Source organism: Streptomyces sp. NPDC048361 (genome assembly GCF_040651795.1).
In the GTDB taxonomy this organism is placed as follows: domain Bacteria; phylum Actinomycetota; class Actinomycetes; order Streptomycetales; family Streptomycetaceae; genus Streptomyces.
In genome coordinates this window covers 57,313-111,818 of sequence record NZ_JBEZKW010000015.1, presented here as the reverse complement: position 1 = coordinate 111,818, position 54,506 = coordinate 57,313, and the positions used below count along the sequence as shown (strand labels likewise).

At 70.4% G+C, this 54,506-nt stretch carries 59 protein-coding genes (1 of these 59 running past the window's edge); 33 read left to right on the top strand and 26 right to left on the bottom strand.

Features of this window, described 5'->3' with window-relative positions:
- Positions 1-2: 2 nt before the first annotated feature.
- On the bottom strand, positions 3-284 hold the full coding sequence (locus AB0D31_RS11665) for a hypothetical protein (RefSeq protein ID WP_362720379.1): 282 nt from the start codon (positions 282-284) through the stop codon (positions 3-5).
- Between the two features lie 108 nt (positions 285-392).
- Here AB0D31_RS11665 and AB0D31_RS11660 point away from each other — a divergent pair, with 108 nt between their 5' ends.
- Both AB0D31_RS11660 and AB0D31_RS11655 read left to right on the top strand, forming a co-directional pair.
- Complete coding sequence (locus AB0D31_RS11660) at positions 393-719, top strand: hypothetical protein (protein WP_362720376.1); 327 nt, start codon at positions 393-395, stop codon at positions 717-719.
- Positions 720-1,013: 294 nt separating this feature from the next.
- Positions 1,014-2,285 (top strand): Ig-like domain-containing protein, encoded by a 1,272-nt coding sequence (locus AB0D31_RS11655; RefSeq protein WP_362720373.1) that lies wholly within the window; start codon positions 1,014-1,016, stop codon positions 2,283-2,285.
- A 114-nt stretch (positions 2,286-2,399) separates the two neighbouring features.
- Here the strand turns inward: AB0D31_RS11655 and AB0D31_RS11650 are convergent, their stop codons facing one another.
- On the bottom strand, positions 2,400-3,254 hold the full coding sequence (locus AB0D31_RS11650; protein ID WP_362720372.1) for a helix-turn-helix transcriptional regulator: 855 nt from the start codon (positions 3,252-3,254) through the stop codon (positions 2,400-2,402).
- 157 nt (positions 3,255-3,411) lie between these two features.
- Here AB0D31_RS11650 and AB0D31_RS11645 point away from each other — a divergent pair, with 157 nt between their 5' ends.
- Entirely contained in the window at positions 3,412-4,449 is a 1,038-nt protein-coding gene (locus tag AB0D31_RS11645) for an NAD(P)-dependent alcohol dehydrogenase (protein WP_362720369.1), read from the top strand.
- Positions 4,450-4,717: 268 nt separating this feature from the next.
- Here the strand turns inward: AB0D31_RS11645 and AB0D31_RS11640 are convergent, their stop codons facing one another.
- Positions 4,718-5,344 carry a DUF4291 domain-containing protein gene (locus tag AB0D31_RS11640; protein WP_362720366.1) on the bottom strand — a complete coding sequence of 209 codons (627 nt, stop codon included), beginning with the start codon at positions 5,342-5,344 and terminating at the stop codon, positions 4,718-4,720.
- Positions 5,345-5,397: 53 nt separating this feature from the next.
- A complete protein-coding gene (locus AB0D31_RS11635) occupies positions 5,398-5,697 on the bottom strand; it encodes a hypothetical protein (protein WP_362720364.1) in 300 nt (99 codons plus the stop codon).
- A gap of 65 nt (positions 5,698-5,762) precedes the next feature.
- On the opposite strand from AB0D31_RS11635, the gene AB0D31_RS11630 reads away from it, so the two are divergent.
- A complete protein-coding gene (locus tag AB0D31_RS11630) occupies positions 5,763-5,903 on the top strand; it encodes a hypothetical protein (RefSeq protein ID WP_362720361.1) in 141 nt (46 codons plus the stop codon).
- 406 nt (positions 5,904-6,309) lie between these two features.
- Here AB0D31_RS11630 and msrA read toward each other — a convergent pair whose 3' ends face one another.
- Positions 6,310-7,029: a peptide-methionine (S)-S-oxide reductase MsrA gene (gene msrA / locus AB0D31_RS11625; RefSeq protein ID WP_362720358.1), complete on the bottom strand. Its 720-nt coding sequence runs from the start codon at positions 7,027-7,029 to the stop codon at positions 6,310-6,312.
- A 182-nt stretch (positions 7,030-7,211) separates the two neighbouring features.
- The gene (locus AB0D31_RS11620; protein ID WP_362720356.1) at positions 7,212-8,321 is read right to left on the bottom strand and encodes a hypothetical protein; all 1,110 of its coding nucleotides are present in this window, start codon (positions 8,319-8,321) and stop codon (positions 7,212-7,214) included.
- Between the two features lie 200 nt (positions 8,322-8,521).
- Here AB0D31_RS11620 and AB0D31_RS11615 point away from each other — a divergent pair, with 200 nt between their 5' ends.
- Positions 8,522-9,685: a cystathionine gamma-synthase gene (locus tag AB0D31_RS11615; protein ID WP_362720353.1), complete on the top strand. Its 1,164-nt coding sequence runs from the start codon at positions 8,522-8,524 to the stop codon at positions 9,683-9,685.
- 41 nt (positions 9,686-9,726) lie between these two features.
- Here the strand turns inward: AB0D31_RS11615 and AB0D31_RS11610 are convergent, their stop codons facing one another.
- Genes AB0D31_RS11610 through AB0D31_RS11600 form a run of 3 tightly spaced genes read right to left on the bottom strand, consistent with a single transcriptional unit; the run spans position 9,727 to position 10,988 of the window.
- Positions 9,727-9,978, bottom strand: a complete 252-nt coding sequence (locus AB0D31_RS11610) for a hypothetical protein (protein ID WP_362720351.1) — start codon at positions 9,976-9,978, stop codon at positions 9,727-9,729.
- Positions 9,975-10,451, bottom strand: a complete 477-nt coding sequence (locus AB0D31_RS11605; protein WP_362720349.1) for a sigma factor-like helix-turn-helix DNA-binding protein — start codon at positions 10,449-10,451, stop codon at positions 9,975-9,977. The genes AB0D31_RS11610 and AB0D31_RS11605 overlap by 4 nt, the downstream gene beginning before the upstream one ends.
- 33 nt (positions 10,452-10,484) lie before the next feature.
- Positions 10,485-10,988, bottom strand: coding sequence for a MarR family transcriptional regulator (locus AB0D31_RS11600; RefSeq protein ID WP_362720346.1), 504 nt, complete (start codon positions 10,986-10,988; stop codon positions 10,485-10,487).
- A 165-nt stretch (positions 10,989-11,153) separates the two neighbouring features.
- On the opposite strand from AB0D31_RS11600, the gene ilvA reads away from it, so the two are divergent.
- From ilvA to AB0D31_RS11585, 3 genes are all read left to right on the top strand, one after another.
- Positions 11,154-12,383, top strand: a complete 1,230-nt coding sequence (gene ilvA, locus AB0D31_RS11595; protein WP_362720343.1) for a threonine ammonia-lyase — start codon at positions 11,154-11,156, stop codon at positions 12,381-12,383.
- A 223-nt stretch (positions 12,384-12,606) separates the two neighbouring features.
- The gene (locus AB0D31_RS11590; protein WP_362720340.1) at positions 12,607-13,632 is read left to right on the top strand and encodes an ATP-binding cassette domain-containing protein; all 1,026 of its coding nucleotides are present in this window, start codon (positions 12,607-12,609) and stop codon (positions 13,630-13,632) included.
- A 5-nt stretch (positions 13,633-13,637) separates the two neighbouring features.
- Positions 13,638-14,429 (top strand): ABC transporter permease, encoded by a 792-nt coding sequence (locus tag AB0D31_RS11585; RefSeq protein ID WP_362720441.1) that lies wholly within the window; start codon positions 13,638-13,640, stop codon positions 14,427-14,429.
- Positions 14,430-14,545: 116 nt separating this feature from the next.
- On the opposite strand, the gene AB0D31_RS11580 is transcribed toward AB0D31_RS11585, so the two are convergent.
- From AB0D31_RS11580 to AB0D31_RS11565, 4 genes are all read right to left on the bottom strand, one after another.
- A complete protein-coding gene (locus AB0D31_RS11580; RefSeq protein ID WP_362720337.1) occupies positions 14,546-14,815 on the bottom strand; it encodes a hypothetical protein in 270 nt (89 codons plus the stop codon).
- Entirely contained in the window at positions 14,785-15,258 is a 474-nt protein-coding gene (locus tag AB0D31_RS11575) for a hypothetical protein (protein ID WP_362720335.1), read from the bottom strand. The genes AB0D31_RS11580 and AB0D31_RS11575 overlap by 31 nt, the downstream gene beginning before the upstream one ends.
- 12 nt (positions 15,259-15,270) lie before the next feature.
- Positions 15,271-15,777, bottom strand: coding sequence for a hypothetical protein (locus AB0D31_RS11570; protein ID WP_362720332.1), 507 nt, complete (start codon positions 15,775-15,777; stop codon positions 15,271-15,273).
- 79 nt (positions 15,778-15,856) lie between these two features.
- On the bottom strand, positions 15,857-16,096 hold the full coding sequence (locus tag AB0D31_RS11565; RefSeq protein ID WP_362720330.1) for a DUF397 domain-containing protein: 240 nt from the start codon (positions 16,094-16,096) through the stop codon (positions 15,857-15,859).
- Positions 16,097-16,491: 395 nt separating this feature from the next.
- Between AB0D31_RS11565 and AB0D31_RS11560 the strand changes: the two genes are divergently transcribed.
- From AB0D31_RS11560 to AB0D31_RS11550, 3 genes are read left to right on the top strand one after another with little or no spacing between them, the layout of a single operon-like run.
- Entirely contained in the window at positions 16,492-16,911 is a 420-nt protein-coding gene (locus AB0D31_RS11560) for a hypothetical protein (RefSeq protein WP_362720327.1), read from the top strand.
- Positions 16,871-17,392, top strand: a complete 522-nt coding sequence (locus tag AB0D31_RS11555; protein ID WP_362720324.1) for a DUF6879 family protein — start codon at positions 16,871-16,873, stop codon at positions 17,390-17,392. The genes AB0D31_RS11560 and AB0D31_RS11555 overlap by 41 nt, the downstream gene beginning before the upstream one ends.
- Before the next feature lie 7 nt (positions 17,393-17,399).
- Positions 17,400-18,263 carry a helix-turn-helix transcriptional regulator gene (locus AB0D31_RS11550; protein ID WP_362720322.1) on the top strand — a complete coding sequence of 288 codons (864 nt, stop codon included), beginning with the start codon at positions 17,400-17,402 and terminating at the stop codon, positions 18,261-18,263.
- A gap of 218 nt (positions 18,264-18,481) precedes the next feature.
- Here the strand turns inward: AB0D31_RS11550 and AB0D31_RS11545 are convergent, their stop codons facing one another.
- Both AB0D31_RS11545 and AB0D31_RS11540 read right to left on the bottom strand, forming a co-directional pair.
- Positions 18,482-18,670, bottom strand: coding sequence for a DUF397 domain-containing protein (locus tag AB0D31_RS11545; RefSeq protein ID WP_362720320.1), 189 nt, complete (start codon positions 18,668-18,670; stop codon positions 18,482-18,484).
- Entirely contained in the window at positions 18,667-19,419 is a 753-nt protein-coding gene (locus AB0D31_RS11540; protein ID WP_362720317.1) for a helix-turn-helix transcriptional regulator, read from the bottom strand. The genes AB0D31_RS11545 and AB0D31_RS11540 overlap by 4 nt, the downstream gene beginning before the upstream one ends.
- Before the next feature lie 188 nt (positions 19,420-19,607).
- Between AB0D31_RS11540 and AB0D31_RS11535 the strand changes: the two genes are divergently transcribed.
- The 3 genes from AB0D31_RS11535 (at position 19,608) to AB0D31_RS11525 (ending at position 20,600) form a co-directional block, all read left to right on the top strand.
- A complete protein-coding gene (locus AB0D31_RS11535; protein ID WP_362720314.1) occupies positions 19,608-19,880 on the top strand; it encodes a hypothetical protein in 273 nt (90 codons plus the stop codon).
- Positions 19,877-20,098, top strand: coding sequence for a hypothetical protein (locus tag AB0D31_RS11530; RefSeq protein WP_362720312.1), 222 nt, complete (start codon positions 19,877-19,879; stop codon positions 20,096-20,098). Before AB0D31_RS11535 ends, AB0D31_RS11530 begins: the two co-directional genes overlap by 4 nt.
- A gap of 160 nt (positions 20,099-20,258) precedes the next feature.
- The gene (locus AB0D31_RS11525) at positions 20,259-20,600 is read left to right on the top strand and encodes an Lsr2 family protein (RefSeq protein ID WP_362720309.1); all 342 of its coding nucleotides are present in this window, start codon (positions 20,259-20,261) and stop codon (positions 20,598-20,600) included.
- Between the two features lie 182 nt (positions 20,601-20,782).
- On the opposite strand, the gene greA is transcribed toward AB0D31_RS11525, so the two are convergent.
- Together greA and AB0D31_RS11515 are read right to left on the bottom strand one after the other, a co-directional pair.
- The gene (greA, locus tag AB0D31_RS11520; RefSeq protein ID WP_261712464.1) at positions 20,783-21,280 is read right to left on the bottom strand and encodes a transcription elongation factor GreA; all 498 of its coding nucleotides are present in this window, start codon (positions 21,278-21,280) and stop codon (positions 20,783-20,785) included.
- 215 nt (positions 21,281-21,495) lie between these two features.
- The gene (locus tag AB0D31_RS11515; RefSeq protein ID WP_362720307.1) at positions 21,496-21,897 is read right to left on the bottom strand and encodes a DUF4307 domain-containing protein; all 402 of its coding nucleotides are present in this window, start codon (positions 21,895-21,897) and stop codon (positions 21,496-21,498) included.
- Between the two features lie 127 nt (positions 21,898-22,024).
- On the opposite strand from AB0D31_RS11515, the gene mca reads away from it, so the two are divergent.
- Together mca and AB0D31_RS11505 are read left to right on the top strand one after the other, a co-directional pair.
- Entirely contained in the window at positions 22,025-22,906 is an 882-nt protein-coding gene (gene mca, locus AB0D31_RS11510) for a mycothiol conjugate amidase Mca (RefSeq protein WP_362720304.1), read from the top strand.
- Positions 22,899-23,138 carry a hypothetical protein gene (locus tag AB0D31_RS11505; RefSeq protein WP_362720301.1) on the top strand — a complete coding sequence of 80 codons (240 nt, stop codon included), beginning with the start codon at positions 22,899-22,901 and terminating at the stop codon, positions 23,136-23,138. Before mca ends, AB0D31_RS11505 begins: the two co-directional genes overlap by 8 nt.
- A 70-nt stretch (positions 23,139-23,208) precedes the next feature.
- Here AB0D31_RS11505 and AB0D31_RS11500 read toward each other — a convergent pair whose 3' ends face one another.
- Positions 23,209-26,421 carry a tetratricopeptide repeat protein gene (locus AB0D31_RS11500; protein WP_362720298.1) on the bottom strand — a complete coding sequence of 1,071 codons (3,213 nt, stop codon included), beginning with the start codon at positions 26,419-26,421 and terminating at the stop codon, positions 23,209-23,211.
- 531 nt (positions 26,422-26,952) lie between these two features.
- On the opposite strand from AB0D31_RS11500, the gene AB0D31_RS11495 reads away from it, so the two are divergent.
- Entirely contained in the window at positions 26,953-28,959 is a 2,007-nt protein-coding gene (locus AB0D31_RS11495) for a thioredoxin domain-containing protein (protein ID WP_362720295.1), read from the top strand.
- A gap of 101 nt (positions 28,960-29,060) precedes the next feature.
- Here the strand turns inward: AB0D31_RS11495 and AB0D31_RS11490 are convergent, their stop codons facing one another.
- Together AB0D31_RS11490 and AB0D31_RS11485 are read right to left on the bottom strand one after the other, a co-directional pair.
- Positions 29,061-29,744, bottom strand: a complete 684-nt coding sequence (locus tag AB0D31_RS11490; RefSeq protein ID WP_362720292.1) for a TetR family transcriptional regulator — start codon at positions 29,742-29,744, stop codon at positions 29,061-29,063.
- A 120-nt stretch (positions 29,745-29,864) separates the two neighbouring features.
- Entirely contained in the window at positions 29,865-30,545 is a 681-nt protein-coding gene (locus tag AB0D31_RS11485) for a hemolysin III family protein (protein ID WP_362720289.1), read from the bottom strand.
- A gap of 298 nt (positions 30,546-30,843) precedes the next feature.
- Between AB0D31_RS11485 and AB0D31_RS11480 the strand changes: the two genes are divergently transcribed.
- Positions 30,844-32,667, top strand: a complete 1,824-nt coding sequence (locus AB0D31_RS11480) for a phosphoenolpyruvate carboxykinase (GTP) (RefSeq protein ID WP_362720286.1) — start codon at positions 30,844-30,846, stop codon at positions 32,665-32,667.
- Between the two features lie 195 nt (positions 32,668-32,862).
- On the opposite strand, the gene AB0D31_RS11475 is transcribed toward AB0D31_RS11480, so the two are convergent.
- The 3 genes from AB0D31_RS11475 to AB0D31_RS11465 form a co-directional block, all read right to left on the bottom strand.
- On the bottom strand, positions 32,863-33,876 hold the full coding sequence (locus tag AB0D31_RS11475) for an ElyC/SanA/YdcF family protein (RefSeq protein WP_362720283.1): 1,014 nt from the start codon (positions 33,874-33,876) through the stop codon (positions 32,863-32,865).
- A 126-nt stretch (positions 33,877-34,002) separates the two neighbouring features.
- Entirely contained in the window at positions 34,003-34,389 is a 387-nt protein-coding gene (locus AB0D31_RS11470; protein WP_362720280.1) for a hypothetical protein, read from the bottom strand.
- A 101-nt stretch (positions 34,390-34,490) separates the two neighbouring features.
- Complete coding sequence (locus tag AB0D31_RS11465; RefSeq protein ID WP_362720277.1) at positions 34,491-35,702, bottom strand: pyridoxal phosphate-dependent aminotransferase; 1,212 nt, start codon at positions 35,700-35,702, stop codon at positions 34,491-34,493.
- Positions 35,703-36,096: 394 nt separating this feature from the next.
- Here AB0D31_RS11465 and AB0D31_RS11460 point away from each other — a divergent pair, with 394 nt between their 5' ends.
- On the top strand, positions 36,097-36,435 hold the full coding sequence (locus AB0D31_RS11460) for an alkyl sulfatase dimerization domain-containing protein (protein WP_362720274.1): 339 nt from the start codon (positions 36,097-36,099) through the stop codon (positions 36,433-36,435).
- Here the strand turns inward: AB0D31_RS11460 and AB0D31_RS11455 are convergent.
- The gene (locus tag AB0D31_RS11455) at positions 36,365-37,990 is read right to left on the bottom strand and encodes a D-aminoacylase (protein ID WP_362720271.1); all 1,626 of its coding nucleotides are present in this window, start codon (positions 37,988-37,990) and stop codon (positions 36,365-36,367) included. The two genes, AB0D31_RS11460 and AB0D31_RS11455, sit on opposite strands and share 71 nt — an antisense overlap.
- 424 nt (positions 37,991-38,414) lie before the next feature.
- On the bottom strand, positions 38,415-39,725 hold the full coding sequence (locus tag AB0D31_RS11450) for an amino acid deaminase (RefSeq protein WP_362720269.1): 1,311 nt from the start codon (positions 39,723-39,725) through the stop codon (positions 38,415-38,417).
- Between the two features lie 136 nt (positions 39,726-39,861).
- Here AB0D31_RS11450 and AB0D31_RS11445 point away from each other — a divergent pair, with 136 nt between their 5' ends.
- The 5 genes from AB0D31_RS11445 (at position 39,862) to AB0D31_RS11425 (ending at position 44,709) form a co-directional block, all read left to right on the top strand.
- Complete coding sequence (locus tag AB0D31_RS11445; protein WP_362720266.1) at positions 39,862-40,920, top strand: sugar kinase; 1,059 nt, start codon at positions 39,862-39,864, stop codon at positions 40,918-40,920.
- The gene (locus AB0D31_RS11440) at positions 40,917-41,699 is read left to right on the top strand and encodes an IclR family transcriptional regulator (protein ID WP_362720263.1); all 783 of its coding nucleotides are present in this window, start codon (positions 40,917-40,919) and stop codon (positions 41,697-41,699) included. The genes AB0D31_RS11445 and AB0D31_RS11440 overlap by 4 nt, the downstream gene beginning before the upstream one ends.
- The gene (locus AB0D31_RS11435; RefSeq protein ID WP_362720261.1) at positions 41,689-42,102 is read left to right on the top strand and encodes a RidA family protein; all 414 of its coding nucleotides are present in this window, start codon (positions 41,689-41,691) and stop codon (positions 42,100-42,102) included. The genes AB0D31_RS11440 and AB0D31_RS11435 overlap by 11 nt, the downstream gene beginning before the upstream one ends.
- Before the next feature lie 123 nt (positions 42,103-42,225).
- Entirely contained in the window at positions 42,226-43,704 is a 1,479-nt protein-coding gene (locus tag AB0D31_RS11430) for a gluconate:H+ symporter (RefSeq protein WP_362720258.1), read from the top strand.
- Positions 43,705-43,857: 153 nt separating this feature from the next.
- Complete coding sequence (locus AB0D31_RS11425; RefSeq protein WP_362720256.1) at positions 43,858-44,709, top strand: serine protease; 852 nt, start codon at positions 43,858-43,860, stop codon at positions 44,707-44,709.
- 73 nt (positions 44,710-44,782) lie between these two features.
- Here the strand turns inward: AB0D31_RS11425 and AB0D31_RS11420 are convergent, their stop codons facing one another.
- A complete protein-coding gene (locus tag AB0D31_RS11420; RefSeq protein ID WP_362720253.1) occupies positions 44,783-46,483 on the bottom strand; it encodes a glycoside hydrolase family 18 protein in 1,701 nt (566 codons plus the stop codon).
- A gap of 420 nt (positions 46,484-46,903) precedes the next feature.
- Between AB0D31_RS11420 and AB0D31_RS11415 the strand changes: the two genes are divergently transcribed.
- The 9 genes from AB0D31_RS11415 to AB0D31_RS11375 form a co-directional block, all read left to right on the top strand.
- On the top strand, positions 46,904-47,839 hold the full coding sequence (locus AB0D31_RS11415) for a hypothetical protein (RefSeq protein WP_362720251.1): 936 nt from the start codon (positions 46,904-46,906) through the stop codon (positions 47,837-47,839).
- Positions 47,840-47,909: 70 nt separating this feature from the next.
- A complete protein-coding gene (gene cpaB, locus AB0D31_RS11410) occupies positions 47,910-48,617 on the top strand; it encodes a Flp pilus assembly protein CpaB (RefSeq protein ID WP_362720248.1) in 708 nt (235 codons plus the stop codon).
- A 7-nt stretch (positions 48,618-48,624) separates the two neighbouring features.
- The gene (locus AB0D31_RS11405; RefSeq protein ID WP_362720245.1) at positions 48,625-49,863 is read left to right on the top strand and encodes a P-loop NTPase; all 1,239 of its coding nucleotides are present in this window, start codon (positions 48,625-48,627) and stop codon (positions 49,861-49,863) included.
- Complete coding sequence (locus tag AB0D31_RS11400; RefSeq protein WP_362720242.1) at positions 49,863-50,285, top strand: TadE/TadG family type IV pilus assembly protein; 423 nt, start codon at positions 49,863-49,865, stop codon at positions 50,283-50,285. Before AB0D31_RS11405 ends, AB0D31_RS11400 begins: the two co-directional genes overlap by 1 nt.
- Positions 50,286-50,288: 3 nt before the next feature.
- Positions 50,289-50,687, top strand: a complete 399-nt coding sequence (locus AB0D31_RS11395) for a TadE/TadG family type IV pilus assembly protein (RefSeq protein ID WP_362720239.1) — start codon at positions 50,289-50,291, stop codon at positions 50,685-50,687.
- A 24-nt stretch (positions 50,688-50,711) separates the two neighbouring features.
- Positions 50,712-52,049, top strand: coding sequence for a CpaF family protein (locus AB0D31_RS11390; RefSeq protein ID WP_362720236.1), 1,338 nt, complete (start codon positions 50,712-50,714; stop codon positions 52,047-52,049).
- 110 nt (positions 52,050-52,159) lie between these two features.
- Positions 52,160-53,095, top strand: coding sequence for a type II secretion system F family protein (locus tag AB0D31_RS11385; protein ID WP_362720233.1), 936 nt, complete (start codon positions 52,160-52,162; stop codon positions 53,093-53,095).
- 48 nt (positions 53,096-53,143) lie between these two features.
- A complete protein-coding gene (locus AB0D31_RS11380; RefSeq protein WP_362720231.1) occupies positions 53,144-54,037 on the top strand; it encodes a DUF5936 domain-containing protein in 894 nt (297 codons plus the stop codon).
- A gap of 35 nt (positions 54,038-54,072) precedes the next feature.
- Positions 54,073-54,506 carry the 5' portion of a histidine kinase gene (locus tag AB0D31_RS11375; protein WP_362720228.1) on the top strand. Its footprint extends 853 nt past the window's final position, so 434 of the gene's 1,287 nt are visible here — the first part of the coding sequence; it begins with the start codon at positions 54,073-54,075; the stop codon falls past the right edge of the window.

Below are 54,506 nucleotides of genomic sequence, written 5' to 3'. Positions count from 1 at the left end.
GCTCAACAGGGCTTCGAGCGGCGGACCGAATACATCACGCATCCCGCCCCGAGCCCCAGGAACAGCGTGCCGCCGACCAGATAGGGAGAGGTGTCGGCGCCACCGGTGTCGGCGAGGGCGAGGGGCGCCTCGGTGGGGGCCGGACCGGTCCGGTAGGCGGACTGGACCGGGGCGGTGGAGGGGCGGTGTTCGTCCGTGGCGTTGGCGGACGGCACGAACCACAGAGCACAGAGCAGAGTCCCCGCCGCGGTGGCGGTGAGCAGGGGACGACGAGCGACGGACAAGTGAGCGATCCCCTTGCGAGTACGTCGAATTGACGGGATGCGCTGATGCTAGTGAAAGCAGCGGGTCGCGGGAAAGTCGCGGATGACTTGAGCCCTACGCTCCCTCGCATGAGCGAAGAAGAGACATCACGGTATGTGCGCCTCCGCGTCGATTTGGTCCTGGAGATCGCGGACGCCGACCAGTTGGCGGCGGCCGCGATGACCCGCGTAGCCGAGGATCCGGCGATGCGTCCCGAGGAACGCGCGCATGCCGAGGCGGCGGTACGGGAAGACGGAGCGGAGGCCCTCGCCTACCTGGTGGACCCGGTCGGCCTCGTGGAGGCGCTGCCCGGCGCGGAACTGGTCCAGGCCTCATGGAGCAGCGAGCGTGTCGGGTACGACCCCGACGACGAGGAGTGGGACCTCGACGAGGAGGACGACAACGACGAGGACTGACGACGACAGCGACTGACGGCGACGACTACGACTGACGACGACCGCGACTGACGACGACCGCGACTGACGGCAACGACGACTACGACTGACAGCGACGGCGACTACGACCGACAGACGCGCCCGGCCGGGGGCGGTCGGGGCAGGGCAGTGCGACAGGATCGCCTTTCGGCGATCTTGTACCGTCCCGCCCCGACCCGTCCTCCGACGCGTGGTGTGTCCCACATTCACCCCCGCTGCGGAACTGGGTAGAGCAGTCTGATGTTCTAGACGTGATGACGCGGGGGGACGGCGACGATGGAGAAGCGTGTGAAGACGGAGAGTAAGCGGCGCAAGCAGGGTCTCGCGGCGGCGTGCGCGGTGCTCGGCGGCGTACTGGTCCTTTCTGCCTGCAACGGCGGCGGCGGCGACAAGGGCGCCAAGGCCGACAGCTCGTCGTCGGCGCAGGCGGCGGCCGACAAGGCCGCCGAGAAGGACACCTCCGACGCCAAGATCACCATCACCCCGAAGAACGGCGCCACCAACGTCGGGATCAACAGCGACACCAAGGTCAGTGTCGCCGAGGGCAAGCTGACCGATGTGACGATGACCTCGGCCGACGGCGCCAAGGTCGACGGGAAGATATCCGCGGACGGCTTGAGCTGGGCCCCCGATAAGGCGCTGAAGCGTTCGGCCACGTACAAGATCACCGCGACCGCGGCGGACGCCAAGGGGCGTCAGGCGCACGAGAACGCCTCCTTCACCACCGTCTCCCCGAAGAACAGCTTCATAGGCAACTACACGCCGGAGGACGGCTCGACCGTCGGCGTGGGCATGCCGGTGTCGATCAACTTCGACAAGGCGATCACCAACAAGAAGGACGTACAGGCCAAGATCACGGTCTCCTCCAGCAGCGGTCAGGAAGTCGTCGGGCACTGGTTCGGCTCGCAGCGCCTCGACTTCCGCCCGCAGGAGTACTGGAAGGAGAACTCGACCGTCACCATGAAGATGGACCTCGACGGCGTCCAGGGCGCCAACGGGATCACCGGCGTCCAGGAGAAGACGGTCACCTTCAAGATCGGCCGCAACCAGGTCTCCACCGTCGACGCGAACACGCACATGATGACCGTCACCCAGGACGGCAAGACCGTGAAGACGATCCCGATCTCCGCGGGCTCCCCCGAGCACCCGACCTACAACGGTCAGATGGTGATCTCCGAGAAGTACAAGGAGACCCGGATGAACGGTGCGACGGTCGGGTTCACGGATGACGACGGCAAGGGCGAGTACGACATCAAGGACGTGCCGCACGCCATGCGCCTGTCCGCGTCCGGCACCTTCATCCACGGCAACTACTGGGGCGCGAAGTCCGTCTTCGGCAGCGCCAACACCAGCCACGGCTGCGTCGGCCTGTCCGACACCAAGGGCGCGGGCGACGACAGCACCCAGGCCGCCTGGTTCTACGACCACTCGATCACCGGCGACGTCGTCATCATGAAGAACTCGCACGACAAGACGATCCAGCCGGACAACGGTCTCAACGGCTGGAACCTGAGCTGGGACCAGTGGAAGGCCGGCTCCGCCGTCTGATCCGACCCGCCGTCCCGCGCGCCCACCGAGCGGCGCAGGCACGGGCGCGATGCGCGCCAAGGGGGCCCCTCGGGGCCCCCTTTCGCGTGCCGGGCGAAACCCTCCCGGGCCTCCTCAGGCCACCCGCACCGGCTGATCGGCGCTCCAGCTGCCCAGCAGCCGCAGCGACTCCTCGGACGCCGACCCCGGCTCCGCATGGAAGGTGACCAGCGACAGGTCGTGTTCATCGGGCAGCTTCAGCGTCTCGTACGCGAGCGTCAGCTCACCCACCACGGGGTGGCGCAGCCGCTTGACGCCATGCCCCTTGTCGGCGACGGTGTGCGCCGCCCACATGGAGCGGAACTCCTCGCTCTTCACCGACAACTCGCCCACCAGCGCGGTCAGTTGAGGATCGTCCGGGTAGCAGCCCGCGCACAGCCGCAGGATGCTCACCACGTCGACCGCCTTGCCGTGCCAGTCGACGTACAGCGAGCGGGAGGCGGGGTCGAGGAAGACATGGCGCGCCATGTTCCGCTCCTGCGGCGGCAGCTGGGCCATGTCGCCGAACAGCGCCGCCGCCATCCGGTTCCAGCCGAGGATGTCGAGGCGGCGGCCGATGAGCTGGGCGGGCACGTTGTCCATCGCGTCCATCAGCTGCTGGAGCGCCGGACGCACGTGCTGGGTCCGGCACGCCGCGCGCTTTTTCTTCGCCTTGCCCTTGGCGAGGTGGGTGAGGTGGTCCTGCTCGATGTCGTTGAGCCGCAGCGCCCGCCCGATCGCGTCCAGGACCTCCACGGAGACGTTCTGCGCGTTGCCCTGCTCCAGGCGCGTGTAGTACGCCACCGACACCCCGGCCAGCTGCGCCAGCTCTTCCCGGCGCAGGCCCGGCACCCTGCGGTGGCGCCCGTGGTCGGGCAGCCCCACGTCCTCGGGCTTCAGCCGGGCCCGGCGTGAGCGGAGGAATTCGCTGAGTTCGGAACGCTGGTCCATGACACCCCAGTATCCGCGCTCTCAGGCGTGGACGTAGGACCGGGAGCCTGTCCCTGCCAGTGGTACGCACGGTGGTCGTAGGCAGAACAGAGGCCTGGGTGACGGACGGGATGTCGGGCAGGCTGAACGGGTACCCCAAAGATCTGAGGAGAACGGCATGACCACCGTCGCCGCCTACGCCGCCCCCGCCCCCAAGGCTCCCCTGGAGCGCACCACCATCGAGCGCCGCCCGGTGGGTGCGAACGACGTGCTCATCGAGATCAAGTACGCCGGCATCTGCCACTCCGACATCCACCAGGTGAACGAGGGCTGGGGCACGGGCATCTTCCCGATGGTGCCCGGTCACGAGATAGCCGGTGTGATCACCGAGGTCGGCTCGGACGTCACCAAGTTCCAGGTGGGCGACCATGCGGGCGTCGGCTGCTTCGTCGACTCCTGCGGAAAGTGCGAGGCCTGCCGGTCGGGGCAGAACCAGTTCTGCTCGGACGGCGTCTCGACGTACAACGCGACCGGCCGGGACGGCAAGCCCGCCTACGGCGGCTACTCGACGCACATCGTGGTCGACGCCGACCACACCCTGCGCATCCCCGAGGGGATCTCGCTGGACGTCGCGGCGCCGCTGCTGTGCGCCGGCATCACCCTGTACTCGCCCCTCAAGCGCTGGCAGGCGGGCCCCGGCAAGAAGGTGGCCATCCTCGGGCTCGGCGGCCTCGGCCACATGGGCGTGAAGATCGCGCACGCACTGGGCGCCGAGGTGACCGTGCTCAGCCAGTCGCTCCGCAAGAAGGACGACGGGCTCAAGCTGGGCGCGGACCACTACTACGCGACGAGCGACGAGGCCACCTTCAAGGAGCTCGCGGGCTCCTTCGACCTCATCGTGTCCACCGTCTCCGCGCCGCTGGACCTGGGGGCGTACCTGGCGCTCCTCAAGACGGGCGGCGCGTTCGTCAACGTGGGCGCGCCCGAGGAGCCGAACTCGCTCAACATGTTCGGCCTCATCGGCGGCAACAAGATCCTCGCCGGCTCGATGATCGGGTCCATCGACGAGACCCAGGAGATGCTGGACTTCTGTGCGGAGCACGGGCTCGGCGCGGAGATCGAGCTGATTCGGGCGGACCAGATCAATGAGGCGTACGAGCGGGTGCTGGCGAGCGACGTCCGCTACCGCTTCGTGATCGACACGGCGACGATCTGACCTACGTGAGGGTGGGCGGGCAGGCCCCGGACCCCGGGCCCTGCACGCCCACCCGCCCGTGCGGCTACGTGAGGGAGGCGGCTCCTTGGGGCTCCGCCCCAGACCCCGTTCGCGCCTGAACGGCGCTCGTCCTTAATCTCCCCCAAGGCCCTAAGGGCCAGAGGGCCCCTGACGGGCTGGCTATGCCCGTGCGGCCCGGCACCGAGTAGTCAAGGGGCGCGGGGAACTGCGCGGCCGGCCCCGCACGGTCCGCAGGCAAAGGGCGTTTTCAGGGGCGCAGGCAACTGCGCGAGCCGTGCCGCGGTTGCTCGGGGCGGGGATAGACCCGCTCTTCGGGCAGCAAGGCCCGGGCGGCGGGGAGTTGGCCGGCGGTGACGAGGCCGTGGACGCGACGCGCGAGCGGCGTTACGTCGCGGACGCCCACGATCCACTCGTCCGCGTACCGCCGCACCGCCTCTCCGACCAGCCCGAGCTGAAGGGACCGGTACGGAAGGGCCCGGAGGTGCAGATCTCGCTCGGGGTCCCACTGCACCCGCGCCGGAGCCCGCTTCAACTCCCGCTTCCAGTCGCGCTGTTCGCCGTGCGCCTCACGGTCGTACTGCGCGAGGCAGGCGTGGTCGAGTGCCCAGTCGAAGCCCTCGCGCCGGATCTCGACGGCGAGCACCGTCTCCTGCCCCTCCTTCGTGCCCCACCCCGAGCGGTACATCATCCACAGGAACGACGGCTTGACCCAGGTCATCCGCTCCCGCTTCCACGCCGCCGGAAACCGCCCTTCCCGCGCCGCGGGCAACCCGAGCGCGCAGGCGTACGCCTGGTAGACGGTGATCGTCGACGCGGTGTGCAGAGCGCGGATCTGGCGCGCGGGCGGGATCGGGGTGGCGGTCCGGGTGTCCATGGACGCAAGGGTGACGCCACCTTCCCCCGGGCGACCAGCGATTATCGGGCCTCCTAGGCACCGTCAGTCGTCGGCCGGTGCTCGACGTACTCGACCACCGAGCCGTCCGGGTGCCGCGCGTAGAAGGCGGCGCCCGTGGGCACCGGGTGCAGGGGCTCGACGATCTCGGCGCCGCGCTCCGTCAGCCGGACCAGATGCGCGGACGCGTCGTCGACGAGCAGGGTCCCGGCCGCGGAGAGGTAGGGCGTGACGTCCTCCTGCGCCCCCTCGATGATCAGGAATCCGCCGACCGCCGCCAGCGCGAGCCCCTTGGCCGGATAAGTGATCCACATGTCCCGTTCGACGCCCTGCACCTCCTCTGACCGCCCGCCTGCGCGAGACCCGGCCCGACCTGGCCGCCTGGTGGTCCTGCCGCTCGGTGGGCGACTTCGCCTCCCGCACGGTGGACCTGACCCCCGCACCGCCCGCGCCCCCGCTCCGCTCGACGATGACCGTGCTCTATCCGGGAACGGCGCCGGGCACGGACGCGATGCTGGTCCAGCGCCTGGACCGGGCCTAGGGTCCCGGGGTCCCGGGGTCCCAGGAGTTTCGGGGTCCCAGGGCCCTAGGACCGCCGCCCCCGCCCGCGGTGGGGGTGGTGACGGATCTCCACGTCGGCGTCCGTGGCGGCCGAGAAGTCCCCCCGGTCCCGGGCCGTCCGCCGCCGCACGGCCATCTCCGTGCAGACCGGGCAGCCCGGCGCCGGCTTCGGCGGGGCGGACGGCAGCCTCAGATGCACCGCGTCCCCCATGGTCGTCCTCGGATCACTCACGCCCGTCACCCGTCGCCCGCTCAGCTCTCACGCGAGCCATTCACCCCGATGACGAGCCCATCCGTGACCGCCCGGCCACCTTCGCCGCGCAACGTCACCCGACCACGCGCCCCCCTTACGCCAGTAAGGGCAACGCCGGACTGCGACAGGGGCTTTACTTCGTCGTCTCCGCGACCTCCGGCGCCGGCGCGATCCCCGTCGGGCAGGACGCGCCCCAGTTCGTCTCGAAGGGCGCGGTCAGTTTGACCCCTGTGCCGCCGATGCCGCAGTAGCCCGCCGGATTCTTGTCCAGGTACTGCTGGTGGTACGGCTCGGCGGCGAAGAAGGGGCGGCCCTCCGCCGGCAGCAGCTCCGTCGTGATCGTGCCGTGGCCCGCACCCGTGAGGACCTTCTGGTAGGCCTCGCGCGAGGCCTGGGCCGTGGCCTCCTGGGCCGGGGTGTGGGTGTAGATCGCTGAGCGGTACTGGGTGCCCACGTCGTTGCCCTGGCGGAAGCCCTGCGTCGGGTCGTGGTTCTCCCAGAACACCTTCAGGAGCTGCTCGTACGGGACGACGGCGGGGTCGTAGACCACCCGGACCGCTTCGGTGTGCCCGGTAAGCCCCGAGCAGACCTCCTCGTACGCCGGGTTCACCGTGCTGCCGCCCTGGTAGCCGACGAGCGTCGTCCATACGCCCTCGGTCTGCCAGAACTTGCGCTCGGCGCCCCAGAAACAGCCCATCCCGAAGTCCGCGACCTCAAGGTTCTCGGGGTAGGGGCCGCCCAGCGGGTTGCCGAGGACCGTGTGCCGTGAGGGCAGGGTGAATTCGGGCTCCGGGCGGCCCTTCAGGGCCTGCTCGGGGGTGGGCAGCTCGGGCGGACGGCGGCCGAAGATCATCGTGGGCTCCTCGGAGAGATCGGGTGCCTAGGAAGAACGTACGACCGGGCCCGGAGATTCCGCCCCGCCCCCTTTCCCTGAAGCCGCTCCGTGAAGCCGCTCCGTGAAGCCGCTCCGTGAAGCCGCTCCGTAAAGCCGCTCCCTGAAGCCGCCCCTTAAAGCTGCCTCCTTAAAGGCGCCTCCTAAAGCCGCCGCAGCGTAGCCGGGCTTCCGCCGTTCGCCTCGTAGCCCGCTACCGCGAGCGCCCGGCACAGGGCGTACTGCGCGGCCGGGTCGTCGGAGAGGGTCCACGGGACGGCGCCCACATGGCCGTCCAGGGTGACGAACTGGTCCATCGACTCCGCCCACCGCTGGGCCGGCACCAGGAAGGAGACCAGGAGGTGGCGGACGAGCGGCAGGGCCGGGTCGTCGGGGCGGGCCTGCTGGACGGCGTGCAGCGCGCCTTCCATGGCCCGGCTCACCACCGCCGTGCGGTAGAAGTCGCTGACCAGGACGGTGTCGGACAGGTGCTCGTGCACCGCGAAGAGGGGCAGCGCGGAGAGCAGCGCGCCCCGGGGAGCGCGGGCCGCGGACGCCGTCGCGAACTCGTCGGCCTGGGCACGCGAGCCATGCCACTTCTCGCAGTGGTAGTGCAGCGCCGCGAGGTGCGCCCCCATGTGCTGCGGGGCGCGGTCGAGCACCTTCGCCCACAGCTGGTCGAACTCCGGGCGCGGATAGGCCAGTCCGCGGGCCACGGCGAGTTCGACGATGTACGGCACCGGGTCGCCCGGGGCGAGCAGCGCGGCCTCGCCACAGACCGTGCGGGCCTCCTCCAGGATGATGCGGAAGTCGTCGCGGCCGACGGACGAGGAGCGCCACGCCTGCTGGACCAGGAACTCCGCGTGCACCTGCGCCGCCCCCGCGTCCTTGGGCGACTCCGAGCGCCACTTGCGGAGCCAGGCCCCGCCGACGCCGGGGTGCCGGGCGAGTTCGAGGGAGGCCGCGCCCGCGAAGGCCTGGACGCGCTGCCAGCGCCGCTCGCCCTCCTTCGGCGTCGAGGCGAGGAGCCGCTGGGCCGGCTTCCAGTCCTGGGTGCCCTGCACCACCGCGAGTACGTCGAGGAGATCCTGGTCGGGCCCCGGCAGGCGGACGTCGAGTTCCTCCTGGCGTACGAACCCGTACGCTGCCGGGTCGGCGGCGTCCGGCGCACCGGGCTGCGACAGCCGGATGCCGCCGCCACCGCGCCGCAGGACGAACCGGGTGAGGATCGCGGCGAGCAAGCCCAGCGCGAGCAGGGTCCACAGAATCTCCATGTCCACCAGCGAACCAGACCGCGCCCCCATACGGCGAACCAGACCGCGGACCACACCGGGGCCCCGGACGCCGGGGCGCGCCCCCATACGGCGAATCAGACCGTGGGCCCCGGATGCCGGGCCGCGCCCCGGGCTCCGCGAACCTGACCGTTCCCGAATGGGGCGGCCCCCGTCCTGCGGACGAACTAGGCTCTGCTTCCATGAGCCACAAGCACGCAGACGGTACGGACAAGAGCTTCGAGACCCTCGCGATCCACGCCGGGAACACCGCGGATCCGCTGACCGGTGCGGTCGTACCCCCGATCTACCAGGTCTCCACGTACAAGCAGGACGGCGTCGGCGGGCTCCGCGGCGGCTATGAGTACAGCCGCAGCGCGAACCCGACACGGACCGCCCTCGAAGAGAACCTGGCCGCCCTCGAAGGCGGTCGCCGCGGACTCGCGTTCGCCTCCGGGCTCGCTGCCGAGGACTGCCTGCTGCGTGCGCTGCTCGCGCCCGGCGACCATGTGGTGATCCCGAACGACGCCTACGGCGGCACGTTCCGGCTGTTCGCGAAGGTCGTCTCGCGCTGGGGCGTCGAGTGGTCGGTCGCCGACACCTCCGACCCGGCGGCGGTGCGGGCCGCGGTCACCAACCGTACGAAGGTCATCTGGGTCGAGACGCCCTCCAACCCGCTGCTCGGCATCACCGACATCGCGGCCGTCGCGCAGGTCGCCGCGGACACCGGCGCGCGGCTCGTCGTCGACAACACCTTCGCGAGCCCCTACCTCCAGCAGCCGCTCTCGCTCGGCGCGGACATCGTGGTGCACTCGCTGACCAAGTACATGGGCGGCCACTCCGACGTCGTGGGCGGCGCGCTGGTCACCAACTCGGCCGAGATCGGCGAGGAGTTGGCGTACCACCAGAACGCGATGGGCGCGGTCGCCGGGCCCTTCGACTCCTGGCTGGTGCTGCGCGGCATCAAGACGCTCCCGGTCCGCATGGACCGGCACAGCGAGAACGCGGGCAAGGTCGCCGAGATGCTCTCGCGGCACTCCAAGGTCACCCACGTCCTGTACCCGGGGCTGCCCGAGCACCCGGGCCACGAGATCGCGGCCAAGCAGATGCGCGCCTTCGGCGGCATGGTCTCCTTCCGCGTCGAGGGCGGCGAGCAGGCGGCGGTCGAGGTCTGCAACCGTACGAAGCTGTTCACGCTCGGCGAGTCCCTCGGCGGTGTCGAGTCGCTGATCGAGCACCCGGGCCGGATGACGCACGCGAGCGTCGCGGGCTCCGCCCTGGAGGTCCCCGCGGACCTGGTCCGGGTCTCGGTGGGCATCGAGAACGCGGACGACCTGCTCGCCGACCTCCAGCAGGCGCTCGCCTAGCGCGGCACGGGGTCCGGGCCCGAGGCCAAGTCTGACGGGCCCTAGATCCCGACGGGTGGTGTCACCGTGGACGGTGGCGCCACCCAGGGCTGGGCGATCGAGGCCCAGACCACGAAGACGACCGCGGCCGCCACGACGAGCAACCACAGCAGCCGCCGCACCACGCGCCGCCTGCGCAGCACGCGCAGACCCAACTCGGCTGCCTGGTCGGCGAGTTCGGCGGGAACGGCCGGGTGGCCCGCGTTCTCCAGGAGCCGGCGGACCTCGGCGGTCTTGCGGTCGGGCGCGCTCACCGGACGGCTCGTTCGCTGCGCATCGCGGTGATGGCGCGGGTGCACAGCGCGCGGACCCGGTCGACGGGCAGTCCGACGAGCGCCGCCGTCTGTTCCTCGGCCACCCCCTCGTACAGGCGCAGCACCAGGATCAGGCGTTCTTGCGGGCTCAGCCGCGCGAGGAGCCCCAGCTCGGCCGGGGGCCGGGGCCTGCCGGGCAAGGCCGGGCGGTGGTGACGCCAGGCGGTACGGGCGTACCGGGCGGCCAGCTCCTGGCGGGTGCGGTCGTACGGGTCCTCACCGCGCAGTCGGTGCCAGCGGGCGTACGTCTCGGCGAGGGCGGCCGTCAACAGGTGCCGGGCGCGCGGATTGGCGTCGGGCGGCTCGGCGGTCAGAAGGGTGGCGGCATGGAGCAGCCTGCCCCCCGCGCCCGCCACGAATGCCTCGAACTCCCGGGTGCGGCGGCGGTGTCGGGTCAAGTGCCGCTCGCGCATGAGCCTCATATGAGGGCAGGCGCGAGCTCCGGGTCAAGAGGTCGGCGGCGCCGGCTCCTGCGAGGCCGACTGGCGGGCCGAGAGCGCGGAGTTGAAGCGGGTCAGGAGCGCGCAGAACGACTCCCGCTCGTCGTCCGTCCACCCGTCCGTGACCTGCGCCATCAGCTCGCGCCGCGAGGAGCGCACCTCTTCGAGTCGGGACTGGCCGCGCGGGGACAGCTGGAGCACGACGGCCCGCCCGTCCTCGGGGTGCGAGGTGCGCTTGACCAGGCCGGTGTCGACGAGCGGCGCGACCTGGCGGGTCACGGTCGACGAGTCGATCCCCATGCCCGCGGCGAGCGCCTTGACGCCCATCGGGCCTTCCAGGTCGAGCCGGTTGAGCAGCAGGTACGCCGCCCGGTCCATCGAGTTGCGGACCTGTCCGACGCCGCCGAGCCTGGTCTGCTCTGCGCGGCGGGCGAACACGGCCACCTGGTGCTGGAGGGCATCGAGGAGGCCGGGGTCGAGCGGTGGAGTCATGTCCTGAACTGGGGGCATGGCCGGGGCTCTCTCGTGCGGGTGTGGGTGTGGTGGGGAAAGAGTACGCGGCCGGACCGGCCCGCGTACCAGCGGTGCACAAACCTGTGGACAACTGCCGGCACCCGGCCCGGGCGCCCGGAATCCGGACGGCCGCGACCGGGGTGAGCTGCGAGACTTGAGGGCATGAGCTTCGGTACGCCCAGCCCCCTGCACCATCTGATCCTCGACGACGTCCGCGGCGCGCAGAAGATGCTGTCGGGCGTGGCCCGCATGACCGCGATGGAAGGATCGCGCCACCTGTCGTCGCTGGTGGGCGCCCCCGTCCACCTCAAGTGCGAGAACCTCCAGCGCACCGGCTCGTTCAAGCTGCGCGGCGCGTACGTACGGATCGCCGGGCTGCGGCCGGAGGAGCGGGCGGCCGGGGTGGTGGCCGCGAGCGCGGGCAATCACGCGCAGGGCGTGGCCCTCGCCTCGTCGCTGCTCGGGGTGCACTCCACGGTGTTCATGCCGCTCGGCGCCCCGCTGCCCAAGGTGGCGGCGACGCGGCACTACGGCGCCGAGGTGATCCTGCACGGCACGGTCGTCGACGAGACGCTGGCCGCCGCAGAGGCGTACGCGCAGGAGCGGGGCGCGGTCTTCATCCACCCCTTCGACCACCCGGACATCATCGCGGGGCAGGGCACGGTCGGCCTGGAGATCCTGGAGCAGTGTCCCGAGGTGCGCACCATCGTCGTCGGCATCGGCGGCGGCGGGCTCGCGGCCGGGATCGCCGTCGCGGTCAAGGCGCTGCGGCCCGACGTCAGGATCGTCGGGGTGCAGGCGGCGGCCGCCGCCGCGTATCCGCCCTCGCTCGCGGCGGGCCGTCCCATCGCCATCGAGCCGGCGCCGACGATGGCCGACGGAATCAAGGTGGGACGACCGGGCGACATACCATTCTCGCTGGTCAGCGAGTTGGTGGACGAGGTGCGTACGGTCTCCGAGGACGAGCTCGCCGGTGCGCTGCTGCTCTGCCTGGAGCGGGCGAAGCTGGTGGTGGAGCCGGCGGGGGCGAGCCCGGTGGCCGCGCTGCTCGGCGACCCGGAGTCGTTCCGCGGGCCGGTGGTCGCGGTGCTGTCCGGCGGCAATGTGGACCCGCTCCTGATGCAGCGCATACTGCGGCACGGCATGTCGGCGGCCGGCCGCTATCTGTCGGTGCGGCTGCGCCTGAAGGACCGTCCCGGCGCGCTGGCCTCGCTGCTCGGGGAGCTGACGGTGCTCGACGTGAACGTCCTGGACGTCAGTCACGTACGGACCGACCCCCGGCTCGGCCTCACCGAGGTGGAGGTCGAACTGCATCTGGAGACGAAGGGGCCCGAGCACTGCGCCGAGGTGACCGCGGCGCTGGGGGAGGCGGGGTACATCGTCCTCGGCTGACGATGCGCAGGGCGGTGCGGGGTACAGCGTCCTCGGCTGACGAGCGCGCGGCGCTGCGGGGTACAGCGTCCTCGGCTGACGAGGGCACGGCGATGCGGCGAAACCCCTGACAGAACGCGATGTATCGCGTTACGGTGTGGCTCGGCACAGCTCCACCGGGCGCTCCAGGCCCGGGAAATCTAGGATTTCTCCATAGGTCACACCCACCACTGGGGGTACTCACATGCCAGGCGCCATCTACGCCGAAGGCCTGGTGAAGACGTTCGGCGACGTCACGGCTCTGGACGGCGTGGACCTCGACGTCCCCGAAGGCACCGTCCTCGGACTGCTCGGTCCCAACGGCGCCGGCAAGACCACCGCCGTACGCGTCCTGACCACCCTGCTCCAGCCCGACCGCGGCAAGGCGATCGTCGCGGGCCTCGACGTCCTGAAGCAGCCCACCGAAGTGCGCCGCGCCATCGGCCTGTCCGGCCAGTTCGCCGCCGTCGACGAATACCTCACCGGCCGCGAGAACCTGCGCATGGTCGGCCGGCTCTACCAGATGAGCGGCAAGGCCGCGAAGGTACGGGCGGGTGAACTGCTCGACCGGTTCAACCTCGCCGACGCCGCCGACCGCCCCGCCAAGACGTACTCCGGCGGCATGCGCCGCCGCCTCGACCTCGCGGCCGCCCTCGTGGTCTCGCCGCCCGTCATGTTCATGGACGAGCCGACCACCGGCCTCGACCCGCGCAACCGTCAGCAACTGTGGGAAGTCATCCAGGAGTTGGTGGCCGGCGGCACCACGTTGCTGCTCACCACCCAGTATCTGGAGGAGGCCGACCGGCTGGCGCACGACATCTGCGTCGTCGACCACGGCAAGGTCATCGCCCGCGGCAGCTCCGACCAGCTCAAGGCCCGCACCGGCGGCGAGCGCGTCGAGGTCGTCGTCCACCAGGGCGACCAGATGGAACCGGCCCGCGGCGTCCTCGCCGGCTTCGGCAAGGGCGCGGTGAAGGCCGAGGAGCACACCCGCCGCCTCACCGTCCCGGTCACCGGCGGCGCCAAGCTGCTCGCCGAGGTCATCCGCGAACTCGACGCCAGGGGCGTCGAGATCGACGACATCGGCCTGCGCCGCCCCACCCTCGACGACGTCTTCATCTCCCTGACCGGCCACGCGGCCGAGACCGCCCCCGAAGAGACCGGGGACGGGCCGGACCCGGACGGCGACACGGCACGCCGGTCCGACGTACAGAAGGAGCAGACCCCGTGAGCGCCATGAGCGATTCCCTGGTCCTCGCCCAGCGGAATCTGATCCGTATGAAGCGGATCCCCGAAGTGGTCCTGTTCGGTCTGATCCAGCCGATCATGTTCGTCGTCCTGTTCACCTACGTCTTCGGCGGCTCCATCCAGGTCGGCGGCTCGCTCTCGCAGCAGAGCTACCGCGAGTTCCTGATGGCGGGCATCTTCGCGCAGACCGTCACCTTCGCGACGGCGGGCGCGGGCGCCGGCATCGCGGACGACATGCACAAGGGCCTCATCGACCGCTTCCGCTCACTGCCCATGGCGCGCGGGGCGGTGCTCACCGGACGCACCCTGGCCGACCTGGCGCAGACCGCCGTGACCCTGGTGGTGCTCGCCGGCGTCGCCCTGCTGATCGGCTGGCGCATCCACGACGGCCTCCCCAAGGCCCTCGCCGCGTTCGGGCTGCTGCTCCTGCTCGGGTACGCGTTCTCCTGGATCGGCGCCCTCATCGGCCTGTCCGTGCGGACCCCCGAGGCGGCGACCTCCGGCGGACTGATCTGGCTCTTCCCGCTGACCTTCATCTCCAACGCGTTCGTGGACTCCAGCAACCTGCCGGCGTTCTTCCGGCACATCGCGGAGTGGAACCCGTTCAGCACCACGGTCCAGGCGGCCAGGGAGCTCTTCGGCAATCTGCCGCCCGGCTTCCAGACCCCGGACGCCTGGCCCATGCGGCACGCGATCCTCGCGTCGGTGCTGTGGTCGCTGCTGATTCTGGTGGTCTTCAGGGCGCTCGCGGTCCGCAAGTACCGCAGGGCGGCCGGTTGATCCACGCGCCACCCGCTGGCGTGCCGTCAGCGTGGTTGGCGCGCGGCATCAAGGAGCCGTCCAGGGGCGAAGCCAAGGACGCCCGGGACAGAGAACCGCGGCAATGATTCATTCACTCAGGTCTTGTATTCCAGTTCCGTCAACGCGTCCTTGATGACGATCGGAGCGATTCCGGTGAGGTCGAGGCCCTGCAAGTACTTCACCAGCGTCTCGCGTACCGTGCCGAGCTGCCTCATCAGCTCATCCCCACCCAACTGGCGAGGGAGGACGATGCGACGACAGTCCTCCAGAGCGATGGCGCCGCCGAGAAGCTTCTCGGCGAGCCACAACTGCGTGCGCTCCCGGATCGCGAAGGTCAGGTGGATGCTGTGCTCCTCGGGGTCCACGACGTGCGGGTTGTGGACCCAGCCCCGAGGAAGCAAGAGCGACTGGCCCCCTGCTCGCCCGGCGGGGTCAGGAAGGCGTGGATGTAGTTCGAGTAGCCCGTCTCCGTCTGGATCGCGTCAGATGCCCGGGCCAGTTCGGGCACCACGCGCTGAAGATTGCCGAGGCGGATTGTGTAGCCGCGTTCGTAGAGCCGGACCAGCTTCGCTCGGTCCGTCCGACCGTCGGTCATGTACGCGTTCTGGCTCAGGGACGGGTTGGGCGCTTTGACGGCCGCGATTTCGTTGGCCGGGACGCACCCCGTGTAGAGGTAGCCGCGGATGGACTCGGCAGTCACCGTCTCGTCGAGGGACGGCGTGCTGCGATCGAAGACTCGCGGTTCGTCCGGCCAGGAGGCCAGCAGTTCGGTCGCACCTTCCTCGGGGAGTAAGAGGCGCAGCGACATGGCGTCGACTCCTTACGACGGTGGGAGCGGGCAGTCGATCTGAGGATGGAACCGGTTCGGACAGCAGACGATGGAGTACGAGACCAAGCGCTCGGTCGGTAGGTAGTACACCCAGCTCACGTCGACACCACGGGGCAGTACGTCAGTGGCGTACTCCAGCTTGTCGTAGAGGGCGCAGTACGCCTGGAGGCGATCCGAACGGACGAACGGGGGGTTCTCCTCGTACTGCTTGGTCAACCAAGCAAGTGCGATACCCACATCGGACCACGTGCGATCGGTCGAGACCTGGTTCTTCTTCAAGAGCCAGCAGCCGGTCATGGTGGGCGGCACGTTTCCAGTAGCGAACTCCGAGGCAGCTTCCCGGTACCGGTCGAGGACTGCCTGCTGCTTCTTGTCCTCGGCGTCCAGGACCGAGGGCGGACCGTTGGGATGCGGAGGTCGACGGCCTCCCTCCTTGCCGTACACCGCCGATGGTCCGGTCCACGGTCCGTATCCGTGCCAGTGCCCTGACCAGCTCATTTGTGCCCTTCTGGAAGTGCGGGGCCGCCCCGCCGAAGCTGGGCGGCCCCTGTCCAGCCCTGGATGGGGAAGCGCCAGACTAGAGCGCCAGACCCCGCTTCTTGGCCCAGCCGATGACGAAGTCGTCGACCTCGGCCGCAGTGACGCGCAGCTCCTGGCCGACGCCCTCGGGCTTCGAGTCGCGCAGGGCGAAAGACTCCGCGGCGCTGGGGATGGCCGCGACGTCGATGCACGCTTCGTGCTCACCGCTGAGGTTGCCGCCGCAGAAGTTCTCGAATGCGCTGTCGTCGACCTCGGGGAGCGTGTAGAGGTTCTTCACGGATGGTCCTCCTTGCGCATCTGCTGTGCGGAGAGTCGTTCTCCGCGCCGTGCTGCACGTGCACCCACCCCGGCCCGGTCTGTCCTTCATCGGGGACCGCGAGGGCGGCCGACAGGACCAGGAGCGACACCAGGTAAGTCACCTGCTGCTGACGAAAAGTCACGAGACACCCGTCCCGCCCCTCTGCACATGGACATCCAGGAAGCGCCGCGTCATGAGGGCGGTCCAGCGCATGTGTTGTGGCTGCTCGGTTCGGAACGACCGTAGAGCGGTGCGCAACCAACTTCCAAGGGAATTGCGTCAGTTTGCAGCAGGCTAATTGACGACCTCTGACGTCTCCCCGAGCATCGGGCTGTCGCGCAATCTTGCGCAAGGCGGACGACAGGAGAACGACCATGAAGCTACGGTTCCTTGGTAAGAACTCCAAAGTGGGCGACTGCCCTACCCTCTACGCCACCGACCGTGGCACCTACCTCGTTCAGGGGTGGAAGGTCATCCCTGGTGACCCGCGATTGAGGCTCGACATTCCCGAGGGGAAGACGGCCGTGGAGGTTCCCGCCGAGCTGTTCGAGCACCTGGAGAAGGACGGTCTCCCCGCTGGGGAGTTCAAGCGTCTTGAGGACCCACTAATGGCCCTCACGCCGGGTGGTACGTACGTTGTGCAGGGCCGGAAGGTGACCGACCGCGAGACCCTGTCCCAGATGTCGATTCCGGACTACGAGGCCGTGGTCGAGGTTTCCAAGGCCGCGATCACAGACCTCTTGGAGGTACCACGTGGAGCTGCTCTCCAGCGCCGAGCGCAACCGGCTCATTGAGGCTGTCGCGCATGATGCCTTCCATCTGGAGCTGAGGGACGACTACTCGGTGCCACTGGAAGACGGGCCGTACGAGAAGTGGCTCGCGGGAGTGGTCGACAACGCCTTCATGGACTCGTGGCTGTCGATGGTTCGACGGCTCACCCAGGAGGGCAAGGTGGTTCGGCGGGTCCGTGTCGTGACCGAGCCGCACACCCCCTACGTCCGCTGGGAGCATGAGGGAACTCCGCTCAACGAGGAGGCCGGCGAGCAGATCCGATGGATGCCGCGCCACAAGGTGCCCCAGGGCCTCGTCTTTCCCGTCGACGGCAATGACTGGTGGCTCTTCGACGACAAGCTCTTGGCCGTCGGGCACTTCGACGACAACGGCAGGGTCCTCGGTTCCCAAGTGATCGACGATCCGGAGACGGTTGCCGGATGCGTCCGTGTCCGGGACCTGCTCTGGGACTCAGCAATCCAGCACTCCGAGTACACACCCTGACTGAGCAGTGAACAACCAGGCACAGGAGACCCGCGAGGCGTTGGGTGCCCGGCTGCGTGGATTCCGCAAGGACGCGGGGTTCACCAGCGGCCGGGCCTTCGCTGCTGTCACCGGCTGGCAGGAGTCCAAGGTCTCTCGCATCGAGAATGGCAAGCAGAATGCGAGCGAGGACGACATCCGGGTCTGGTGCGAGACCACCGGCCACTCGGCTGAGATCTCAGACCTGATCGCCACAGTCCGAAACATGGACGAGCTGTGGATGGAGTGGCGCCGGCAGCTCCAGGAGGGGACTGAGAACCGCCAGAAGAAGTCCCTGCCGCTCTACCGAAAGACCAAGGTGTTCCGGATCTGGGATCCTTCCACGATCTGGGGCACCATTCAGACTTCCGCCTATGCGGAGAGCATCTTTGAGCAGGTGTCGACTCTCTACGAGTCGCCGGCTGACACGGAAGCCGCCGTGGCCAGGCGCCTCGAACGGCAGTCGTACCTTTACAAGGGCGACCGAATCTTCAACGTGCTCCTTGGTGAGCAGGCCCTCTACTCGAACCACGGCGGGTCGGAGGTCATGAGGGCTCAGCTCGACCGATTGATGGCCGTGTTGACGCTCCCTCGACTCAGCCTGGGCATCGTCCCGCGGTCCGCCCCCCTTGCCCTCTGGGTCGGCCATGCCTTCTCGATGTTTGACGACAAACTCGTCATGGTGGAGACATACTCCGCAGAGATGTCTGTGACGCAGCCGAGGGAAGTCGACGTTTACCGGAAGGCGTTCGAGTTTCATCGGCAGTCCGCCGTTTATGGGCAGGCCGCTCGGGGGCTAATTCTGGCTGCTATCGACCACTTTGCACGCATGGGAAGGAGGAATCGTGACTGACGAACCGAATTGGGGTACAAGCACGGACACGAAGTCTGATCCTGGTGGTCTTCCGCGCGCTCGCGGTCCGCAAGTACCGGCGTGCCGCTGGTTGATGCGTCTACGCGGTTGCTCATGGCGGGCTTTGGCCGCGCCCGGCGTGCCTGGGCCCCCTCTCCGCCAAGCCTGGAGAGGGGGCTCACGCCATGCGCTGCCGCCCAGTTGAGGTGGGCGGAGCGTCAGCCGTCGATCTGCTTGGCGTACCCCAGGAAGGCGGCCCAGGCAGGGTGGGACGGAGTCAGGGTGCCCATGCCGTGGTTCTTCGTGTCACGGACCAGAATGCGAGATTGGTTGTCCGCGACCTCGACGCAGTCGTTGGTGTTGCCCCCGGAGTACGAAGACTTGTGCCAGTTCGGTGCTTCGTTCACTTGAACCTCTCCATCGCCTCGTAGATCAGGGCTGTGGACGCCTCCGCTGTCAGCGCGCTGGCAGCGAGCCGATCATAGACCCTCTGATACGACATCACCTCAGCTAGCTCCTCGGTGTAGTTACCGGTCGAGAACCCCTCGGTGTACGCGCCGCGGATCCCGTTGGCCAGGGTGACGAGCGTGAACGAACCGGCGATGACGTGCGGTGATCCGAGCGGGAGTATCCGGATGCTGGTGGTCGGGACTTCCTGGGCTTCCAGCAGCACCTTGAGCTGCGCCGCCATGATGAGGCGCGAACCGGTGCCGCGGAGGAGCACTGCTTCATCCACGATCGCCGCGAACCACGGCGGATCGTCCTGCTCCAGAATCCGCCGCCGCTCCATGCGTTGCTCGACGTATGTGTCGATCGCCCTGGGATCCGCGTCACCGGTGACCAACAGGGCGCGTGTGTAGTCGCCGGTCTGGAGAAGTGCGGGGATGGTCAACCTGAAGTCGTGGATCAGCCGGGCCTCCTCCTGTCGGCGCAGGAAGGGTTTGGCGTAGTCGCGAACGTTCTCCCGCTCCAGCAGCTTGACCAGATCGACCAACGATCCCGATCGCATGTTGAGCGTTCGCTCGATCTTCTCGGCCAGGCTCCGGTCCGGCGGCACTTCGCCCAGCTCGACTTCGGAGATCCGGGTCTGACTTACGAACACGCGCTGGGCGAGGTGCGCCTGTGTCCAGAGCTTCCTGCCTTCGGACTTGTCCATAGCGGCGCGAGCTTCCCGGACAAGGTGCCCGAGGTACTGCTCAAGGCTGTCGCCCGGCTCCAGTTCACGCGTTCTTGGCATATGCCTTTTACCTCTGTCGGACTCCGGTATTCAGCTACTGGTGAGCGTACCCGTAACCCGTAACTCTTCTATTCAGCAACGGGGTTGAGCCGAGGAAGGACGAATACATGTTCGCCAGCAACAAGCCCATGCCGACAAGAAAAGCCCCCTTCATTCCGCCCGGAGCCGAGATCGTGGACGAGGTCTACCTGGACCTGCGGGCGGCGCTGGAGGACGCCGGGGTCGACGTGGGGGAGCTCACGCTGGAGTTCGCGCAGGCCTGGGACCCCGCCGCCGGACGCCACGTCGACCTCCACACCATCCGGTTCGCCCGGGTCACCATCGCCGGGGCCAGGAAACTGACCGACCTCTGCCGGTCCGCGCGGAGGCGGTCGAGGTGAACTACAGAAAGGGCGAGGTCGTCGTGGACATGGCGCGGAACCTGGCGGGCCAGGTCAAGGACGTCCACGGAAACGTACTGACCCTGGCCCGCTCGGACGGCCGGGGTGTGTGGGAGCAGGAGACCGACCAGTGCAGGCCCGCAAGCTCCGTCGAGGCCGCGTCCCTCACCCCCGGCGGAGCCATCCGCGTCATCTCGTCCTCGCGGCGGCGACCCTGATCCTCACGACCCTGGCCGCCGGCGCCTTCTGCGCCGCGATGGCCGTCCAGTACGCGAGCCGGCACGGATGACCCCGAAACGGCGTTCCGGCCGCCGAGGTGCCGATCGCCCACCTCCCATGGGGGGCGGGCGTGGCTGGAAACGCGCCTAGACTCCCTCCATGGCACAGAAGATCGTCACCATCTACACCGATGACCTCACGGGTGAAGAAACCACCGAGGCGGCCACGCACCAGATCATCATCGACGGCGTGGCTTACGAGATCGACCTCGCTCCGGAGAGCTACGACAAGTTCCTCGAAGCGGTGGCCCCCTTCACCAAGGCCGGCCGTAGGGTCCGCTCCGGCAAGACGAAGGCGGCGCCCGCCCGGTCGAACGGCGCGGGTGGCAACGACACCGCGGCCATCAGGGCCTGGGCCAAGGAGAACGGCCACCACGTGAACGACCGCGGCCGCGTGCCCGCCGAGGTCCGCGAGGCCTACGAGAAGGCCGCGAAGCAGTAACGAAACCCGGCTGGGGGACGGCCTCCACGCCGCAGGGACACGACGCGAAGCCCCCGGCCGCTCGAAGGCGGCCGGGGGCTTCCTGGTGCGTACGGCGCTCTGTGCTTACAGCGCTCTGTGCTTACAGCGCTATGTGCGTACGGCGCTCTGTGCGTACGGCGCGATGCGCGCGCGGCGCGACGTCAGCCGTTGAAGGGCACGGCCGCGAGGATCTTCACCGAGGCCTTGTTGCCGTTGGGCAGCTCGTACTCGGCGTCCTCGCCGACCTTCTTGCCGTTCACGCCGGAGCCGAGCGGCGACTGCGGCGAGTACGTCTCGATCTCCGTCGAGGCGTACTCACGCGAAGCCATCAGGAATTCCAGGGTGTCGTCCGGGTCGCCGTCGAAGGCGATCGTGACGAGCATGCCGGGGGCCACGACGCCGTCCGCGGCGGGGGCCTCGCCGACCTTGGCGTGCTCGAGGAGCTGGGTCAGCTGGCGCACCCGGAGCTCCATCTTGCCCTGCTCCTCCTTGGCCGCGTGGTACCCGCCGTTCTCCCGGAGGTCACCCTCCTCACGGGCCGCCGCGATCTTTACGGCGATCTCCGTGCGCGCGGGACCAGACAGGTACTCCAGCTCGGCCTTGAGCTGGTTGTACGCCTCCTGGGTCAGCCAGGTGACGTTGTCGCTGGTCTGGGTCACAGGTGCTCCTCGTCGGTACTGGATATACAAAGCATCGCCCTACCCAGAAGCATGTGCCTGGTTGGGTGGGCGAAACCACGAGCCTAACAATTCCGGTGCCCCAGGGGGAGGACATAAACCGCTAGAACTTCATCAACGCAGGTCAGAAGCGGTGCGTCGGCACTGTTGACCGGCCGGGCGGGCGACAGGCGGCGTGACGGACGGCGCGAAAGGCCTCAGTCGGACTGGCAGCTGACCAGATCGGCGGCGGTCGCCCGCGAGGTGGTGGTGATCGTGACGACCTTGTCGACCTGCTTGACCGGCTCGTCGAACCGGAAGTCCGCGCGGCCCACGTCGTCCCCGCTGGTCTGCTGGGCCCGCAGGGTGCAGGTGCCCTTGGCGTCCTTGTCCTTGACGACCTCCAGGTGCACCTCGACCGAGGTGTCCGAGACCACCTTGAACTTGATGACCTGCGCGGAGAGGGACTGGCCGCCCACGTAGTCGGCGCCGATCCAGACGATCACGCCGAGCAGCGCGGCGCCGAGCACCGAGCCGATGATCTTCAGCTTGCGGTCCGCGCGCTCGTCCGCCGAGCGCCCGTAGCGCCCCTGGGGAAGCTGCTCGCGCACAGCGGCCATGATCGTCCTCCTGCTGGTGGGGATACCCGGAATTTTCCGTCCCCCGATTCGGTCACTATAGAAGCCGCCCCGTGCGCGGATCACAGAGGGCGCCCCGTTTACTTACTGAGTCACCGAGGATCGAGTCTTGACTGAGCAGCTGCGACTGATGGCCGTGCACGCCCACCCCGACGACGAGTCGAGCAAGGGCGCGGCCACCATGGCGAAGTATGTGTCCGAGGGGGTGGACGTGCTGGTCGTGACCTGCACGGGAGGCGAGCGCGGCTCCATCCTCAACCCCAAGCTCCAGGGCGACGCCTACATCGAGGAGCACATCCACGAGGTCCGCAAGCGGGAGATGGACGAGGCCCGCGAGATCCTCGGCGTCAGCCAGGAGTGGCTCGGTTTCGTCGACTCGGGCCTGCCCGAGGGCGACCCGCTGCCGCCGCTGCCCGAGGGCTGCTTCGCCCTGGAGGACGTCGACGTCGCGGCCGGCCGCCTGGTCCGCTCCATCCGTCACTTCCGTCCGCAGGTCATCACGACGTACGACGAGAACGGTGGCTACCCGCACCCCGACCACATCATGACCCACAAGATCACGATGGTGGCGTTCGACGGGGCGACCGACACCGAGAAGTACCCCGAGGCCGAGTTCGGCCCGGTTTACCAGCCGCAGAAGCTCTACTACAACCAGGGCTTCAACAAGCCGCGTACGGTCGCCCTGCACGAGGCGCTCCTGGCCCGCGGCATGGACTCGCCCTACGGTGACTGGCTGGAGCGGTGGAAGGAGTTCGGCCGCGCCGAACGCACCCTGACCACGCATGTTCCCTGCGCCGAGTTCTTCGAGATCCGGGACAAGGCGCTGATCGCGCACGCCACGCAGATCGACCCCGACGGCGGCTGGTTCCGCGTTCCGCTCGACCTCCAGAAGGACGTCTGGCCGACCGAGGAGTACGAGCTGGCGAAGTCGCTCGTGGACACTTCCCTCCCCGAGGACGACCTCTTCGCGGGCGTACGCGACAATGCCTGATATGAGCGCAAGCCTCGCAATGACGCACCTGGTCCCGCTGGCCGCCGAACTCGACGATGACAAGGTGACGCCCGGCGTCCTCGGGTTCATCGTCTTCGCGGCACTCGCCCTCGGCGTGTGGATGCTGATGAAGTCGATGAACCGCCACATGGGGAAGGTCGACTTCGAGGAGACCCCGGACCCGGCAGCCGAGAAGCCGGCCCCGGCCAAGGGCGCCGCGAACAAGGCCTGACCCCCCGGCCCGCCGCGCCCGCGCCCGTCGAGGACGCGGGGCGGGCGGCTTACGGCCGTGGGCCGGGGCGTCAGCGGCCCGTCGACGCCACCGGCACCCCCATGACCTCGCGGGCGTGCCGGTCCGGGACCATGCCCAGCTGCCAGGCCTGCCAGCCCGCCTCAAGGGAGACACCGCGCTCCAGCATGAGCGCGAAGGCCTCCGCGCAGTCCTCCAGCTTGCCGTCGCGGGCGTCGTGTACGGCGCGCAGCAGCTGGGCGACCTCCTCCTGCGCGACCGCGGTCCCGACGTCCACCCCGCCGGCGCCCGCGTACGGCAGCAGCGTGCAGCGCAGGAAGCGCGACCAGTCGCCGCCGCGCCGGTCGTCGTACGAGGCGAACAGCGCGGTCGCCTCGTCGCACAGGGTGAGCGCCGGGCCGGGACGGTTGTTCCCGGCGTCGATCAGCGCCAGCTCAAGACAGGTCCAGGCCTCGCCGTGCGCCACCCCGATGCGGTGGAAGTCGGCGCGCGCGTCGACCAGGAGCTGCCGGGCGAAGCCGGAGTTGCGCAGATTGCCGGTCTGCGCGGCCCGCTGATCGCGGGTGACCCGGCCCGAGTGGTGGCGGGCGCAGGCGAGCCCGTACACGTCCCGCATGCGCGAGAACATGGTGCGGGCCCGCTCCAGCTCACGCACCGCCTGGTCGCGGTCGCCCCGCTCCTCCAGGGCCTGGCCCAGGTAGTACAGCGTCCACGCCTCGCCCCGCGCGTCCTCCTGCTCGCGGTGGCGCGACAGTGCCTGACGCAATCCGTCGACCGCGGCCGTCGCGTCGCGCTCGACGAGCCGGGCCCGCGCCAGCTGCGTCAGCGCCCACGCCTCGCCGCGCCCGTCCCGTGTACGCCCGTACAGATCGAGCGCGGTACGCAACTCGCTTTCCGCGCGCGGCACTTCACCGGTGCGCAGAAAGAGCTGGCCGAGCTGGAAGTGGGTCCACGCCTCGCCATGCAGCGACTCGTTCTCGCGGTGCAGGGCGAGCGCGGTGTCCAGCAGGGCCTGCGCGGTGGCGAGGTTGGAGCGGTCTCGCTCGACGGCCGCGAGGGCGTGCAGCGACCAGGCGCGGTCGCCGGACAGCTCCTCGCCGGCCTGGAGGTCGATCGCCTCACGCAGCCGGGCCGCGGCCTCCGCCAGGTTGCCCTGGTGGTGCAGGGTGATGCCGAGTGAGCACAGCGCGAGCGCCTGACCCGCGTCGTGCTGCGCCTCGCGGTACAGGTTGACCACCGAGGACAGCGTCGTACGCGCCGTGTCGAGCTCGCCGAGCTGGCGGGCCGCGATGCCGGTGCGCCACTGCACGGACCGTACGAGCAGGCCCTGGTCGACGGCGTGCGTCAACTCGCTGATCTCGCCCAGGCGGTAGAGGTCGCCGCGCAGCAGGCAGTAATCGCACAGCGCGCCGAGCAGGCTGAGGACGGCCTCCTGGTCGACGCCCTCGGCCTGCCGCAGGGCCGCCGTGATGAAGCTCGACTCGTCGTCCAGCCAGCGCAGCGCCGCGTCGAGGGAGGGGAAGCCGTGGCCGCCGAACTGTCCGGCCCGGGTCGACATCTTGCCGTCGACCATGCGGCCCACCGCGTCCGCGAGCTCTGCGTAGTTACGGATCAGGCGTTCCTGCGCGGCGACCCGCTCGGTCTGCTCCTCCTCGTCGGCGAGGCGGGCGTCGGCGAAGGCCCGTACGACGTCGTGCAGCCGGTAGCGGCTGCCGCGTACGTGGTCGATGAGCCCGGCGCCGGCGAGCGCCGTGAGCTGGCGCTGTGCCTCCTGCTCGTCCGCGCCGAGCAGCGCGGCAGCGGCGGCCGCGCCCAGCGAGGCCCGCCCGGCGAGCGCGAGGCGGCGCAGCAGACGCCGGGCCGGCTCGGACTGGTCGGTGTAGCGCAGCCACAGGGCCCGCTCGTTGGGCGCCACCGGACCGTACGCCCCGAGATCCGCGGCGAGTGCCCGCGCGGAGCGCGGCCCCAGCGAAGAGCCGGCGATGCGCAGCGCCAGCGGAAGCCCGCCGCACAACTGCCGGACCAGTTCCGCCGATTCACCGTCGTAGGGCCCTGTGTCCTTCTCCTCGGCGGCCTCCCGCAGCAGCTCCTCGGCGCCCGCCGCGTCCAGTGGCTCGACCGGCAGCTGGTGGACCCACGCCGGGAAGTCGGCGGGCAGATCGAGCGGCTGGGTCGAGGTGACGAGGACCAGGCCCTCGGAGCGCTGCGGCACCAGGGCGGCCACCTGCTCGGCGTCATCGGTGTCGTCGAGGACGACGGTGACCGCGAGGCCCGTCAGATGCTGGTGGTAGAGCTCGGCGAGACGGCGTACCTGCTGCTCGGGCGAGGACCGCTCACGGAACAGGAGCTGCTCGCGGGGCGCGCCGAGCCGGTTGAGCAGGTGGAGCAGCGCGTCCCGGGTGGGCAGGGGCTGCTCACCCGCGAGGGCGCCGCCGCGCATGTCGACCAGGCAGGCGCCGCGGAACTGGTCGCGCAGACCGTGCGCCGCCCGCAGCGCGAGGGTGCTGCGGCCCGACCCCGGCGCGCCGTGCAGGACCACGACCACCGGACGGGTCTCGGTCGAGGCGCGCGCGGCCTGCACCCACTGCCCGATCCGCGCCAGTTCGGCCCGCCGACCCGCGAACGGGCCCTGCGCGTCGGGCAGATGACCGAACGACTGCTCAAGGACCGACCTGCGCCGGGCCGCCGCGCTCTTGTCGGTGCCGCGCAACTGCGTCGGCACCTTCTTCTTCTGCTGCGGCTTGGGGGTCACCGCCCGCTGCTGGTCGAGGAAGGGCCGGATGCCGCGCACCTCAAGGGCGGTCAGCCACTCAAGGCGCAGCTGTTCCGGGCCGCCCGGCTGGCCGAGCGCGCCGGCCCTGCGGTGCGCGGCCGGTACGTGCGAGAGGGTCACCTTGGCGACCGTCGCCGCGGCCCCGGCCACCATCACGGCCGCGCCCGCGCCCACCGCGCCACCCGCGCCGAGCCCGAGCGCGATATCGACCACAATGGCGCCGAGTGCCCCAACTCCCGTGGCCACCAGACCCGTTGCGCCGCCGTCCCGCCGAAACCGCTCCCCGAACGAGAGCTGCCCGATCGCCGCCTCGTCCAGCGCCTGCGTATAAGCCGCGTACTCCTCCGCCGCGCTCCGCGCCAACGCGTCCAGCGCGCCCCGGCCGCGCGAGAGCAGCGCGCTGCCGTCGGACCGCCCGCCGGAGCGCCGCACCTCTTCCTCCACGGCCCGCACCAACAGCCTCTCGGCCTCGGCCCGATGGCTGTCCCGCATATACGTCCCCCTCAAGAGAGCCCCGTCGTCCGCGTGCCCGTCCAGTGTCGTGGGTGACGTGGCTCGGCGCGAGGGAGTCGGGGGATCATCTCCCTTGTGGGGAGCGAGGTTCTCGCGGCACAGGTGCACACCGAGGGCGCCGACCGTGCGCGCCCGCGCGCCGGGGCGCGAAGATCCGCAGGCCACGCCCGGCCCACCCGGCCCCAGAAAGAGCCCCTTATGAGACCCCGGTTCCCGCTCGCCGCGCCCCTTGCCGTTCTGTGCGCTCTCTCGCTCTCTCGCTCTCCGGGTGCGGCGAGCTGATGGGTGGACTGCCCGCCTACGACAAACCGGTCTCCGAGAGACAGCTCGTCGGCACGTGTCGAGGTGGTTGTCAGCTGATCTGCGTGTGCATCCAGGCGGGCGCCACCATCTCGGCGGTCATGGTGTGCCTCCTTCGAAGAGCCGTGGCGGTCCGGCGCTGCCGAGCCCAGCGTACTGGCGCTGTGACGCTCAGACGTCCGGAGCGGGCGTTGTGAGAGGCTGGGCCGCATGAACCGGTTGGCTGGTGTGACCTCGCCGTATCTGCTTCAGCACGCTGACAATCCGGTCGACTGGTGGCCCTGGACGCCGGAGGCGTTCGAGGAGGCGCGGCGGCGGGGCGTGCCCGTGCTGCTGTCGGTCGGCTACTCCGCGTGCCACTGGTGCCATGTCATGGCGCACGAGTCCTTCGAGGACGACGCCACGGCCGCCTACCTCAACGAGCACTTCGTCAGCGTCAAGGTGGACCGCGAGGAGCGGCCCGATGTCGACGCCGTCTACATGGAGGCCGTGCAGGCCGCCACCGGTCAGGGCGGCTGGCCCATGACGGTGTTCCTCACGGCCGATGCCGAGCCGTTCTACTTCGGTACCTACTTCCCGCCCGAGCCACGCCACGGGATGCCGTCGTTCCGGCAGGTCCTCGAGGGCGTGCGGGCGGCCTGGACGGACCGGCGGGACGAGGTCGGAGAGGTCGCGGGCAGGATCGTCCGTGATCTCTCGGCCCGTGAACTGGCCGGCGGCGGCTCCGGGTTGCCCGGCGAGGCCGAACTCTCGCAGGCCCTGCTGGGCCTGACCCGCGACTACGACGAGCAGCACAGCGGCTTCGGTGGCGCGCCCAAGTTCCCGCCGTCGATGTCCCTGGAGTTCCTGCTGCGCCACTACGCGCGCACCGGCGCGGAAGGCGCGCTCCAGATGGCCGCCGACACCTGCGAGGCGATGGCCCGCGGCGGCATCTACGACCAGCTCGGCGGCGGCTTCGCCCGCTACTCGGTCGACCGCGCGTGGGTCGTGCCGCACTTCGAGAAGATGCTGTACGACAACGCCCTGCTGTGCCGGGTCTACACCCACCTGTGGCGCGTCACCGGCTCCGAACTCGCGCGCCGCGTCGCCCTGGAGACCGCCGACTTCATGGTGCGCGAGCTGCGCACCAACGAGGGCGGGTACGCCTCCGCGCTCGACGCCGACAGCGACGACGGCAGCGGACGGCACGTCGAGGGGGCGTACTACGTGTGGACGCCCGCGCAGCTCGCCGAGGTGCTGGGCGAGCGGGACGGCGAGGCTGCGGCGCGGCACTTCGGGGTGACGGCGGAGGGTACGTTCGAGGAGGGCGCCTCGGTGCTTCAACTCCCCTCGGACGGCGGCCCGTTGGACAGTTCCGTACGGGGTCGGTTGCTGGCGGCGCGCGAGCTGCGGGAACGGCCGGGCCGGGACGACAAGGTGGTCGCGGCGTGGAACGGCCTGGCCGTCGCGGCGCTCGCCGAAGCCGGCGCGCTCTTCGACCGGCCGGATCTGATCGAGCGGGCGACGGAGGCGGCGGATCTGCTCGTACGGGTCCACATGGACGCCCACGCGCGGCTCACCCGCACCTCGCGGGACGGCCGCGCCGGTGCGAACGCGGGGGTGTTGGAGGACTACGCCGACGTCGCGGAGGGCTTCCTCGCGCTGGCGTCGGTGACGGGCGAGGGGGTGTGGCTGGAGTTCGCGGGGTTCCTGCTCGACATCGTGCTCGACCAGTTCGTCGGCGAGGAGGGCGCGCTGTACGACACCGCGCACGATGCGGAGCAGCTCATCCGGCGCCCCCAGGACCCCACGGACAGCGCGACGCCCTCCGGGTGGACGGCGGCGGCCTCCGCCCTGCTGAGCTATGCGGCGCACACCGGGTCCTCGGCGCACCGGGAGGCGGCGGAGGGGGCGCTCGGGGTGGTCCGGGCGCTCGGGCCGCGGGCGCCGCGGTTCATCGGGTGGGGGCTCGCGGCGGCCGAGGCGGTGCTCGACGGGCCCCGGGAGGTGGCGGTGGTGGGCGCGCCCACCGATCCCCTGACGGGGGCGCTGCACCGTACGGCGTTGCTCTCGGCTGCGCCGGGCGCGGTGGTGGCGGTGGGGGTGCCGGAGGGAGAGTTCCCGTTGCTCGCGGGGCGGGGGCTGGTGGGCGGGGCTTCGGCGGCGTATGTGTGCCGCCACTTCACGTGCGAGTCCCCGGTGACCACCCCGGACGCCCTGGCAGCCGCCCTGACCTGACCCCCTGGGGCTCCGCCGCAGACCAGACCCCGGTTCGCGCCTTGAGGGCGCTCGTCCTCAAACTCCCCCCAGGGCCGGGGAAAGCCCGGCCGGGGATGGGCCTACGGCTGGGTCAGGGGGAGGCCTGACTCCAGGGCGTCCAGGGTGCGGTCGATCAGGGTCAGGATGTCGTCCCGGTGGTCACGTTCCGCCCAGTACACCGTCGTCTCGTGGAGCGCCCCGAGCACCGCCATCGCGAACACCCGCACCTCCAGATCGACCTCCCTCCCGCTCCGCTCCGCGAGCACCTCGCAGAGCTGCCGGCTCGTCGAGGCCATCGACTCCATCATCCGGGCCCGCAGCGCAGGCACCTCCACCATCAGCCGGGTCCGCTGCACCGTCTCCTCGCGGTCGTCGAGCAGCGAGAGCCGGATCGCCTCGGTCACCACGTACCGCAGCGAGCGCAGCGGAGGCTCCCCGGCCGGCCGGGACCGCATCTCCCGCAGCAGGATCGGATCGAACTCGTCGGTGAGGACGATGTCCTCCTTGGTCGGGAAGTAGCGGAACACCGTGGAGGGCGAGACCTCCGCCGCCTCCGCGATCTGCTCGACCGTCGTGGCCTCGTACCCCTGCTCCGCGATCAACCGATACGTGGCCCGGCGGATCGCGATGCGCGTCTTGATCTTCTTGCGTTCGCGCAGGCTCAGCTGCGGCCGAAGGTTCTCGGCGAGCGCGCCGGCTGGGCCGTCCGGGCCGGCGGGACCGTCCGGATCGGCGGCGGGGCTGGTACGGGAGGTGGCGGCCATGGTCGTCATTGTCCGGTATCCGGCATCGGGCGGGGTTGAGCGGCGACCGCCCGCGGGCACGGCAAAGGCCCCGGCGCAGTACGCGCCGGGGCCTTGAGGCGACGGAGGCCGGGGCGGGGGCTACCCGTGCTGGTAGGCCACCAGCGAGATCCCCACGTAGTGCACGACGAACGCCGCCAGCGTCAGGGAGTGGAAGACCTCGTGGAAGCCGAAGAAGCGCGGTGACGGGTTCGGGCGTTTGAGGCCGTAGATGACGCCGCCCGCGCTGTAGAGCAGCCCGCCCACGACGACCAGGACCAGCACCGCGATGCCGCCGGTACGCATGAAGTCGGGCAGGAAGAAGACCGCGGCCCAGCCCATCGCCAGGTAGCACGGGGTGTAGAGCCAGCGCGGGGCGCCGATCCAGAAGACGCGGAAGACGATGCCGGCCGCGGCGGCGGCCCAGATCGCCCAGAGCAGGACCCGGCCGGTGGAGCCGGGCAGCAGGCGCAGGGTGAGCGGGGTGTAGGTGCCCGCGATGATGAGGAAGATGTTGGCGTGGTCAAGGCGGCGCAGGATCGCCTCGCCGCGCGGGCCCCAGGTGCCCCGGTGGTAGAGGCCGCTGACCCCGAAGAGCAGACAGGCCGTCAGGGCGAAGATCCCGCAGGCGATCCGTGCCTTCGCGGAACCCGCGAACGCCGTCAGCACCAGACCCGAGATCAGTGCGGCCGGGAACATCCCGGCGTGGAGCCAGCCACGCATCTTCGGTTTCACCATCTGCGTCACCGGGTCGATCGCGTGTGCCATCACCTGATCAGTCATGGTCCGCATGCTACCTACGCCTCCGTAAGTTACGCATAGGTACGGCCCGTGACTCAGGGTCGGGCGGCCGCCGGGTAAGTGAACGGCAAATGGCAGTTAAGAAGGCGGTAAGTGGTGATGCTCACGTGAGAGGCCCCCTGGACATATGGGCGAACGACGCGGAAGATCAGATGAGTGCGGTCGGCACCGGATGAGCGCCAAGAGGATCCACGGGGTCAAGCATCCGGGTCGCAGCCCCCACGGGGCGGCAATGAAGTAGTACGTCAAACCCTCCCGAAGACCTCATCTAGGAGCGATCGTGGCGCGCGATATCGCGGCTCCCCTCTCTGTCCCCACCAAGCACCAGGAACTGATCTCGTGGGTCAACGAGATCGCGGAACTGACCCAGCCCGACAGTGTGGTCTGGTGCGACGGATCCGAGGCCGAGTACGAGCGCCTGTGCGGAGAGCTCGTCGCCAAGGGCACGTTCAAGAAGCTGGACGAGACCAAGCGCCCCAACTCGTACTACGCCGCCTCCGACCCGCGCGACGTCGCCCGGGTCGAGGACCGTACCTTCATCTGCTCCGAGAAGGAGGAGGACGCGGGCCCGACCAACCACTGGAAGGCCCCCGCCGAGATGAAGGAAATCTTCACCGGCGAGAACGGCGTCTTCCGCGGGTCGATGCGCGGGCGCACGATGTACGTCGTCCCGTTCTGCATGGGCCCGGTCGGCTCGCCGCTCTCCGCGATCGGCGTCGAGATCACCGACTCCGCGTACGTCGCCGTGTCGATGCGCACCATGACCCGCATGGGACAGCGGGTCCTGGACGAGCTCGGCACCGACGGGTTCTTCGTGAAGGCCGTCCACACCCTGGGCGCCCCGCTCGCCGACGGCGAGGCCGACGTGCCGTGGCCCTGCAACACCACCAAGTACATCTCGCACTTCCCCGAGTCGCGCGAGATCTGGTCCTACGGCTCGGGCTACGGCGGCAACGCCCTGCTCGGCAAGAAGTGCTACGCGCTGCGCATCGCCTCCGTCATGGCGCGCGACGAGGGCTGGCTCGCCGAGCACATGCTCGTGCTCAAGCTGACCCCGCCGAACGGCGAGGCCAAGTACGTCACCGCAGCCTTCCCGAGCGCCTGCGGCAAGACCAACCTCGCCATGCTGGAGCCGACGATCCCCGGCTGGAAGGTCGAGACGATCGGCGACGACATCGCCTGGATGCGCTTCGGCGAGGACGGCCAGCTGTACGCGATCAACCCCGAGGCCGGCTTCTTCGGCGTCGCGCCCGGCACCGGCGAGCACACCAACGCCAACGCCATGAAGACCCTGTGGGGCAACTCCGTCTTCACCAACGTTGCGCTCACCGACGACGGCGACGTGTGGTGGGAGGGCATGACCGAGACGACGCCCGCGCACCTCACGGACTGGAAGGGCAACGACTGGACGCCCGCGTCCGACACCCCGGCCGCCCACCCCAACGCCCGCTTCACCACGCCGGCCGGGCAGTGCCCGACCATCGCGCCGGAGTGGGAGGACCCCAAGGGCGTGCCGATCTCGGCCATCCTCTTCGGTGGCCGCCGCGCCTCCGCGGTGCCGCTGGTGACGGAGTCCTTCGACTGGAACCACGGCGTCTTCCTCGGCGCGAACGTCGCGTCCGAGAAGACCGCCGCCGCCGAGGGCAAGGTCGGCGAGCTGCGCCGCGACCCGTTCGCGATGCTGCCGTTCTGCGGCTACAACATGGGCGACTACATGGCCCACTGGGTCAAGGTCGGCGCCACTGCCGACGCGGCCAAGCTGCCGAAGATCTACTACGTGAACTGGTTCCGCAAGAACGACGCGGGCAAGTTCGTGTGGCCCGGCTTCGGCGAGAACAGCCGCGTCCTGAAGTGGATCGTGGAGCGCCTCGAAGGCAAGGCCGAGGGCGTCGAGACCCCGATCGGCATCCTGCCGACCAAGGAGTCCCTCGACACCGACGGGCTCGACCTGCCGGAGGACGACCTCGACTTCCTGCTCAAGGTCGACACCGAGATCTGGCGCGAGGAGGCGGCCCTGGTCCCCGAGCACCTCAACACCTTCGGCGACCACGCGCCCAAGGAGCTGTGGGACGAGTACCGCGCCCTGGTCGCCCGCCTCGGCTGAACCCCGCCTCCTCGAAACCCCCTCGGGCCCCGGCCGCCTGTTCTGGCACGGCCGGGCCCGCGGTGAACGCGGCGGGTCGGTTCGACATCCGCCCTGACCTGTGGGGTCACTCGTGACCCGCCGCGCATCGGCCGGCCCCCGGAGCCCCCTCACGGCTCCGGGGGCCGGCCCCTTTTCGCGGTCGCAGGCCCGGGCTCAGCTCATCAGCCAGGCCCCCGCTCCCAGCGCGGCCAGCACGGCCACGACCGTCAGATTGATGTGCTTGTGCGCGAGGAAGACCGCCGCGAACTCGCGGAGCGTCGCACTGGGCCAGAAGTACGCCGCCGTGGCCGCCCCCACGACCTGCCCGTCGACGCCGGTGGCGCGGGCCGTCAGCGCCGCCCGGAACGCGTGGTAGTTGTTGGTCACGATGACGCAGGTGTAGTCGGGCGACCCGGCGGACATCAGCTCCGCGCTGTAGCGCAGGTTCTCCTCGGTCGTACGGGAGCGGTCCTCGCGCAGGATGTACTCGGCGGGGACACCCCGCGCGGCCAGATACTCGGCCATCGCGTGCGCTTCGGGCACCTGCTCGTCGGAGCCCTTGCCGCCCGACACGATGATCAACGGGCTGTTGCCGCGCGCGAGTTGGGCGTCGTACACCCGTCGCGCGCGGTCGAGCCGGCTGGCGAGCAGCGGCGGCACCTGGTCGCCTTCGGCCAGCCCGCAGCCGAGGACGACCACGTAGTCGAGGTTCTTGCGCGGCTGGAGGCGCCCGTACAGGAAGGCGTAGGCGATGAAGCAGAAGAACAGGAACGACACATAGCCGACGATCAGGGTGAGGGTGACGCCGGCGATCGCCAGGGTGCGGGAGCCGCTCGCCACGGCGGTGATGAGCAGGGCCACGAGGCCGAGGATGCCGAGGCCGGCCAGGAGGGAGAGCAGGTTGGCCGGGCTGCGGCCCTCCCGGCGGATCATCTTCACGCCGTTGGCGAGCAGCAGGAACGGCAGCGTGCACGCGCCGAGCACCGGCACCAGGAGCAGCGCCACCGTGGCCCACTTGAGGACCGGATGCGCGGGGCCGGTCGTGTCGTCGACCAGGACGAGCAGGGCGAGGGTCAGGAAGACGACGGCGAGGCCGAGGTAGACGGCGTTGCTGAAGCGGCGGCGGTCACGCAGCACGCCGATGCCGAACAGGACGAGGAACAGAGCCGCGAGGGCATAGGCGAACACGCCCACATGGTAGGCACGAGGGGGCAGTCGTGCGGGGGCTGGGCCTGGCCCAGCCCCCGCACACCATCAGGGGCACCCGGTCCGCGGACCTCCGCGGCTCGCGGACCGGGGCCGATCAGGGGCCGCTCAGGAGGCGGCGGTGAGAGCGGCGGCCGCTGCGTGGGCGTCCATGCGCTCCGCGGCCAGGATCGCCGACGCGGTGTCCGCGCGCGAGGCGGCGACGACCAGGGCGCGGCCCGCGAGCGCGTGCGCGCGGGTGTGCAGGGCGTCGGAGCCGGCGCCGCTGAGCCCGGCGTGGCGCACCGGAGGGAGGCCGCCGCGCAGCCGGGCGACCTGGCGGGCGATGGCGTCGCCGGCCTCGGTGAGCCCCAGCTCGTCGGTGACGGCGAGCAGCGCGGAGAGGTGGCCGGCCAGCTGGATGTCCAGCTCGTCCTCGCGGGAGCGGTGCGGGATGCGTTCGCTGTCGGCGGCCATCGTGCGGTGGACCGACTTGGCGCGGATCGGCTCGTACATGGGAATGGCCTCCTGAACGTTTCAGGAAGCCATCCTAGCTTAGATTCTGTCTAAAGTTGAGCCCGTCCCAGCGTGCGATCGAGGTCCGCCGGGGCGGGCTGCTACATCTGGCTGTAGCCGTCGAGGAACTTCCCGATCCGCGTCACCGCGTCCGCCAGATCCTTCGCGGCCGGCAGCGTCACGATGCGGAAGTGGTCGGGCTCGGGCCAGTTGAAGCCGGAGCCGTGCACCACCATGATCTTCTCGGCCCTGAGCAGGTCGAGGACCATCTGCCGGTCGTCCTTGACCTTGTAGACGTCCGGGTCGAGACGCGGGAACAGATACAGCGCGCCCTTCGGCTTCACACAGGTCACGCCGGGGATCTGCGTCAGCAGATCGTACGCCGTGTCGCGCTGCTCCAGGAGGCGGCCGCCCGGCAGCACCAGCTGCTCGATCGACTGCCGGCCGCCGAGCGCGGTCGCCACCGCGTGCTGGGACGGCATGTTCGCGCACAGGCGCATGTTGGCGAGGATGGTCAGGCCCTCGATGTACGAGGACGCGTGGGCCTTCGGCCCGCACACCGCGAGCCAGCCCGAGCGGTAGCCGGCCACCCGGTAGTTCTTCGAGAGCCCGTTGAAGGTGAGCACCATCAGGTCGGGGGCGATCACCGCGGTCGGGGTGTGGGTGGCGCCGTCGAACAGGATGCGGTCATAGATCTCGTCCGAGCAGACCACCAGGTTGTGGCGGCGGGCGATCTCGGTGAGGCCGCGCAGCATCTCGTCGTCGTACACCGCACCCGTCGGGTTGTTCGGGTTGATGATGACGATGGCCTTGGTGCGGTCGGTGACCTTGCGCTCGATGTCGGCGAGGTCCGGCATCCAGTCGGCCTGCTCGTCGCAGCGGTAGTGCACGGCGGTGCCGCCCGCGAGGGAGACGGAGGCCGTCCACAGCGGGTAGTCCGGCGCCGGCACGAGCACCTCGTCGCCGTCGTCGAGCAGCGCCTGCATCGACATCTGGATCAGCTCCGAGACGCCGTTGCCGATGTAGACGTCCTCGACGCCGAGCTCGATGCCCTTGGTCTGGTAGTGCTGCATCACCGCGCGGCGCGCGGACAGCAGGCCCTTCGCGTCGCCGTAGCCGTGCGCGCCCGACAGATTGCGGAGGATGTCCTCCAGGATCTCGGGCGGGCACTCGAAGCCGAACGCCGCGGGGTTGCCGGTGTTCAGCTTGAGGATGCGGTGGCCCTGCGCTTCGAGGCGCATCGCCTCTTCGAGCACCGGGCCCCGGATCTCGTAACAGACATTCGCGAGCTTCGTCGACTGGATCACCTGCATGACGGCCACCTTACGGGCGCGTTTCGCGGCGTGCGGCGTGTTTTGGGGCCGCTCGGGTGGGGGAGAGGGCGCCGGTCGTCCCTGCTTCCCTTGCCCCGGCTTCCATCGCAATGTGGCGGGGATGGGTGGGGCGGGGGGAGTGGGGGTTGGGGGGTGGGCTGGGCTTGGAATGCGGGTGCGGCCGGCCGGGGGTGAGATCTTCCCCACCCCGCGCCCGCCCCGCGCCCGCCGTGGCCCGGCCGTTCGGTACGGAGTGCCCGACAGGGGCGCGGGGAGCGCGACGCGGATTGAGCCACGTCCGGCCCGGCGGTGTTGTGCCGGGGCGCGGGGTGTTCCTAGCGTCCTGTGCGCGGCCGCACGTCCGTCGCTCCGTACGCACCTGGAGGCAGTGGCCATGACCGTGACCGACCGGCCCCATGGACGGCTGCGCTGGCGGAGGCTGCTCGCCGCCGCGCGGCGGGAGTACGACGCCCCCGCTCCCCACTACGACAAGGTGATCGAGCTGCTCGACCAGGTGGTGGGCTCCGCCGGGCCCGGCGCCGCGCGGCGCAGCGCCAAGGCCCTGCAGGCCCTCGCTCTCACCCAGCTCGCCTACTCGGCCGAGTACGGCCCGCTGCGTACCGTCTATCTGACGGCGGCGCGCGAACTGGCGACGGGACCCGTCAGCGGGCCGCGCCCGTCCGCCGCACCGAGCGGCCCGCCAGGACGTCGGTCCGCTTTCCGTCCTCGATGACGAACTTGCCGTCGATCAGGACGTATGGGATGCCGACGGGCAGGGTGCGCGGGGCCGCGAAGGTGGAGCCCGCGGCGACGGTGTCCGGGTCGAACAGGACGAGGTCCGCGCGGTAGCCCTCGCGGACCAGACCCCGGTCGGGCAGCCGCAGACGTGCGGCCGGGCGCGCGGTGAGATGGGCGACGGTCTCTTCGAGCGACAGGACACCCAACTCCCGTGCGTAGTGCCCGAGATAGTGCGGGAACGTGCCGTAGGCGCGCGGATGCGGCTTGACTCCCTGGAGGATGCCGTCGCTGCCACCGGTGTGCACGGGGTGGCGCATGATGGCCCGCACGTTCTCCTCGTGGCCGACGTGCTGGAGAATCGTGGAGCCCAGCTCGTCGTCGACGAGCAGCCGGCGCGCGGTGGCCCAGGGCGTCTCGCCGCGCAGGGCGGCCGTCTCGGCCACCGTCCTGCCGACGCAGTCGCCGAGCGCGGGGTGGCTCACGCCGGAGATCTCGATGGTGTTCCAGTCGATGGGCACGCCGTGACAGCCGTCCGCTCCGATCACCTCCATGTGGTGCCGGACGCGCTCGGCGCTCCCGTCGTCGCGGAGCCGCGCCAGAATGGCCTCGGGCCCGCCCTTACTGGCCCAACTGGGCAGCATCGCCACGAGTGTTGTGCAGCCGGGGGTGTACGGGTACGTGTCGAGCGAAATGTCGGCGCCGGCGGCGAGGGCGCCGTCGAGCAGGGCGAGCAGCTCGGGCGCGCGGCCCTCGTTCACGTCGAAGTTCATCGTGGCGTGGGCGAGATGGAGGGCACAGCCGGCGTCCTGGGTGAGCCGCGTCATCTCCTCGTACGCTGCGAGGGCGCCGGCGCCGTAGGAGCGGTGGTGGGGGCAGTAGTAGCCGTCGTACCGGGCGACGACCCGGCACAGCTCGGTGAGCTCGGCGTCGGTGGCGTACATGCCCGGCGTGTAGGTGAGCCCCGAGGACATGCCGACGGCGCCCTGCTCCATCCCCTCGGCGACCAACTGCCGCATGTGGTCGAGCTGTTGGGGCGTGGCGGGGCGGTCGTCCCATCCGACGGCGTACATCCGTACGGTGCCCTGCGGGACGAGGTAGGCGGCGTTGACCGCGATGCCGCGGTCGAGGCGGTCGAGGTACTCGCCCACGGTGCGCCAGTCGAAGTCGATGTCGCTTCCGTCGCCGTTCCACCCGGTGATGGCGCGGCGGACCTCGGCCAGTGTGCGGTCGTCGACGGGTGCGTAGGAGAGCCCGTCCTGGCCGAGCACCTCCAGGGTGACGCCCTGAGCGGCCTTCGCGCTGTGGTCGGGGTCGCGCAGGAGGGCGAGGTCGGAGTGGGCGTGCATGTCGATGAACCCGGGGGCGAGGGCGAGCCCGCTCGCGTCCAGTACGCGGGTGTGCCGTGCGGTGCCGGTGCCGGTGCCGGTGAGTGAGGGGTCGCCCGGGCGTCTGATCTGGGCGATCCGGCCTTGGGTGAGGTGGATGTCGGCGCGGTAGGAGGGGGTGGCTGTGCCGTCGATGACGCGCGCGTCCCGGATGACCAGGTCCATGTGGCCTCTCTTGTCCTCTCTTGTGCGGTATGGCCTTTTGGGGGTGCCTTCCCCCCACCCCGCCCCTTCCCGAGACCCTCCGGGGGACTCGACGGGCTGCGCCCGCGACCCCTCCTTGCGCAGTTCCCCGCGCCCCTGGGACCCAGGTCCACTCTCGGGTGCGGCCCGGTGGGCGGCTGGCCGCGCAGTTCCCCGCGCCCCCAACTCCGCTTTCGGGTGCGGGCCCGTGCCGGGTCGCTCGCGCAGTTCCCCGCGCCCCTGGCGGGGTTTGCTTTTGGCATGCTGCCCCGTGGAGGCAGCCTCAGCCCGTCCGGCATTTGAGGACGAGCGCCCTCAAGGCGCGAACGGGGTCCGGGGCGGAGCCCCAGGGGGCTGGCACTCTCAAGTAGCCGCACGGGCGGGTGGGTAGGAGGGGCAGCCGGGGCTAGAAGAGCGTGTGGATGTAGTCCGCGACCGACCCGTCCCGCTCGACCAGGGGAATGAGCCCCCACTTGTCGAACACCGTGCACGGATGCGAAAGCCCCATCCCCACCCAGTCCCCGACGGCCAGCGAAACCCCCGGCTCCGTACGAACCCACCCGTGCTGATCGGAGAGCCCGGTCACGGAGATCCCCGAGGCCGCCCGGACCTCCCCCGTCACCGCGTCCCGCACCACCTGCGCCTCGGGCAGATCGAGGTCGTACGACGCATCCCGCTTGCCCGCGTTGACGAAGGCCTGCTCCGGAGAGGGCCGGGAGACGACCTGGGCCCAGAGCCGGAACGCCGGCTGGAGGGCGCCCTCGGACGGCACCCGATTGAACGGCGTCAGCTTCCGGTAGTGCCCGTCGTCGTGCGAGACGTACGCCCCGGACCGCAGCAACTTCAGTACGGGGAGCGACAGTTCGGGTACGGCCGCGAAGACGTCCGCGACCGTGTCGAACCACGCGGAGCCCCCCGCGCTGAGCACGATCTCGTCGACCCCGAGCCCGCCGAGCCCGCCGAGCCCGCCGAACCGCCCCGCCTTGTCGAAATCGACCACCAGCGAGACCAGCCGGGTGAGGTAATCACGGACCCGCTCGGGGTCGGCGCGCGGGACTTCGCCCTCGTACCCGGCGACCCCCACGAGCCGCAGCGTCGACGTGGCGGCCACCGCGTCGGCGACCTCCGCGCACTGCGCCCCCGTACGCACCCCGGTGCGCGCGCCGTCGCCCGCGGCGAGCTCCACCACCACGTCCACCCGGCGGGCGCAGCCGCCCCGCAGCGCCTCGTCCATCAGCTCGACGCCGCGTACGGAGTCGACGTAACAGATGAAGCGGAACGCCGGGTCGCGCTCCAGCTCGCCGGCGATCCAGCGCAGCGCCGCCGCGTCGACGAGCTCGTTGGCGAGGAAGATCCGCTCGACCCCGAACGCCCGCGCCACGCGCACCTGGTGGGGGACCGCGAGGGTGATGCCCCAGGCGCCGCGCTCGATCTGGCGGGCGAAGAGCTGCGGCGCCATCGAGGTCTTGCCGTGCGGCGCGAACGCCAGGCCGTGGCGTTCCGCGTACGTCTCCAGGAGGGCGAGGTTGTGGTCGAGCGACTCCGCGGACAGCGCGAGGACCGGTGTGGTGAAGCCGCCGGTGAACAGGTTGCGCCGCTGCGCGGCGAGCTCGGCGATGGTGAGGCCCTCCGCGTCCGGTGGCAGCCCCTTGAAGCGGTGGTCGACGCGTTCGGCGCCCAGCGCCGCAAGCCTGTCTTCGCGATCGGTGGCTGCCACGGAAGCCTCACCCTCCTCGGGAACGGCGTTGCAACATCTGCAACACCCATTGCGTATATCGCTTAAAGCTGTCTAACATCCGGGCCAACGCCGGGTCAATGACCGGCCCCGGCCGCCCAGCAGCGAGGAGCCAGCAGTGACCACCGGATCGTCAGCCGCCGCGGACCGCGTCGACACCCCCGTCGACGTGGTCTGCCTCGGCGAGTCCATGGTCACCTTCCTGCCCTCCCGGGCGGGCCGCCTCGCCGATGTTCCCGCCTTCGACCGGACCATCGGCGGCGCCGAGTCCAATGTGGCCTGCGCGCTCGCCGCCGCCGGGCATCGCGCCCGATGGGTCAGCCGGGTCGGCGCCGACGGCTTCGGCGACCACCTGGTCGAGGCGATCGGCTCGTACGGCGTCGATGTGCGCGCGGTGCGCCGCGACCCCGACCGCCCCACCGGCATCTACTTCCGTACCGCCGACGACCGGGCGGCCGAGGGGCACGAGGTGCTCTACTACCGCGCCGGGTCCGCCGCGTCCGCGATGTCACCGGCGACCGTGCCGTACCGGGACCTGTGGGCGGGGCGCGTCCTGCACCTGTCCGGGATCACCGCGGCACTCTCCGGCGACTGCCTCGCCCTGATGCGCGACCTCGTGGCACGCCGCTCCGGCCGCCCCCTCGTCTCCTTCGACGTCAACTACCGCCCGGGGCTGTGGCGGGACGCGGCCGGGCCGCGCGTCCTGCTCGACCTCGCCCGCGGCGCGGACATCGTCTTCGTCGGCGAGGACGAGGCCGAGGTCGCGTGGGGTCTGCGCGGTGTGGCGGCCGTGCGGGCGGCGTTGCCCGAGCCGCCGGTGCTCGTGGTCAAGCAGGGCGCGGCGGGCGCGACGGTGTTCGCCCGCGACACGTACGCCGACGACCCGGCCGGGTGCTTCGCGCCCCCGCCCAGCGTCGACGTCGTCGCACCCGTCGGCGCGGGCGACGCCTTCGCCGCCGGGTTCCTCTCCGCGACCCTGCGCGACCTGTCCGTACGTGACCGCATCCGGCACGGCCACCTCATGGCCGCCGCCGTGCTCACCGTGCCCGGCGACCTCACCCAGCCACCGGCCCGCGCACACGCCGACCGGCTCGTCGCCCTGGACGACACCGCCTGGGGGAGACTTCGTCTCGGCCCCGGGTGGACGGGGGACGACCAGGAGGTACGTACGTCATGAGCCAGACCGTCGACCGGGCGCTGAGCATCCTGCCGCTGCTCGCGCAGGGCCCCGCCGACCTCGGGCAGGTCGCCGACCGGCTCGGGGTGCACAAGTCCACTGCGCTGCGGCTGCTGCGCACCCTGCACGAGCACGGCCTCGTCTACCGCCAGGAGGACCAGCGCTACCGGCTCGGCGCCCGCCTCTTCGCGCTCGCCCAGGAAGCGGTCGAGAACCTGGACGTGCGCGAGATCGCCCACCCGCACCTGGTCGCGCTGAACGAGCGGATCGGGCACACCGTCCACCTCGCCGTGCACGAGGAGGGCGAGGTCCTCTACATCGACAAGGTCGAGAGCCGCTACCCGGTGCGGATGTACTCCCGCATCGGCAAGCCCGTCGCCATCACCGTGGCGGCCGTGGCCAAGCTGCTCCTCGCCGACCTTCCGGAGGCCGAGCGCCGCGCCGTCGCGGAGAAGCTCGACTACCCCACCTACACGCCCCGTTCGACACCCAGCGCCGCCGCCTTCCTCAAGGAGCTGGCGACGGTGCGCGAACAGGGCTGGGCCACCGATCTCGGTGGCCACGAGGAGTCCATCAACTGCATCGGGGCCCCCATCCACGGTGCGGACGGCCGTGTCGTCGCCGCCATGTCGGTGTCCGCACCGAACGTCGTCGTCACCGCCGAGGAACTCCTCACTCTGCTTCCCCAGGTGCGCCGCACCGCGGAAGCCATCAGCCGCGAGTACTCCGGCACCGCACCCAACACCCCACCCGCACAAGGACGTTCCGATGACCGCTAAGACCGCCATCACCCCGGCCACGCACACCACCCCGCCCGCCAAGTTCTCGCACGGCGTGAGGAAGGGCAACATTCTTCAGGTCGCGGGCCAGGTCGGCTTCCTTCCGGCCGTCGAGGGCCAGGCCCCGACCCCGGCAGGCCCCACCCTGCGCGAGCAGACCCTCCAGACCTTCGCCAACGTCAAGGCGATCCTGGAGGAGGGCGGCGCGAGCTGGGACGACGTGATGATGATGCGCGTCTACCTCACCGACGTGGACCACTTCGCGGAGATGAACGAGATCTACAACGCGTACTTCGAGGAGCAGGGCCTCAAGGCCCCCGCCGCCGCCCGCACCACCGTGTACGTCGGCCTCCCGGCCGGTCTCCTCATCGAGATCGACGCCCTCGCGGTGCTGGACGCCTAGTTCCTTGCCGCCCTTAGTTCGACCGCTCGACCCGCCGCACGGTGCGGCGCCCCGGACCGCCGGGGCGCCGTGCCGCGGTCCTCCCTGCCCTGGAACCCCCCTGCTTGACAACGGAGTTGGCACATGTTGTTCCACGCTGTCGCGGCCGCCGCCTCACCACCCCCCGTCCACACGGGCGGCATCCTGCCGCTGATCGGCGGCACCGCCGGTCTGCTGACCGTCGCCGTCCTCGGCATCGCGCTCCTCCTCTTCCTGATCATCAAGGTCAGACTCCAGCCCTTCGTGGCGCTGCTCGCGGTCTCCATAGCCGTCGGCCTCGGCGCCGGGCTCTCCGTCACCGAGCTGTTCGGAACCGTCCAGAAGTCCGCCGCCGTCTCGGTCATCGAGTCCGGCATGGGCGGCATCCTCGGCCATGTGGCGATCATCATCGGGCTCGGTACGATGCTCGGCGCGATCCTCGAAGTCAGCGGCGGCGCCGAGGTGTTGAGCGGCCGGCTGCTCCTCCTGTTCGGTGAGAAGCGCGCGCCGCTCGCGATGGGCCTGACCGGCCTGATCTTCGGTATCCCGGTCTTCTTCGACGTCGGCATCTTCGTCCTCGCGCCGATCGTGTACGCGGCCGCCAAGAGGTCCGGCAAGTCGATCCTGCTCTACTGCATGCCGCTGCTCGCCGGCCTGTCGATGACCCACGCCTTCCTGCCGCCGCACCCCGGCCCGGTCGCCGCGGCCGGCCTCTTCCACGTCTCGCTCGGCTGGGTCATCCTGATGGGCGCCCTCGTGGGCATCCCCTCCGTCCTCGCCGCCTGGGGCTACGCCGCCTGGATCGGCAAGCGCATCTTCGTCGAGGTCCCGCAGGACATGGTCGAGGCCGCCGAGGAGGCGAAGGCCGCCGTCGCCGCCGAACAGGAGGCGTCCGGGGTCACCCCGCGCGAGGAGCCGGTGTCGCTGGGCGCGGTGCTCGCCATCATCGGCACCCCGCTGGTCCTGATCCTGGCCGCCACGTTCTCCTCGATCGCCCTGGACCCCTCCACCCTGCGGTCGGTCCTGGAGTTCTTCGGCAACCCCTTCGTGGCCCTGACCATCGCCCTCGTCCTCGCCTACTACCTGCTCGGCATCCGGCGCGGCTGGTCCCGCAAGTCACTTGAGCTGGTGTCGACCTCCTCGCTCAAGCCGGTCGGCAACATCCTGCTCGTGGTCGGCGCGGGCGGTATCTTCGGGGCGGTCCTGAAGGCCTCCGGCATCGCGGACGCGCTCGCCACCACCTTCCACAACGTGGGCCTGCCGGTCATTCTCCTCGCCTGGCTGATCTCGGTCGTCCTGCGCGTCGCCCAGGGCTCGGCGACGGTCGCGATCGTCACCACGGCCGGCATCGTGGTCCCGCTGGTGGAGGGCTCCGGCTACTCCCAGGCCCATCTGGCGCTGATCATCATGGCGATCTCGGCGGGCTCCATCTTCGCCTCGCACGTCAACGACGGCGGTTTCTGGATGGTCGCCAAGTACTTCGGCATCACCGAGCGCGACACCCTGAAATCCTGGACGGTCCTGGAGTCGGTCCTGTCGGTGGCCGGGTTCGCGGTGGCGGCCCTGCTCAGCCTGGTGATCTAGCTCCAGTTCCCCCCTCCGCCCCCGCGACGGGGCCGACCGTCGGCGATCAACTGCGCTCGCCTACTTGTCGGTTGGGGCGGTGCACCCAAGAATGGCGGTGCCCATGACAAGCCGAAAGATCTTCGGAACCGTCATTCAGAGGGGAACCCCCACATGAAGAAGCCTCTCGTCGGCGCGCTGCTCGGCCTGCTCCTCGTCGGAGCCTCCGCAGCCCCGGCCCTGGCCGCACCGACGGCGACGTCCGCCAAGCCGACCGCCAAGCCCACCGTCAAGGCGGTCACCTTCGCCGGCACGGTGGCGCTGAGCAACTGCTCCGGCTCCGTGGTCCGTACGCCCAGCTCGCAGCCGACCGACCCCGCGCTCGTGCTCTCCAACGGCCACTGCCTGGAGACCGGATTCCCCGCCGCCGGCGAGGTCATCACCGACCAGCCGTCGTCCCGGTCGTTCTCGCTCCTGAACGCCGCCGGCTCCAAGGTCGCCACCCTGCGCGCCAGCAAGGTCTCGTACGCCACGATGACCGACACGGACATATCGATCTACCAGCTCAACACGACCTACGCCAAGATCCAGAGCCAGTACGGGATCAGCGCGCTCACCCTCAACGATGCGCACCCGACGCAGGGTTCGGCCATCAAGGTCGTCTCGGGGTACTGGAAGCGCACGTACAGCTGCAACGTCGACGGCTTCGTCTACCGTCTGAAGGAGGGCGACTGGACCTGGAAGGACTCCGTCCGCTACACCTCGTCCTGCAACACCATCGGCGGCACCTCGGGCTCCCCGGTGATCGACACGACCACCGGCAAGGTCGTCGCCGTCAACAACACCGGTAACGAGGACGGCGAGCGCTGCACGGAGAACAACCCGTGCGAGGTCGACCAGAACGGCAACGTCACCGTCCGCCAGGGCATCAACTACGCCGAGGAGACGTACATCATCGTCCCCTGCATCGGCGCCGGCAACAAGATCGACCTGAGCCGCGCGGGCTGCACCCTGCCCAAGCCGTAACGGTCCGGACGGCACACGGCGGCGGCGCCTCCCGGGGGAGCGGGGGGCGCCGCCGTCGTGCGGGGTCACCGGATTACGGCAGGGCGTGGACGTGCGGCCCGACCGCGTTCGACCAGGCGTTGCCGGACTTGGCGTCCCAGTTGGTGGACCAGGTCATCGCGCCGCGCAGGGTCGGATAGGTCTTGGACGGCTTGAAGGTGCCGCAGCTCGTGCCCTTGGTCAGGCAGTCGAGCGCCGCGTTCACCACGGACGGCGAGACGTAACCGCTGCCCGCGCCCGACGTGGAGGCCGGCACACCGAGACCGACCTGCGAGGGGTCGAGGCCGCCCTGGAGCTGGATGCAGGCGAGCGCGGTCAGGAAGTCGACCGTGCCCTGGGAGTAGACGTTGCCGTCACAGCCGTTCATCGAACCGCTGTTGTAGTACTGCATGTTGACGACGGTCAGGATGTCCTTGATGTTGAGGGCCGTCTTGAAGTACTCGTTGGACGGGGACTGCATGTCGATGGTCTGCGGGGCCATCGTGATGACGGTCTTGGCGCCGCCCTTCGCCGCGATCGATTTCAACGCCTGCGTCATATAGGTGGAGTTGAGGCCGTTCTCCAGGTCGATGTCGACGCCGTCGAAGCCGTAGGTCTGCATCAGCGAGTAGACCGAGGTGGCGAAGTTGTTCGCCGAGGCGGAGTCGCTGACGGAGATCGTGCCGTTCTGGCCGCCGATCGAGATGACCACCGACTTGCCGGCCGCGTGCTTGGCGGCGATGTCCGCCTTGAACTGGTCGACGGTGTAGCCGCCGAGGCCGGCCGAGTCGAGCGTGAAGCTGACCGCGCCCGGCGTGGTCGTGGCGTCCGCGAAGGCCACCGCGATGATGTCGTAGTTCGCCGGCACATCACTGATCTTCTGGACGGTGGCGCCGTTGTTGAAGTTCTGCCAGTAGCCCGTCACCGCGTGCTTGGGCACGGTGCCGCCGCCACTCGGCGGGTTGCCGCCGGACGCCGAGGTGGTGCCGGTCACCGCCGCCGACTTCGCGGACTCGCCCGCCGCGTTGGTCGCGGTTACCTGGAACTGGTACGAGGTCGACGCGCTCAGCCCGGTCACGGTCGCCGAACTGCCCGTCACCGACTGCACCTTGGCGCCGCCCTGGTAGACGTTGTACCCCCTCGCGCCGGACACCGCGCCCCACGACAGGTTCACCGAGGACGAGCTCACCGAGCCGACCGCCAGCGAGCCGGGTGCCGCCGGAACGGTCGGGGCCGGGTCGCCGCCCCCGCCGCCGTCGGGCCCGTACACGGAGATGTCGTCGGCGTAGTACGCCGGCTGTCCGTACCAGCCGTGCGTGTAGATCTGCACCGAGGTGGTCGAGGCGCCGGTCTTGAAGGTGGTGGTCAGCTGGGCGTAGCCGCTGCCGGTGCCGGGTGTCCAGGTCGAGACGTCGGTGGTGCCGGTGCCGCTCGCGCCGAGGTAGACGTAACTGCCCTGCACCCAGGCGCTCAGTGTGTACGTCGAGTTGGGCTGGACGGCGACGGTCTGCGCACACTGGGCGTTGTCGGACCCTGCGGGGGTGGCCTTGAGGGCGGCGGTTCCGCCGTGCACCGGGGAGGACACGGTGGCGCCGCTGCCGCCGGAGCAGGTCCAGTTGCCGAGGCCCGACTCGAACCCGGCGTTCTTGGCGTTGTTGACGTCCGCCGCCTGGGCGGTGCCGGAGAGTCCGGCTATGGACAGGGCGCCGGCCGCGGCCACGGCCAGGCCCAGCCTTGCATGTCTCGCACGGTTCACGTGCTGCCTCCGGGAGGGGAGTGGGGAGGGTGGGACGGGGGATGGGGGTGGGCGCCCTGGTCGCACAACATGGTCCAGACCAATTGGGTTGTCAAGACTTCGCGCGGCGTCCGGTGGGCGGACGCCGCCGCGCCCGGCTCCGTCGGCCGATCGCCGTCCACACAAGGGCAGGGATCAATTCAGGCCGTGGAAGTGGCCGACTCCGCACGCAACTGCTGCCCCACTGGTACCAAATCCAGCCGCGGGGGCACACAGGAAAGGAGAAGACGGTTCTCCCGCCCGTATGTCGTGGATAAAGTGCTGAGGCAGGTGGGAAACGCAGTGATCAGTTGCGGTCGTGGGGGCGCGCAGGGGCTCTCCCGGCCGAGGGAACCGGGGGCCGCAGGTGGCGACCGCGATCAGTGAACGGGGGCCCGCGCCATGCCGACCGCGATAGCTGTCACCAGCCCCGATCTGGTGCTGGCGCCGACCGATCCACAGACGCCGCTCGCGGCGCTGCTCCAGTCGCCGCAAGCCCAGCCGCTCGATTCCGCGCTCGCCGACATGAGTCGTCTCCTGGAACAGCACGGTTACGTCGTCGCCTGTTATCCGGCGTCCCTTTCCGCCGCCCATGAACGCCGCCTGCACACCGTTCGCTCACTGCTGGAAACCGACCGGATCACGCTGATCAAATCCTCCCTGCCGCCGCTCGGACTCGCCGTTCTGGTACGCCAGTTGAGGCAGCTGTCCGTCTGCGACTTCAGTCCCGGCGTCATCGCATCGGCGGCCCGGCTGCTCTCGCACTACATCCACGCGGGCGCCGTCCTCAACTCGGTGACCCGCCTGGAACGCATCCCGGTCGGCCTCACCGCGCACGCCAGGTCGTGGATGCCCGGCAGCCAGTTCGCGGTGCTCGCCAACCCGCAGCCCCAGCTCATGAAGGTCGGCTCGGCGGGCACGCTCGCCGGGCCCGACTTCGCCAGTCACCTCCTGGTGGCCAAGGGCGCCGTGGGCGCCGACTGGGTCACCGCCACCCTCGCCCCCGCCTGGCAGGCCGGCGCCGTGCAGGAGGCCGCACCGCCCGCCGACTCGGCCGCCTGGTGGGGCACCGGCAAGCTCACCGAGTTCGTCGCCTACCTGCCCGACATCACGGTCCTCTACCAGCTCGTCGCCTCCGTACGGCGCGAACAGTGCCGCTGGTGCGCCATGGAGCTCATCGGCGACCGGTGCGGATTCTGCTGCTCGCAGCAGCCGCCCGACGAGGAGCCCGCCACCGCCTACGGCGCCCCCGCGCTCGACCCCGTCCCGCCCTCCGCCTACCGGGCCAGGCCCCTCACCCGGGCCGAACGCCGCCGCGCCATCGCCCCGGGCCCGTGACGCCCACCCGCTTCAGAAGCCCGCCACTTGCCCGCTCCGCCCCACGTCAGCGAACGAGGTCGTACGGTCGATGAACTCCCGCCAGCGCCGCGGCATCATCCTTCTCCTCCTCTCGGCCCTGTGCGCCCTCGGCGCCTTCGCCGGGGTGTTCACGGTGATCAGCGACGTGGACTCCAAGGTGGGCCCCGAGGTCACGGCGTACAAGCTCAAGGACGACATAGACGCCTACGCGACGCTGACGTCCGGCCAGTTCGAGAAGACGAGCATGCCCAAACGCTGGCTCTCCCAGGGTGCCGTCACCGACCTCTCCGACGTCATCGGCAAGATGGCCGCCACCCACCTCACCAAGGGCTCACTCCTCCAGGACGGCATGTTCACCGACCGGCCCCAACTCAAGCCCGGTGAACAGGAGATCGCCATCATGATCGACGCGGCGACCGGGGTCGCCGGAAAGATCAACGGCAACGACAGCGTCAACATCTTCGCCACGTTCGCCGCCACCAAGCAGGGCGACACCCCCGAGTCCAAGCTCATCGTCGCGAACGCCCGGGTGATCCAGGTCGGCGCCGTCCAGGCCCTCACCCCGAGCGCGTCCGACAAGAACCAGACCACCCAGGCCGTCCCGATCACCTTCGCCCTCAGCACCCTCGACGCCCAGCGGGTCGCCTACGCCGAGTCGTTCGCCACCCATGTCCGCCTCGCGCTCGTCGGCCGCGGCAACGGTGACACCACGATTCCGCCCGGTGACCGCACATACCGGCTCGAAAAGGACCAGTGAGGCGCGGATGACCACTCGCATCCTTCCGGCCGTCGCCGACGCGGACGCCGCCCGATCCGTCACCACCCTGCTCAGCCAGCTCCCCGACGCCGAACCCGCCATGCCCGTCGGCGACTCGACGCAGCTCCTCGACACTCTGGCCCGGCTCGCGGCCGAATCCCTCGACGAACTCCCCGAGGTCGTCCTCGTCCATGAACGCATCGGCCCGGTCCCCGCCCTGGAGCTGATCCGCGAGGTCGCGCTCCGATTCCCCGCCGTCGGCGTCGTCCTGATCTCCTCCGACGCCGGTCCCGCCGTCTTCTCCGCCGCCATGGACTCCGGCGCCCGCGGCCTGGTGGCGCTCCCCCTGTCCTACGAGGAGCTGGCGGTCCGAGTCCAAGCGGCGGCCCAGTGGTCCGCAGGCGTCCGCCGCCACCTCGGGGCGAGCCTCGACGTCTTCACCGGGCCCGGCGGCACCGTCATCACCGTCACCGGCGCCAAGGGCGGCGTCGGCACCACCCTCGTCGCCGTCCAACTCGCTCTCGCCGCCCGGGCGTCGGGCCGCACCACCGTCCTGCTCGACCTGGACCTCCAGGCCGGCGACGTCGCCTCCTACCTGGATGTCCAGTTCCGGCGCTCCATCGCCGACCTCGCCACCATCACCGACATCTCGCCACGCGTCCTCGCCGACGCCGTCTTCAACCACGAGAGCGGCCTCGCCCTGCTGCTCGCCCCCGGTGACGGCGAACGCGGCGAGGACGTCACCGACCGCGCCGCCCGCCAGATCATCGGCGCCCTGCGCACCCGGTACGAGGCCGTCGTCGTGGACTGCGGCACCCAGCTGACCGCCGCCAACGCCGCCGTGGTGGAGATGGCCGACATCGCGCTCCTCGTCACCACCCCGGACGTGGTCTCCGTACGCGGCGCCAAACGCACCGTACGGATGTGGGACCGGCTCCAGATCCGCAAGGCCGAGGAGACCACCACCGTCGTCAACCGGCACACCCGCAACACCGAGATCCAGCCGCCGCTCGTCCAGAAGATCACCGGCACCCGGGTCACCCAGACCTCTGTTCCGGCCCACTTCAAGGAGTTGCAGGCCGTCGTCGACGCGGGCCGGCTGCACGACCTGGACAGCCGGAGCACCATCAGGCAGGCCCTGTGGACGCTGGCCGGCGAGCTCGGCCTGCTCAAGGCCCCCGAGGGCAGGGCGAAGGCACGGGCCGCGCGCGGCTCCGGGCTCGTCCTGCGGCGCAGGGGCGGCTGATGAGCGGGGTGCGGGGAACGGCGTGCGTGCGGCGCGTACGGCAGCGGTCGCGGGTCGTCGAAAGCGAGCGGGACCGGGGGCAGACCGCCATCGAGTTCATCGGCGTGGTCCCGCTGATCCTGCTGCTGCTCGTCGCGCTGTGGCAGTGCGCCCTGGTCGGCTACACCTTCGTCCTCGCGGGCAACGCGGCGGACGAGGGGGCGCGGGCCGGCGCGGCGGCGGAGGGCGACGCGGCGGCGGCGTGCCACACGGCGGCCACACACGAGCTGCCGTCGTCCTTCGACGGCGATCCGGCCTGCCCCGCCGGTGCGAGCGGCGGAATGTACCGGGCCACCGTCACCCTCAAGGTCCCCGTGCTGATCCCGGGCGTCCTCAACGGCTTCCCCGTCACCGGCACCGCCGCCCATGTGAAGGAGCGCTGAGCCGTGCCCCTGCGCATCCGTACGCACCGAGAGCGCGACCGGGGTCAAGTCGCCCTGGAATACATCGGGTTCGTGGCCATCCTGCTGCTCGTCGGTCTTGCCGCGATCCAGCTCGGCGTCGCCGCGTACGCCGCGAATCAGGCGGGCACGGCGGCGCGGGCGGCGGCCCGCGCGGCCAGCCTGGACAAGCCGAGACCCGGCGAGCAGGCCCTGGACCCGGGGATCGCCGGCCGGGCCGCCGTCAGCGACTGGCTGAAGCCGGACGTCACATCCGCCGGGGGCGGCGGCGACTCGGTGGCCTACACCGCCACCCTCACCATCCCCAGCGTCATCCCCGGCATCAGCGACTTCGGCACCACGACCCGCACCTCCACCATGCCGAAGCTTCAGCCCCACACCTGACCCGAGACGACTGGAGACGAGCACATGAGTCTGCGGGCACGCATCGCCGCTCCCGAGGAGAGCGGCCCCGGGCGCGAGGACGGCCACCTGGTCGCCTCCTACCGGGCCAAGCTCCTGGAGGAGATCGACCTCGCGGAGATGTCGTCGCTCGCCGCCGCCGAGCGCCGGGCCCGCCTGGAACGGGTGCTCGGGCACATCATCAGCCGCGAGGGGCCGGTGCTCTCCACGTCCGAACGAGCCGGTCTGATCCGCCGGGTCGTCGACGAAGCACTCGGCCTCGGCATCCTGGAGCCGCTCCTCGAAGACGCGTCCATCACCGAGATCATGGTCAACGGCCCCGACCAGATCTTCGTCGAGCGCGGCGGACGCGTGGAGCAGCTCCCGCTGCGGTTCGCCTCGCACGAGCAGCTGATGCAGACGATCGAGCGGATCGTGTCGACCGTCAACCGCCGCGTGGACGAGTCGAACCCCATGGTCGACGCCCGCCTCCCGTCCGGCGAGCGCGTCAACGTGATCATCCCGCCGCTCTCCCTGACCGGCGCGACGCTCACCATCCGCCGCTTCCCCCGCTCGTTCACACTCCAGGAAATGATCACGTTCGGCTCGCTCGACGAGCACATGCTGCTGTTGCTCGCCGGGCTGGTGCAGGCCCGGTTCAACATCATCGTGTCGGGCGCCACCGGCACCGGCAAGACCACCCTCCTCAACGCCCTGTCCGGCCTGATCCCGCCGCACGAACGCATCATCACCATCGAGGACTCCGCCGAACTGCAGCTCCAGCAGGCCCACGTGATCCGCCTGGAGTCGCGGCCCCCCAACGTCGAGGGCAAGGGCCACATCTCCATCCGCGACCTCGTACGCAACTCACTGCGCATGCGCCCCGACCGGATCGTCGTCGGTGAGGTCCGTGGCGGCGAGTCGCTCGACATGCTCCAGGCGATGTCCACCGGCCACGACGGTTCCCTCGCCACCGTCCACGCCAACAGCGCCGAGGACGCCCTGATGCGGCTCCAGACGCTCGCCTCGATGTCGGAGGTGGAGGTCCCCTTCGAGGCGCTGCACGACCAGATCAACTCGGCCGTCGACGTCATCGTGCAGCTCACCCGGCACGCCGACGGCGCCCGCAAGATCACCGAGATCGCCATCCTCGAATCGCACGGCCGCGACCCGTACCGCATCACCACCGTCTGCCGCTTCGACGCCCAGCCGATGGCCGCCGACGGCCTCATCCACGGCCGCTTCCAGTACTTCCCGCTGCCCCGCCGCGTCGCCGACCGCCTCTACCTCGCCAACCAGCCGGTCCCGCAGGCGTACGGGGTCGCGTCCAGCACGGAACAACTCGCCGTACGCCACGCCAACTGAACCCCGGCCGCCGACCAGCGACGGACCGCCAGGGACCGCCCTCCACCGCCGGCCGCCGTCACGCCGACTGACACCGACCGCCGTCACGCCAACTGACAGGGAACGCGCAGATGAACCTCTCCTTCCTCACGCTCGGCGTCGCCCTGCTCGCCGGGGTGCTGGCGGTCCTGGGGCTGCGCTCCTACGCGGCGGGCCGCGCCCAGCGCGAAGCCCTCATCGACCGGCTCAGCAACCAGGGCGCCCAGGCGGTGGCCGGCCGGCACCGGCCGTTCGGGGCCGTGGACCGCCGACTGCGCGGCACGAAACTGGGCCGCCGTATCGAACTGAAGCTCGCCGCGACCGGCCTCGACCTCACACCCGGCGAGTTCTTCGTCTACATGCTGGCCGGAGTGGCCGCCCTGTGGCTGATCGCCGCGTCCGTGCTCGCCTCGTTCTTCGGCCCGCTCGCCGGCCTCGCAGGACTGTGGGCCGCCAACTCCTTCCTCAACTGGCAGCGCCAGAAACGCATCGAGCGTTTCATCAACCAGCTGCCCGAACTCTCCCGCATCCTCGCCAACGCCACCCAGGCCGGCCTCGCGCTGCGTACCGCCATCGCCATGGCGGCCGAGGAGATGGAGGCACCGGCGGGCGAGGAGCTGGCCCGGGTCACCGACCGGCTCGCCGTCGGCGAGTCCCTGGACGACGCGCTCGGCGAGATCGCGGACCGGCTGCCCTCGCGCGAACTGGTCGTTCTGGTCACGACGTTGGTCCTCGCCAACCGTGCAGGCGGCACCGTCGTCAGCTCGCTGCGCAACCTCACCACCACCCTGGAGGAGCGCAAGGAGACCCGGCGCGAGGTCCGCACGACGCTCGCCCAGGTGACGGTGACCGCGTACGCCGTGCCCGGCTTCGGCGTGGCCGCGCTGCTCATGCTGAACGCGGTGATGCCGGGCGCGCTCGACCGTATGACCGGCGCGTTCATCGGCCAGGCGGCGGTCCTGATCTCGATCGGCCTGTACGCCCTCGGGTTCTTCGTGGTCCGCCGCCTGTCCCGCATCGACGTATGAGCCCGCAACCGGGTCACCGGCAGCAGAGAAGAGGGGAGTGAGCGACACATGGGACTGCTCTTCGCGGCCCTGATGGGCCTGAGCGTGTACGGGATGTTCCTCGGCATCCGCATGTACCGGGCCGAGGTGAAGCTCCCGAGCGATCTCTCGGTGGCCCTGGAGGTCGGCGCGACCCGCACCACGGCCGTCGGCTCGGCCGTCGACCGGCTCGGCATGCGCTGGGCACCCGCCGTGCTGCGGATGATGGGCCCCGAGCGAGTGGGCAGGAAGCGCCGCCAGATCGACCTCGCGGGCAACCCCGGCGGCCTCACCGTCGACCGGTACGCGGCGCGCCGCGCGGTGTACGGCGCGCTCGGCGCCGCGGCCGCGCTGATCATGCTGCTCGAAGGGCACTGGATCGTCGCCCTGGTGATGGTGGCGTTCGCCCTGTTCTGGGTGGAGGTCGGCATCTGGTCGGCGGTCCGGGTCCGCCGCGACCACATCGAACGCACCCTGCCCGACTTCCTCGACGTCCTCGCCGTCGTGGTCAGCGCGGGCCTCGGCTTCCGCCAGGCGCTCGACCGGGTCGCCGACAAGTACGAGGGGCCCTGGGCGGACGAGCTGCGCATCACCCTGCGTCAGATGGATATGGGCGTCAGCCGTCGCCAGGCCTTCGAGGAGCTGCGCAAACGCAACGACTCCGAGCAGGTCGCGATGTTCGTGACCGCGCTCCAGCAGGGCGAGGAGCTGGGCGCGCCCATCGTCGAGACGCTGATAGCGATCGCCGCCGACATGCGCCGCACCGACGCGCAGAACGCCCGCCGCAAGGCGGCCCGCGCCGTCCCCAAAGCCACCTTCGCCGTGACGACCTTCCTGCTGCCGGGCACACTGATCCTGCTCAGCGTCGGCTTCGTGTACGGCGCGAACCTCGATTTCGGCGGCTTCCTCGGAGGCCCGAAATGACCCTCCAACTGGCCGCCGGAACACGGGGGTTGAGCATGCCGAGTCTGCGCGGGACGGCGCCGGCCGCGCCGCCCCCCACCCTCACCCTCCAGATCAACGCGCTCCAGGCGATGTGCCGCCAGGTGTTCGGCTTCCGCCTCGCGATGATCGCCATAGGTGCCCCCTTCGCGCTGGCCGGCGCCGCACACGGGGCACCGGGACTGCTCGTGGGCGCGGCGGTCCTGGTCACGTTCATGGGCTCGTACGTCCTGTTCCGCGACTGGGAGCGGTTCGGCCCGCTGCTCCTGAACCACCCCTGGCTGCTTGCGGTGGACGCCGTGTTCGGCGCCCTGCTCCTGATCACGGCGACCCCCGAGTCCCCCCTCGGCTACGTCACCATCTGCACCCCGCTGCTCGCAGGCCTGGTCTACGGCTGGCGCGGCGCGGGCGTCTTCGCGGGCCTCCAGGTCGCGATCCTGACCCTGGTGTA

What these genes read in the sequence shown, in the direction of transcription:
- cpaB (WP_362720248.1), top strand. Translation starts at nt 47,910, where the DNA reads ATGAACTCCCGCCAGCGCCGCGGCATCATCCTTCTCCTCCTCTCGGCC.
- AB0D31_RS11585 (WP_362720441.1), top strand. Translation starts at nt 13,638, where the DNA reads ATGAGCGATTCCCTGGTCCTCGCCCAGCGGAATCTGATCCGTATGAAG.
- ilvA (WP_362720343.1), top strand. Translation starts at nt 11,154, where the DNA reads ATGAGCTTCGGTACGCCCAGCCCCCTGCACCATCTGATCCTCGACGAC.
- AB0D31_RS11465 (WP_362720277.1), bottom strand. Translation starts at nt 35,702, where the DNA reads ATGCAGGTGATCCAGTCGACGAAGCTCGCGAATGTCTGTTACGAGATC.
- AB0D31_RS11400 (WP_362720242.1), top strand. Translation starts at nt 49,863, where the DNA reads ATGAGCGGGGTGCGGGGAACGGCGTGCGTGCGGCGCGTACGGCAGCGG.
- AB0D31_RS11645 (WP_362720369.1), top strand. Translation starts at nt 3,412, where the DNA reads ATGACCACCGTCGCCGCCTACGCCGCCCCCGCCCCCAAGGCTCCCCTG.
- AB0D31_RS11575 (WP_362720335.1), bottom strand. Translation starts at nt 15,258, where the DNA reads ATGTCGCTGCGCCTCTTACTCCCCGAGGAAGGTGCGACCGAACTGCTG.
- AB0D31_RS11600 (WP_362720346.1), bottom strand. Translation starts at nt 10,988, where the DNA reads ATGCCCCCAGTTCAGGACATGACTCCACCGCTCGACCCCGGCCTCCTC.
- AB0D31_RS11605 (WP_362720349.1), bottom strand. Translation starts at nt 10,451, where the DNA reads ATGCGCGAGCGGCACTTGACCCGACACCGCCGCCGCACCCGGGAGTTC.
- AB0D31_RS11590 (WP_362720340.1), top strand. Translation starts at nt 12,607, where the DNA reads ATGCCAGGCGCCATCTACGCCGAAGGCCTGGTGAAGACGTTCGGCGAC.
- AB0D31_RS11560 (WP_362720327.1), top strand. Translation starts at nt 16,492, where the DNA reads ATGAAGCTACGGTTCCTTGGTAAGAACTCCAAAGTGGGCGACTGCCCT.
- AB0D31_RS11490 (WP_362720292.1), bottom strand. Translation starts at nt 29,744, where the DNA reads ATGGCCGCCACCTCCCGTACCAGCCCCGCCGCCGATCCGGACGGTCCC.
- AB0D31_RS11405 (WP_362720245.1), top strand. Translation starts at nt 48,625, where the DNA reads ATGACCACTCGCATCCTTCCGGCCGTCGCCGACGCGGACGCCGCCCGA.
- AB0D31_RS11640 (WP_362720366.1), bottom strand. Translation starts at nt 5,344, where the DNA reads ATGGACACCCGGACCGCCACCCCGATCCCGCCCGCGCGCCAGATCCGC.
- AB0D31_RS11435 (WP_362720261.1), top strand. Translation starts at nt 41,689, where the DNA reads ATGACCGCTAAGACCGCCATCACCCCGGCCACGCACACCACCCCGCCC.
- AB0D31_RS11460 (WP_362720274.1), top strand. Translation starts at nt 36,097, where the DNA reads ATGACCGTGACCGACCGGCCCCATGGACGGCTGCGCTGGCGGAGGCTG.
- AB0D31_RS11540 (WP_362720317.1), bottom strand. Translation starts at nt 19,419, where the DNA reads ATGGACAAGTCCGAAGGCAGGAAGCTCTGGACACAGGCGCACCTCGCC.
- AB0D31_RS11515 (WP_362720307.1), bottom strand. Translation starts at nt 21,897, where the DNA reads ATGGCCGCTGTGCGCGAGCAGCTTCCCCAGGGGCGCTACGGGCGCTCG.
- AB0D31_RS11660 (WP_362720376.1), top strand. Translation starts at nt 393, where the DNA reads ATGAGCGAAGAAGAGACATCACGGTATGTGCGCCTCCGCGTCGATTTG.
- AB0D31_RS11535 (WP_362720314.1), top strand. Translation starts at nt 19,608, where the DNA reads ATGTTCGCCAGCAACAAGCCCATGCCGACAAGAAAAGCCCCCTTCATT.
- AB0D31_RS11390 (WP_362720236.1), top strand. Translation starts at nt 50,712, where the DNA reads ATGAGTCTGCGGGCACGCATCGCCGCTCCCGAGGAGAGCGGCCCCGGG.
- AB0D31_RS11525 (WP_362720309.1), top strand. Translation starts at nt 20,259, where the DNA reads ATGGCACAGAAGATCGTCACCATCTACACCGATGACCTCACGGGTGAA.
- AB0D31_RS11485 (WP_362720289.1), bottom strand. Translation starts at nt 30,545, where the DNA reads ATGACTGATCAGGTGATGGCACACGCGATCGACCCGGTGACGCAGATG.
- AB0D31_RS11655 (WP_362720373.1), top strand. Translation starts at nt 1,014, where the DNA reads ATGGAGAAGCGTGTGAAGACGGAGAGTAAGCGGCGCAAGCAGGGTCTC.
- AB0D31_RS11470 (WP_362720280.1), bottom strand. Translation starts at nt 34,389, where the DNA reads ATGTACGAGCCGATCCGCGCCAAGTCGGTCCACCGCACGATGGCCGCC.
- AB0D31_RS11620 (WP_362720356.1), bottom strand. Translation starts at nt 8,321, where the DNA reads ATGGAGATTCTGTGGACCCTGCTCGCGCTGGGCTTGCTCGCCGCGATC.
- AB0D31_RS11440 (WP_362720263.1), top strand. Translation starts at nt 40,917, where the DNA reads ATGAGCCAGACCGTCGACCGGGCGCTGAGCATCCTGCCGCTGCTCGCG.
- AB0D31_RS11505 (WP_362720301.1), top strand. Translation starts at nt 22,899, where the DNA reads ATGCCTGATATGAGCGCAAGCCTCGCAATGACGCACCTGGTCCCGCTG.
- AB0D31_RS11570 (WP_362720332.1), bottom strand. Translation starts at nt 15,777, where the DNA reads ATGAGCTGGTCAGGGCACTGGCACGGATACGGACCGTGGACCGGACCA.
- AB0D31_RS11430 (WP_362720258.1), top strand. Translation starts at nt 42,226, where the DNA reads ATGTTGTTCCACGCTGTCGCGGCCGCCGCCTCACCACCCCCCGTCCAC.
- AB0D31_RS11385 (WP_362720233.1), top strand. Translation starts at nt 52,160, where the DNA reads ATGAACCTCTCCTTCCTCACGCTCGGCGTCGCCCTGCTCGCCGGGGTG.
- AB0D31_RS11650 (WP_362720372.1), bottom strand. Translation starts at nt 3,254, where the DNA reads ATGGACCAGCGTTCCGAACTCAGCGAATTCCTCCGCTCACGCCGGGCC.
- msrA (WP_362720358.1), bottom strand. Translation starts at nt 7,029, where the DNA reads ATGATCTTCGGCCGCCGTCCGCCCGAGCTGCCCACCCCCGAGCAGGCC.
- AB0D31_RS11495 (WP_362720295.1), top strand. Translation starts at nt 26,953, where the DNA reads ATGAACCGGTTGGCTGGTGTGACCTCGCCGTATCTGCTTCAGCACGCT.
- AB0D31_RS11615 (WP_362720353.1), top strand. Translation starts at nt 8,522, where the DNA reads ATGAGCCACAAGCACGCAGACGGTACGGACAAGAGCTTCGAGACCCTC.
- AB0D31_RS11380 (WP_362720231.1), top strand. Translation starts at nt 53,144, where the DNA reads ATGGGACTGCTCTTCGCGGCCCTGATGGGCCTGAGCGTGTACGGGATG.
- AB0D31_RS11455 (WP_362720271.1), bottom strand. Translation starts at nt 37,990, where the DNA reads ATGGACCTGGTCATCCGGGACGCGCGCGTCATCGACGGCACAGCCACC.
- AB0D31_RS11415 (WP_362720251.1), top strand. Translation starts at nt 46,904, where the DNA reads ATGCCGACCGCGATAGCTGTCACCAGCCCCGATCTGGTGCTGGCGCCG.
- AB0D31_RS11500 (WP_362720298.1), bottom strand. Translation starts at nt 26,421, where the DNA reads ATGCGGGACAGCCATCGGGCCGAGGCCGAGAGGCTGTTGGTGCGGGCC.
- AB0D31_RS11425 (WP_362720256.1), top strand. Translation starts at nt 43,858, where the DNA reads ATGAAGAAGCCTCTCGTCGGCGCGCTGCTCGGCCTGCTCCTCGTCGGA.